This window comes from Mesorhizobium sp. RCC_202 (assembly GCF_041355295.1).
In the GTDB taxonomy this organism is placed as follows: Bacteria; Pseudomonadota; Alphaproteobacteria; order Rhizobiales; family Rhizobiaceae; genus Mesorhizobium.
Window position 1 is genome coordinate 56126 of record NZ_JBFUPO010000005.1, and the last position, 55847, is coordinate 111972.

Genomic DNA, 55847 nt, shown 5'->3' on the forward strand with positions numbered 1-55847 from the left:
CGAGTAACCGGGAAACAGCCTGGTTGCCGCTCTCCTCTGCCCACGCGATCAAAGTTCCATAGCGGGTGATCTCGTAGTGTTCGACAGCCTGCGCCGCAGTGATCAGTGCGGCGTCCAGCACCTTCTTCTCGGCAACCTCGCCGGCGATCTCGTTCGCTTCCTTGATGATGCCGTCGATTGCCGGGCAGGTCGTGCCCTTCGGCTTTTCGCCGATGAGCTCGAAGGCTTGTTCAAGTCGCTGAACATGTTTTTCTGTCTCGGTGAGATGCGCCTTGAAGGCGGCCGTCAAATCGCGGTTGGTCGACTTTTCAACCATGTCGGGCAGCGCTTTCAAGATTTGCTTTTCAGCATAATAGATGTCCTGCAGCACGTGCAGGAACAGATCGCCCATCGTCTTGATGTCCTTCGTGAACAGGCCCACGGCGCCCTCCAAAATTACAGTTGCTGAAAGATTTGGTAAGAACGCGTGACGTGACCGCCCGTTCCGGCTGCGGGCAGGATAAGTTTCGCATCGGGAGTCGCGGGTCGGCTGGCGACGTCGCGGGAACGAATGCCTACATCTGCCGTTGCGGATCGTCGGGCTGATGTTCGGCCTATCTCCTATTCGATGGAAGAACGATATGACCGATCGCCCGCCGCTTCAGGATCATCGCAAGCAATATCCGGCACCGCGCTTCCCAGCAACCTCAACCCATGCCCGGCCTTGCCCTGGATGCCCGTCCCCGATCATGGGGAGGAAGTTATCGCGGCGCTGGCCGCTGCAGGGGCAAGGCGCTGGTGACCAGTGCGGATTCCGGGATCGAGCGCGCCGCAGCAATCGCGTATGCCCACGAGGGCGCCGATGCGGCGATTTCCCATCTCCCTGAAGAAGAGGCTTCGCTCTTATCGAGGCGGAAGGACAAAAGGCTATCGACTGCCGGGGGACATCAAGGATGAGGCCTGCCGGGAGTTGGTGGAAAAGACCGTCGCTCGCTTGGTCTCCACTCTGTTCATCAATGCCGCGCGCCAACAATCCCGGGAGAAAATCGAGGACCTGTCGACCGACGATTTGGACAAGACGATGGCCGATCTCTACGCCCTGCACTGGATCGCGCAGGTTGCTGTACCGCATCTGCCAGCCGGCGCCTCCGTTATCACCACCGCCTCCATCCAGGCCTATAAGCCGTCGTCCATTCTTGTCGATTACGCCACCACAAAGGCGGGCATCGTCGCCGTAACGGCGTATCTGACGAGCGGCGATTTCTATCGGCTGCTTCGAGAATTGGGAGAGCGAACTCCTGCAGATGGCGGCGTATGTCATGCTTTCCGCGATGCTGTTCCAGCGCGGCCCGGCCGAATCTCGCGATCCCGATGGTCAGACCGGCGTGGCGATGAGTTGCCGGCTGCCCCCCACGTAAGCGGAACCCGGTTCTGTCCTGGTTTTACTCCTACTCGCTGGGCATCGCATTGGCCGTCTTGTTCGCCTTTGCCTTACACTGGTGGGCATTCTGGCGGAGGCGTTCGCACGGGGAGGAGTACAGTCGCTTGTCGGCTAGCTCATGGATGCAAACCTGTGGTTTGAGTCTTTCCAAGATTGGCAGTCCGAGTTCATGCCGACTGCGGTGCTGCTCAGCCTGCCGATTTTTCTACCGGACAAAGGCTCCCCGGAATTGAAGCCTGCTGCCGCGGCAAACGCAACCGAACTCCCCTAATCGTCCGGGATTAGCCGATGCCGAAAACGGTCCCGGATGCGGTCGTTGAAGAAGCGGCCTTTCGCAAAGGCGTTTCGGAATTCAGAGTAGACCTCCGCAGGCACGCTCTCGTAGTCGTAACGCTTGCCGCTTGCAACGAACCACACGGAGAGAACCTCGCTCTCGGGATCGTATCTGCTCTTCCAGATCGAGGTCGAAGGCATGGCGTCGATCCTAGACGAGCGCCATCGGCATGTAGCGGATGATGACCTTGTCTTGCCGGAACCGACGTTCGAGCTCGGCGCGTCGGCGCCGCCAATCCTGCAGATCGATTTCTTCTGCCATCACTTCAAAGATAACGATGTCGTCATTGTCGGTTTGAACGCCTTCGCGCCAAACACCTTCTGCCGGCGCCTGCAAAAAGGCGGTAACGCCTTCGAAATCGACCGCCAGTTCCTCCTTGACCCGATCGAAATCTTCCCGCGCGAAAGGTTGGCCGACGTTGTCGGCTCGGGGGAGAAGGATCTGGAAAAGGTGCATGCCGGATACTCGCTGACAGCAGTCAACGATTGCAAAGCCTATCGCGTTCCGTGGCTTCGAGGGGTCTCGCCGTGCCACTGAGCCTCGAAGTTTGCGTGCTTTCCCGCATCAGGCCCGCGGCGTGCAGAGCGTCCTCAATAACCTTCTTACTGTTCCGCCCAACTTCCTCGCCCGAAACGTACCGGTCTCGGGGTCGTAGGCGAGTTTGGTGCGGCTGCCCCTCAGGGGTTTCTACGACGACATTGTATCCGTACCGGCACGTGCAGGGAATCTTGTCGATTGGGCGACCCTCATTTGGCACCTAGCCCGGATCGAGTGCCCGTGTTCCTCATGGCTCGATCTCGATCCAGGTGGGAGCGTGGTCGCTTGGCTTCTCCCAGCCCCGTGTCCCGACATCCACGCCGGCCCCTCGCAGTTGGCCGGCCAGCGATGGGTTGAGGAGCAAATGATCCATCCGCAGCCCCGAGCTGCGATCGTAGCCGCCACGATAGGAGAAGTTCCAATAGGTGTAGATTCCCTTCTCGGGATGAATGCGCCTGACGGCGTCGATCCAGCCATCCTGCAGCATGGTTGCATACGCATCCCTGCTTTCCGGGAAATAGACGGCATCGCCCAGCCAACGCCTCGGAACCACCGCGTCGATGGGTGTCGGCACGAGATTGTAGTCACCGCAAAGAACGACCGGTGCGCCGTCCGAAAGCAAGAGCTTGCCATAGCTGACGAGCCGCTCGAACCAGCGCAGCTTATAGTCGAACTTCGGGCCGGGCGCGGGGTTGCCGTTCGGCAGGTAAAGGCATCCGACGATCAACCCGTTTATGTCCGCCTCAATATAGCGGCTGTGCGTATCGTCCGGATCACCGGGCAGGCCGCGCCGTCTTTCTATTGGTTCGATACCTCGCGCAAGGATCGCCACTCCGTTATAGGACTTTTGCCCGTGCCAGATCGCACCGTAGCCGGCCGCGCGGATCGCTTCAGCAGGAAATTTCTCGTCGGAGGTTTTCAGTTCCTGCAGGCAAACGATGTCGCACGGACTCTCAGCCAACCATCTCAGCAAGACGGGCAAGCGACCATTGACACCGTTCACGTTGAAGGTGGCGATGCGGGTGGCTGCCATTGTAACCTCTACTACTTGCCGAGCTTGTCCTCCACCTTCTTGCGACTGTTGCCGACCGACTTTACCGCGGATTTGACGGCATCCTTCCTTGCGCCGGTCTTACCCGCCTCGTACCTCACTTCGTGGTCCTGCCCGCCGGCCACCTTGGCACGATCCTGATTGCGCCCGCGCGTTGTTCCAGTGTTTGTCATGTCTTCCTCCAAGTTTGCTGCTTCGATGCTGCACAACGCGTCCAGACTCTTCAGGTTCAATCCCGCTGCCACAACGCGTCGACCGCCCTTTATTGAGGTGCCCATAGGAGGCGCAAAAGAACCCCCAAAAAATTTCGGCGCATCCTCTTGAACCCGTTTTTTGGTGTTCCCAAATCGTCTGCCGTCGGGGCCTTGCGGCCCCGACAAACAGCGGCCGCAGGAGGCTGCGGCGCTACTTAGACCCATGTTGCTTTTCGGAGGACATGGCTATGAGAAGCTTCGATCATTCCCCCTCTTTACCCACACCACGGTTGGCTTCGACCGTCTTTTCGATATGCTCGAGAACAATGGGCGCTCGGATGGCCGCCTTACAAAACCCCCTGCCCGGCGCCGGGTTGCCAGACCTCATCGCGTCGATCCATTCGTCGCTGACAGGCCTTTGTCAGCCGAATATGAGCCGCCTAAAGCACGAACCCGCCATCCAAAAAGGCCGGTGACGCCGGGCTACATCACTGCCTGGAACGGGAAGAAATTCAAATCGCTGAAACGTCATCTCGCGGTTCGCTACGGGCTCGCGCCAAACGAGTATCGCGCAAGGTGGGATTGAAGCCAGATTCCCGAGGGTTGCGCCGATCTACGCGCCCCAACGGCCTACGCTCGCAAAGGCGGTGGGGCTCGGGCAAACCGGTCCGAGAGGCGCCTGCCAACCCAAGCCAAGGACTCAGTGAACGCCGTCTGTCAGTTCGTCGATCTCAAGCGCGCCGTCGGGGGGTAGTTAGCCGATCGAGGCCGAAGGCGAAGCATTCCATTGCAGCGATTTTCGGCGACGTTTGCGCTTATCCTGCACCCCGCCGATAGCAGAAGAGTGCGTCTCCGATAGTGGGTCTCGCGATTTAGCGGTCTTCCGCCTCGCACGCCCAGATACGAGCTTCGATCAAAGCCGCAACACTACGGATCCAGACCGCCAATATTTTTCATTAACGCGAAAAATTCAGCTGCAGGCGCGACTAAGAAAGTTCGAAAAGCTGACCCGTCGATGCGCTAAACTGGCTTTCGTAACGATATCAGCGCCTTAATATCGCATAACAGACGGCCACAACCAAACCAGCATCCCTATGGACGCACAGTAACAACATCTTGTGGGTGCTGGTGTGGGTCCGGAAACAGCGCATCATGACGCTCGAAAGCTCATGGAAGATTGCCGAACTGGAGCGGGCGTTGATCGCGGATGCGCCGAAGCCGCGACGGCTGGGCGAGATCGGGTTCCAGCTCGAGACACGCAAGTCCGGCTTCCGCGGCTGGAGCGCTGCATCTCCGCCCTGGAGAAGGTTTTGGTATCCCGGCAACCCGGGACATGCGCCTGCTCACCACATTGGGCGCAACCCGAAAAGCTCTGTCAACAATTGTGAAAGCGCCGGTAGGCCTGAAGGCGTATCGTCCACCAGTCTCGGAACCCTGGCCGGGCAGACCAACCACACTTCGCCCGCTGGCTCCGGCCGGATTTTCGTTATGGTTGCGCCGGCTCGACGGGAACCTTTTGCCTGGCTCACAGTTGGAAGCCGTCCAGGACGCTCCTGGTCATTTCAAACCCCTACCCCACTTCACCCGCTGGCTTAGGCCAGCGGGTTTTTTGTTTCGCGCTCTCGTGGAATGTAACGGGCCTCTCCTGAGGGCACCTTCGCCGAGAACTGAAGCGTAAACAGAAGACGGTTTTCATCGTCCGTGACGTTCATCATCCACGGCATCATATGTTCCCAGAATGACCGATTGCTTTCGTTGATGATTTCGCCAGCAGCACGGACGGCTTCCCGATATGCAGCATTCAAGTCGGGGAGGTCAACGCCGTCGGTGTCGGGACTGAATTCGCCGTTGTCGACATGAAAGTAATAGTTCGGCATGTTGTGCTCTCGATGGTTGCGATAATCCAAACAGCCGCGCCGCGACTTCGTTCCGTCAAATGGGAACAGATTGGCGAGCGGCTTGACACCAAGCCAACGCACGAGCCACTTTGCAATGGTTTGATGTTCAACCGGGGAAGCCCATGAAAAAGAGCTACGAGAAGCCGCTCCTTGTTCGCAAGTCGAAGCTTTCTGCTATCGTTGGGGGGCCGTCGGTGCCTCCGCCTCCACCGCCGCCTTGATCCCTGCCGGCTCAGAGTGAACCGCAAAGCCGGTCGGCTCCGGGCCGGCGGGCTTTTTTTGCGCTGGGCCGTTAGGCGGCTGGGTGCGGGTCAACGGCTCCGAGCCATTTTTGGCGGCTGAGTTGCTTTCGCGCGATCCGCGGCCTCGGCGGCCGCCATATCGAGAAGATAGGTCAGAAATTCCTCGCCCTCCGCCTCTGTATTGCGGCGGAGTTCCAATAGCATTGACAGGGCGAACTGAAGGTTCAGAAGCTTTGCAGGCGCAGGCATGGCGGCCTCCCCAAATATCGTTTGGGCACCTTATTAGCCAAAGCTTGTGCGAGAGTTAATTCCAGACCTAGAGCTTATCGCCATATCGCGCAAGCACGCTGCTAAGGGCCGCGATAGCTTCATCTGGCACCCAGCCATCCGGCTCGACGAAGAATTCACGGCTCTGGCGGCCTATGTAGTCGGGCGCAATCTGAAACTGGTAGCCGGGTAGCGCCACGCGAAGTTCGCCGGCCAAGTCGCCGACAAGCTTGGCCGTGGCCACGCACATCCGCGGCGGCACGACAATCATCTTGGTGGCCTGGCGACCTGCCATCTCAGTTCAGCCAGCCGGACGTCTCGCCCAGGTAGCGGCGGAGGAAAGAGGCGATAGTCTCGACAATCTCAAGATCAGAATAGGCCGCCAATGCCTCGGTCACATTGCCGCCGGCCTTGCCGGGCAGCATCGGGATCAGCATGAAGTTATCGAAAGGGTTTGGCCCGTCGGTGGTGACCACGAAGCTGAAGCCACTGAACGCCCCCTTCAACTCGTCCTCCAGGCGCATCTGAAACAAGAGATTATCGAACTTGGCGCCGATCGGCGGCACGATGACGAAACTGCAGCATGCTTTCATAGCTTCCCCCTGGGCTGAAAGGGCCGGCGACCGAGAGCCGCCGGCTACTAGGCAACGCTAATGTGAAATTCCGCTCAGAGCCTACCTGCAATGGGGCCGCGGAACCATGGTGAATGCGCGGTTACTAGCCACAGCTAGGTTTTAATGCTCGGAGCTGGCGGCATTTCCTGCGGCTCAAAGCTAAGCCGGTCGACGGTCTTGACGATGGCTGCGGCCAAGGCGGCGGCCTCGTGCATGATGGCGGGACCGTAGACCCCATTGACCGATTCCTCGCTCTGGAGAACGCCGGGCGGGCAATGGTCCTCGATCGCTCGCCTGATTAGGGTGAGCGCGGCGCGGCATTCGGCGGTGTCTATCGTGGACATGTACTGAAACATTCAAACTCGCTAAAATGTTCCAATCTGTGAGCCGTGGTTGTTGGACCGGCATCCCACCACTCAGGTCTGTATGTCCTTGGTTACTGCGTCCAACATCTTGAGTGCAGCACTGCTTTCCGATCGCAGCACCAGGCGTTGATCGATCGCTGCAGCTTGGAACGCTGCGAAAGCGATAGCTGGTTTACAGCTGCCGTGTCTCGCTGCGGCGATCAGCCGGCACGCATCCTTGTAGGCTGCTGCCTCCTCGTTTCTCCATTGACCTTTAAGCGCCACCTCCGCTTCGCAGATAGATGAAACCGACATGGTTTTGCCGTCCACCAGCTTGATGAAAATCGGTAGAAAGCTGCCCATGGCACAATCTCGCAATCGTTGAGACCGCCAGAACGCGGCAAAGGAATTTTGGTTTCCAAATTTTCGGCGATGAGCCGGCTTGAAAGACGGCGGCGAGCCTGTGGCATTTAAGTAGCCTTCGTCTTCTTTGGCGACACATGGCTTGTCATGAGTCGCACGGCATTCTGCTTGACAGTAATTCCGAGATCCTTGCCGCCTACCGTCACCGTATCCTCATCGACGCGAATGACTTCGCCGGTTAGCTCAATCTTCTGCCCGCTGCTGATATGCAGCGTCGTGTCCTCGATGGAGTGCGGTTGAGAATAGGACGGAATCAACACGCTGATCCTGTCCTCTGTGACGCGCTTGCGCACGGTTGCCGTGATCGCGACGGTATCGCCGACTTTGATGCCCTGGCCCATGCCATGACTCTGGTGCGTCCGGCGCCTTAGTCAAGCGATCACTAACGTATGATGTTGCGATCGGCCGCCGGGCTGGCACATTGGGACCGTCCACAGGTCCCTCCAAGGAGTGGACGCCGATCTGCGGTCAGGTGTCACCGCGCAAGGCCGCAGATCGGGTATTGGACATTGCGCAAGCCCTATGCTGATACTCGGCCGTGAGTTGAGGTCATGGACGTCAAAGGCCTGACAGACGTCGAGCTTTTCAATGTCATCCATGGCGCCATCCGCGAATTGTGGCGCACCGACCTGACGGAAGATGAGCGCACAGCCCTTGAAAGGCCTTGCGCCGACAGCGTGCACGAGGCGAGCGCTGGCTAGGTGAAATCTAAGCAGAATCGGCGGCACGCTTCGCCTGCTGGATTTTCGTGAGGAAGAGCCTTGAGTTTGGAACATCTTTGAACGGGCGCAGTTCGGGATGGCGGGACTCCCTTGGTGATGCGCTCCCGCCGCCGTTGGGTGGTCTATACCCGACAAGAGCCCGCCAGTTCCCCTCTGGCGGGCTCCTTCATTTGCGTAGACGCGACTTGAAGCCTGCCATGAGCGTCCTTAGATCACATTTTCCCTGCATAGATCTATGCGAGCAAACGGGGGACTTCAGCTGAATTGAGGTGGCGGCCTCGGAAGCCTTCCGTCCGGATGGAGGCGGTCTCTCTCCGTTCACCGCCCTAAAGCGGCCCGACAGTTCCGCGTTGGGGTAGCGTTGGGTTGAACCGCCGGGCCTAGCCGACTCGGGTGGGGAGTCGGCTGTGGCAGAGGTTATATAAGCGCAGTTGCATGAAGATCACGGTTGATGACTTTCCACCGTTTTTCGCCCATGGCACAGGATGGACGTCCGAAGGCGGGAGCGGCCCGGCAGGCTCGCGGGTATGCCAGCAAATGCCGGGCCTAGCCGGCGGGGGCTCGGAAACGAAACATGGCACCGGCTCGCTTAAATATACGCCTCTGCCGAGAGGATCGGCACGCATCCATTGGGAGTAGGCCAGAATCGCTAGGCCGGCGCTGGCGAGCATCGTGGCGCGGCGCGGATCGCCGCCATTCCACCGGCGAGGCGCACTTGCCCGATAAGAGCGGCCCGGCGGTTCCTTGGGTAGTGCTGGGGGATGACCGCCGGGCCTAACCGGCGCTACGTGTCGGGTGGGCGAACGCGGCGCCGGCTGGCGAAACGATGCGCTCTTGCCGAAATAATAGGCACGTATCCATAAGGACGAACGTGGAGTAGCCCAACGACGTCTCATCTCGGGACCGAATTGCCGGCATCAATTTTGCGTCGGTCGAATTGCTGGCACAGCAAGGGGGTCTTCACATTGCGATTGTCTGCTCAGCCTGCGCGAAAGCCAGGATCACCGAAATGCATATACTCGGCGCCGCTGCAGATCAGGATGTGCAGATCGAGGACGGCGAAGTGACCGTCTCGATTATTGCTGACGACATCTCCTCGAAGAATTCCACACAGCGCTATCAGATCACGCTGACCGAAACCGAAATCAGCATTCTCTCCCGCGCAGCTAAACGGCGATTCCGAGCATAACGCTGGCGAAATAAGTCGCGACTTATGCATCATCCGCGACCATGCAGGATCACGAGCTTGTCAAGCGCCCCGGCAAGAGCTTCACGCCATAGCGGGATGGTCACTGGCGACCCCTGAGTGCAACCTTACCCCGTAACGATGTTGCGTTTCTACATTGGTTTACGTCGGGGGATTGCGCACGCGATCTTCCAGATCGCGCTGCTTTTCTTCGTTCGAGGCCAGCCGGTTGAAGGCGTATTCGGCAAGCGTGGAGCCGACGAAGAGGATCAGGAGCGGCGCGATCCACGTCCAGAAGGAACGCAAGGCGAAAAACGCCAAGCCGGCGACAGCAGCCGAAACCGCAAAGATCGCGAACCGGATCGTCTGGGCCATCTTTTCTCCTGGTCCAATCAGAGGTCAATATCGTCGGCAAAAGAGTCTCCGAATACGGCTATCGGCGGCTCCGTCGTGGGAACGAAAAAAGAAGAGAAGCAGAACTTTCGTGGGCGCTTTTTGCACACAGAACCTCGTAAGTAGCTGATTCTATTTAGATATCTGCCCCATCCATCAGAAAGTCGTCGCCTATGATGTCCGGGAAAGAGGCGCGAAAACACGAACAAAACGACGCTTAAGGCGCGAACAAAACATGGCCGAGCGCGTCAGCCCGTCTCCCGCGGCGCATAGTGCGGTCGGAACTGGTTGCCAATTGCGGCGTTAGGCCAGGATGGGGACGAGTAACGAAATGTTCGACGAATTGTCACACAGCGAAGCAGGCGCTTAATGACCCGGATCGAACGAGGGCATTGTTTTTGCGGAGCCGTAGAAGCTGAATTCAGGGGCGATCCGTTTTGGATTTGTTTCGACCACGATGATGATTGCCGAAGGGCGATCGGCAGTCCGTTGACTATCTGGATTGGCTATCGCCCGGATCAGTCCCGCTGGTCAGGCGCGTCACCAAAAAAGTTCTCAAAAACCAGAGGGGTGGTCCGTACCTTCTGCTCCAAATGTGGCACGTCGATTGGCTATGCCGATGAAGGATTGCCGGATGAACTCTACATCTCGGTCGGGTTTATGGACGCGCCCGAGAAATTCCGTCCCCAAGCTCAAGCATATTGGGAGATGCGACTGCCATTTATCATCATGGATGACGGCCTGCCCCGCGTAAACGGCTACAGCCGAACGCGAGACCCCTCCCTCGGAGATCCTAGAGATCGGTGATTTGGATATCTCGGCTGCAGCACTGTCTTGCGCGGTGGCTGGAACTATTCACGCCCCGACCGGTGAAAACGTAACTCCGCGGCGTTTCGCTCAACGGCTTGCGCCACCACCAAAGGCCATTCGGAACCCAAGGCCAATAATGAATAGGCCGGCGATCCGCTGCTGCCAAAGCCGCACACGAGGCCGCGTCAGGATCCAGGCGCCTATGCTGCCCGAGGCCAAGGCATAGGTTCCCAACACCAACACGCCCGTCATTTTCTGAGTTGCTCCCAGCAGCATCAGTTGAAGCGTCACGGAGCTCCCATGCGGGTCAACGAACTGCGGCAGAAAGGCAACCATAAACGTGATGGGCCACGGATTGAACAAATTGGCAATCATGCCTTCCCGTGCCGCTGTTAGGGCCTTGATCGGCGACGTATCCGGCCGCGCCTGTACTTCCGGCTTCGTGAAGACCAGCCTCAGCCCGAGCCATACCAGATAAGCCGCTCCAAGCCATTGGAGTGCTCCAAGAGCCAGTGGGGAGGTTCGCACGAGAGACGAAACACCGAGTGCTATGAGAGGAAGCTGAACCAAGCCGGCGCCAGCCGTCATCCCAAGTACCGTGAACAGCGCAACCCTGCGTCCTTGCCCAATGCCGCGCGCCATCACGAGCATGCTATCTGGCCCGGGCGGCATCTGCAGCAGGATGACCGTACCGACGAATGCTATCCAGTGGGCGGGATCGATGGCTTGTTCCTCTCAACCAAGCTGTTTTTGCTGGAATTGGAGCGGCGATCGCTGTCAACGCGAAGCGCCGGCTCCGAGCACGTTGCGCGGACGATGTTCATCGGGTGCCGTCCTTGCCAGCGGCGACAGCGCCCTGGTCGCCTTCCTCGACGATTGTCTTGGCGATAGACTCCTTCAGGTCGCCGACTTCGGCCTGAATGTCCGCGCAGGCGATGCCTTCATCTACCGCAGCCGCGATGCACTGGTTTGCGAGTTCCTCCGCGGCATCGACACCTCTGAGAGCAGGTTTTTCGATCACATGCTCCTCAATCCACTCTCCGACAAAATGGGCTGTTCGATTTACGATCAGGTCGGCGTCTTGCGAGAGTTGCGCCTCAGTTTTCAAATCATCCTTGGTCAACGCCTTCATGGAACTCACCTCGACAACGAACTCTTAACGCCCATGGTTTGTCAAAAGATGCACCGAGGTGAGGAGAAATCACTGGCAACACCTACGCATGTCGCGGCCGACATCGTGCGCCAAACCCTCGGGAGGAACGATTCGATTAGAAACGTGTCGCATAGCTGGAAACGGGCAAAATGGTCGCGCCGCGTCAGAGCCGACCGAAGAGCCACCAGTGGATGCGCCGACGTGGAAACCGGACATACGCGAGCCTGACCCCGATCTTCGGTTATCGAGCTTCTCGCTGGGTTGGCACCGCCCCACTATCCTGCTGTTCTGCCAAAGATGTCGGTTGAACACCGAGCATATTTCGCACGGCCTCGACCAGCGCTGCGGCCCACACGGGTTTTGACAGCATCTTGTGATGACGCAAATCTTCCGGAACGTCGGACGCCGTGTATCCACTGACGAAGACAAACGGAATTCCGCGTTCCGCTAGAAGGGGGATAAGGGCAGCGCTGGTCTCACTGCCGAGACCAATGTCCAGGACCGCGGCAGATATGGCTTCACTCTCGATCAGCTTTTTCGCGCGAGCAACGGACGGCGCTGGCCCGACGATGGCGAAGCCGGCCTCTTCCAGAATTGTGCGGTGCTCCTCCGCGACCAGCCATTCATCTTCGACGATAAGGATACGACATTCAGTCACGTTTCGCTCTCCCGACGATCAAAAGGAAACTCAATCCGCAAGCTCAAACCATCGGAACCGAAAGATGTTTCAAAATTTCCGCCAAGCCGATACTCAATTTCGCCCTTCACCAGGGAAAGGCCAAATCCCGTCTTCTCGGGGGGACTCACGGCGGGACCGCCACTCTCGGACCATTCAAAGTGAAAACCTTGATCGGACACGGACCAAGTCACGGACACCGTTCCGCCTGGCATAGACAAGGCGCCATATTTTGCAGCATTAGTGGCAAGTTCATGGATCACCATGCCAAGTGACAGGCCCTGCTGCGGTTTGAGCCGGATGTCCTCACCTGTGGTGTTGATACGTTCCAGCCCGAAAGGCTCGACTTCCTGTCGGACGATTTCCTCAACCGAGGCCTCTTTCCAGCTTTCGCGCGAAAGCACCCCGTAAGCCCGCGCCATAGCGCGCAGGCGACCGATGAGCGCCTCCGCGAAGGCCTCTGGAGAAGGCGCATTTTTCAGGGTCTGACCGGCAATGCTGACCGTAACAGCCAACATGTTCTTGACCCGATGATTGAGTTCCGAGATCAATACCCGCTGGTGGGCTTCGGCTTCAGCTATGGTCGTCACATCGACAAAGGTCACCACCACACCCTGGATTTTCCGCACGCTGTCGCGGTAAGGGATCAACCGCACGAGGTAGTGGATGCCATCGCTATCTCGCGGCAGCTGGTGTTCGATCATTTCGCCGGCCTTGAAAACCTGCGCGATATGGTCGCGCAGATGCGGATAATCGAGCCGGCTGGCAAGATCTGTCAGCGGTCTTCCAATGTCGGACGGCAACAGATTGAAGAACGAGGACGCCGCCGGCGTGAAGCTTCGGATAACCAGCTTGGTATCGAGAAAAACAGTCGCGATCTGTGTGCTCTCGAACAGATTCTTCAGATCGCTGTTGGCACGATCGAGATCCTCGACCTTTGAAACCAGTTCGGCATTGATGGTGTTCAGTTCCTCGTTGAGGGACTGCATTTCTTCCTTGGAAGCCTCAAGTTCTTCGTTGGAGGATTGAGCTTCTTCGTTGACCGAAACCAGCTCCTCATTGGAAGATTTCAGCTCCTCCATTGCGGTTTCATATTCCTCGATTGTCGATTGCAGGCGTTCGCGCGTATCGCGGAGGTCGCGCTCGAAATCTGCAATCCCGGACGCGGCCGGCTCTCGACGCTTCAGAGCCTCCAGCCGCGGCTGCGACGGGCCTACCGGCTCGAACAGGACAAGAAATAGCGGCTCGCCACTGCCTCGATCGGCCAAGGGCTCTATCGTCAATGTTACGAATTGGACGCGATCCTCATCTTCTTCAATGGCTATCGCTTCGCGTGTAACGGTGCGACGACTTTCGACGGCTTCGCGCAAAGCGCCACGTAATTCCAGACGCAGGCCGCTGCGTGCCATGGTGAGCAATTGCCTGCTCGGCACCCCCTGCGGCGGCTCAAGATATTTGCCGGTTCTGATCGAGTAATAGACGACATCTCCGTCACCATTGACCACAACGTGGGCGGGAGCGAAGTGTTCGAGAACCTGCGCTTCAACCGTTTGCCGCAGGGAATAAGACAAGCCGCGCCGGGCACGCGTGTCACCCGCGCTGTGGAAGTTGCTTGGAGGCGCAGCATTCAACAAAATGGGCAGCCGCGTCGGTGCCGTGTGCTCCCGTGCCTTGAAGATACGTTGTTTCTTGTCGACCGGTGCAAACAGATCGCCATGCTGGCTGATGCTTTCGGACGTGCCAAGGAACAGATAGCCGCCGGGCTTCAGCGAATAGTGGAATGTCGGAATAACCTGTTTTTGCACATCGGTACCGAAATAGATCAGCAGATTCCGGCACGACACCATGTCCATCCGCGAGAAGGGTGGATCGCGGATGACGCTGTGTGCCGAGAAGATGCAGAGATCCCGTACGCTCTTGCTCAAGACGAAACTTGTGCCGTCATTGCTGAAGAAACGTTCGCGTCGTTCAGGCGAAACGCCCGTAAGCAATGTCTCCGGATAGCGCGCCGAACGAGCGACGCCCAGCGCCGCGTCATCGATGTCCGTCGCGAATATCTGAATCCGCGGCACAGCCGAAAGCGTATCCATGTGCTCGCGCATCAGCATCCCGATCGAGAAGACCTCTTCGCCGGTTGCGCAGCCAGGCACCCAGACGCGGATCGTATCGTTGGCGTCCCGGCCTTCGAACAGTTTGGGAATGACGGTCTCTTCCAGGGTCTTGAAAGCGTCCGTGTCGCGGAAGAAATTTGTGACATTGATCAACAGGTCGCGAAACAGCGAGCGCACTTCCTCCGCGCTCGAACGAAGCAGCTCCACATAGGTCTCGATCGCGGTGTTCTGCGTTATCTGCATGCGTCGCCTGACACGACGCAAGAACGTCTTGGCCTTGTAGCCCGAGAAATCGTGCCCCGAATGGCTGCGCAAGATCGCGTAGATTTCCCCCTGCGCCTTGCGGAGCTTCAAAGCACCGGCCTTGCCATCGTCGGCTTCGAGCTCGTCGAGCAGTTCGAAGCTGCGGGCAAATTCAATAAGCTTGGCACCCATCTCATCGGCCGAGATGGCTATATCGATCAGACCGGAACCGATCGCGCTGCGCGGCATGTCGGGATTGATCGGACCCGACTCGTCGGAAAGTTGCGCGAGCGTTAAGCCGCCGTGCTCTTTGATTGCCTTAACGCCCAATGTGCCGTCGGAATCGCCGCCCGACAGGACGACGCCAACCGAATACTCGCCTTGATCCTCGGCGAGCGCGCTGAAAAAGATATCGATGGGCTTGCGCTCCCTGGACACGGAATTCGGTTGTCGCAGCTTGAGACTGGAGTTCTCGATCGTCAGGATCGCGTTGTGCGGCATCACGTAGACCGTGTCAGGTTGGATTTCCATTCCGTCTTCGGCGACGCGAACCGAAATGTCGGTGTACCGCGCAATCACCTCGTGCAGCAGGCTTTCCCGTTCGGGGCTGAGATGCGTGACGACCACGAACGCCATCCCGCCCGAAGAAGGCATCCCGCGAAAAAATCCCTCCATGGCGGCGATGCCGCCCGCAGAGGCGCCGATGCCGACAACGGGGAACCTCTTCTGCTTTTGCATAAATCGTCCAGTCTGAATGAATCCAACGCGGCAGCCCTGATTTCGATCCGAATTCTAAGCCGTTCCTTGAGCAATTCCCACCCCGCACCGTCAGCCAGGTCCGGAACCGATGGGCGAGACCGCCGTTTGAGGAGCGGAGGCTGAAATGCTATTGGGTAGGCGAATTCTGCTCGTCGAGGACGAATTCTTGCTGGCAAACGAACTTGCCTCCTATTTCAGCGATTGTGGGGCGACAGTCTTGGGGCCGGTGTCTTCGGTCAGCCGGGCTCGACGGTATATCGATTCAGCGGATGGCGCGGTCCTGGACATCGATCTCAACGGTGAGACTGTTTTTCCCCTCGCCGATGAGCTGACGAACCGAGGCATACCATTCGTATTCTTCTCCGGAAACGATCAGATCACCCTACCCGAGCGGTTCCGATATACCCAAAATCTCTCCAAGCCGGACGGCTTCAGGACGGTTGCGGGCATCCTCGCAGCGCAATCAACAGCGCTTGGTGACGACAACGTTTTCCGCGCCCTTCCAAAACTGAGGCTGTCCGCGCGGCTGTTGTTAGGCGACCCACAAGCGGCCGATCGCCTCGTCGAACGGACATTGAAGGCGGCGCTGGAGGAGCGGTTGTCGACGCGGCATCACCTCCCCTTGAGCGAATGGCTCAATACACTCATGGAGGAGGTGTTCCGCAACGACAGGTCTGCCATTATGAATTAAGATTGTCCGACAGTTTGCCGCCCGGCCGCCCCCTGCCACGTTCTGCCGCCAAGAGCGCTTCGCTTCGTCTTGCAAATACGGCCGCATCCTTGGTAGAAATCGTCGTGGCCAAACCTCCGCACACTGGACCTGCTTCATTCCGAGATCCCGTTGAGGGCGACCCTGCACTCGCAGCGCTGCTCGACGAAATTGCAGAGGAGAAAACACCTGAACGGCTGCTGGAACTCGCCCTTGAGCTGCAGCAGCAACTATTGCTGTCAAAGCAGCTGAAAAATCCCAACTGACCCGCTTGCAGCTAAAAATCTTGGCTAGCCTCAACAGGTAGTTCAGCCGGTTCAACCATCGTCTGCGGCGAGGCTTCCCCGAGATCTTCAAGAATCTGGATACGCGCACGGTTAAGACGACTTTTCACCGTTCCGACAGCGCAGCCGCAAATTTCGGCCGTCTCCTCATAGGAAATGCCGAGCATGCCAATCAATGTGAGGACCTCGCGCTGATGCGGAGGCAGTTTATTGAGCGCGTTCGCGACTTCTCGTGCGCGCGCCGACCATTCCTGTGTCGCCTGAACGGAAAGTGTTCCAGCCACACAATCCGCAGCTGCGGGTGCTTCTCGGGTGTACACCTTGATCTTCGTGTAAAACGTGTTTCGCATGGTCGTGAACATCCACGACTTCAGTCGGGTACCCGGCTCGAAGCTCTCGAAGGCTTTTAGCGCTTTGAGCAGTGTCTCTTGGACGAGGTCGTCGGCATCGTTTGAAGCCTGGTAGAAGGTCCGTGCGAAAGCCCGCAATGCGGGAATGAGTTCCACGATGGAATCATCGTCTCGTTCGCCAGAACTCATGGTGCGGTAGTCTTTCTGCGCTCGAAAGGGCCAGACGCTCCGAGAGATAATGTCTTAATCAGTCAGGGGTTCCTACCGTCAGCAAGTTCGTATCCCACGCTCCGAGGCGGCCTGCAAAAACCAAGCAGGCGTGGGAACCGTCAACGCCGGTCACTGCTGCCCTGGCATCTCTGTATTTTCTTTCGGGTTCTTTTTTACGCCTGCGGCAGGTGGATGTGCCGGCGGGTGCATTGCCGCCTTGGCAGCCGGACGCCGATCCGGGAACTAACGCGCCCCTCCCGGCTTGAGAAGGCCAAGCAGACGTCTACATTTTGGGGCGTGCTATCGGTCAGGTCAGTACGCGGGCGTCCGCGCTACTTCCCTCGCTTCTCAATCTTTAGATTTGGGAGGTCGGGTCGCCTCGATACCACGCCGGCCTCCTTCAACGCTGTGTATCCAACCTTTTTGAAGAGCCTCTCTGTTTTGGCGCGCTCCTTGTCCAGAGGGCTATCACCTTTGACCTTGGGCATCCGTCCTCCATTTGGTGAGTTGTCGCTCGCCAGCATATGAGATTGCCAGCGATATCGCGCGGTGTCAGCTTTGCAGCCTTCATTTATCTCGCCGCCGCCGTCATAAACTCACGCTGAATCTCAACAAGCCTTAAAGCGTGTTGCGATGACCGGTTGAAGATTGCAGCGATGCGTCTTTGCTACGCGGCCCCTCGAAATTCCTATCATAGGACTATTTGCATAAGACCGAAGCCGAAGGAGACGATCGGTTTGAGACCCATGAGGAAAAATAGGATTGGGAGGTGCACGTTGACATCCTTCCATGATTGGAACAAATGTAGAACGTGCGAATTTTTTCGAATCGAAATAGCGACTCCCGTGAAGAGCAATCGCTCCAGCCTTCTAGGGCGTGGCATGCGTCGAACTGCGTTGCGGATATGAACCTGAAAGGGCGGTGAGAATGAAGCTGCCTGTGTTGCCGGTCTATTATTATCATGATCATTTCACCGAAATGCTCGATATCGTCAACGATACCTATGGTTCGGTGCTGACGGATCGACACCGCGCGTTTATCACGACTTTTGCGACTGTTTCGAAAGATGCGCAGTGCCTTCTGATCCGCATGATAAATCGGCGCGGTAACATCTTTAGACAGTCGGCTTTTCGCTACGCCGAGATATCGAACGCTGGGCGCGCCATCGCAGAGCTCCGGGCTCTTGGATATGTGCGGTCACTCGCGGACAGCGACTATGCATCCTTCATCATCTGCCATGGGAAAGAAGCGCTCATGAAGGGTGGGAAGGACGCCGGCCTCACCGATCTGCGAACGTCTTGGGCCAAGGGAAAGGTGGTCGAGTATTATCTGGCGAACGTCTCATTTGAGACAGCCTATCACCATTGCGGCGGTGATGATTTCATCGCGCTCGGCGACACGGCCCCGGTCGAATTCCTGCTGTACCTGTATTTCGGGAAGACCGAGCGAGATTTGAAGAACTTTGCGCTGCGCGACCTGGGCATCCTGCGCACCAACAAAAATGCAAACCTGAGTGCGCGCTTCACTGACGCTGAAGAGGCCCATGCAAGCTTCCACTACAGCCGGCTGCTTGATCGACTCGCGATCAAATCCGAGGTCACCTTTCGCGCCTCTATTTCTGAAATTCTTGACGGTCCCGAATGCACAACCGACTACGCCGAGGAATTGAAAAGCAGCGCGGCGCACAGGGCGGGACAGTTTTTTGAAAAAGGCGGCGAGAAGCAAATTGCGATACAGCTCTATCGTGCCGGCTCATCGTTTGACTGCAATGAGCGCCTGACGCGTTTGCTCTACTCAACGGGAGACAAGAAAGGGTCCGAAGAGCTTCTGCGCAGGATGATTGACGATCCGGCGAGCGATGATGAATTCGTTTTCGCAAATGATTTTTATGCCCGCAAGTTCAACGGTCGAAGAACAGGGCTTTGCACCGAACTGCTGCGGGCCGGTCACACTGTCACAGTCGACGACAGCTGGCGCGGAAATCCGGAGGCGGGCGTAGCGGGCGTCATGCGACGGCAGAGCCGCACAGTCTTCTATGCAGAGAATAGGCTCTGGCACTGCCTGTTCGGTTTGCTGTTCTGGGAAGAGCTGTTCGAATCCGGCCAGCTCCATTCGAGCTTCGACTGGGTGCCGCATTGCCTTAAAGACAAGAGCTTCGCGCGTCTATTCGCGCGCGAGATTGGCTCGAAACTGTCTGGCGTGTCGTCGCAGTCCGCGCTCGCCCTTATTTTACGCACCATCGCAGGAAAGTGGGGGACGCCGAACGGGCTCTTTGCCTGGGATCATATCGACATGGATGCGATACGGCTCTTACTTGCCGCTCATCCCGGAGGGGTAAGCACCATCCTTCGGCTTATGAGCGAAGATTTTCGCGCTATGCGCGACGGCTTCCCGGACTTGATGACCGAGTTCAAGGGCGAGGTCGCTTTTCTTGAAGTGAAGGCGGAAGGGGACGCTGTACGCCGCAATCAGCTCACACGCCTGCGTCAGCTGTCCAGCGCCGGCATCACGGCGGGAATCGTGCGGGTCGATTTTCGCTTCGATCCCGATCAAGAGTATGTCGTTGTCGACATCGAAACGACCGGTAGCTGGTCGAATGGCGACCGTGTTACCGAGATCGGTGCCGTAAAAATCCGCAATCATGAAGTTGTCGATGAATGGACTTCGCTGATCAACCCGCAGCGGTCGATCCCGGCGGCCATCACACGGCTCACCGGCATCACAAACGCCATGGTAAGAGACGCTCCGCTCTTCGCGGAGATCGCCGACAGCTTCATGCAATTCATGGGCGACGGCATCTTCGTCGCCCACAATGTCAATTTCGACTACGGCTTTCTCTCGAGCGAATATGAACGGCTCGAGCGTCGCTTCCGGTTTCCTAAACTATGCACGTGCGCGACCATGCGCAGGCAATTCCCAGGTCATAAATCCTACAGTCTTGCCAATCTCTGCGACGTGCACGACATCGATCTCAAAGGCCATCACAGGGCACTCTGCGACGCACGCGCCGCGGCTCATCTTCTCAACCTCATCAATGGGAAACGCGATACCGGTCCTGCAACGCTTGCTGAGGAAGCTGCATAGGCTGGCGCAACTGATCTCCGGTTTTCAGATTTCTTGGATATGCCCATATGGCGTCCCCGAGACGCCCGGTCAGCCATATTTTTTCTTCCAGTCAGCCTTGGCAGCCGCATATCCTTCGTCTGCTTCGGCAGCCATCCAGCGCTTGTAGAAGATCGCAGCGCTTTTCGCCTTCTCAGGATCTCCGGCCGCGATCGAGCTCGTGATGTTCCGCTCCAGCATATTTGCGCCCGCCTTTGTAGCTCGCCTAACACCGCGCACGGGTGAAGCCCATCTGCAGAAACTTGCGAGCCATATCGGCGCCGACGAATTCGCCCGCGTCGACTCAGGGCTGAAATTTGGCCGTTATCGTTTTGCTACATGACTCCGCCTCATCAGCCGTCCTGAAGCACCACAGGCCAACCACCTCGTCCTTGGTAAGGCCGGCAGATAAGAACACCCTGTCCGCCGCGACCGACGCGATAGCGATCGGGATGGGCCCGATAATCGACGTCCGGCCGCAAAGGATATGAGATTTTGTCAAAGTTCAGATTGGACGGCTTGCGAGACATCCGATGTGAAGCCTGCCGAACAATCCGGCTTCCAGCGAGGTCGGCTATTTCCGGCTGTCCATCTCGCCATGGAGCGACACGGCACAAGCGGCCTGCATCTCCGTCGGGCCTCGTCACGAGTTTGATGTCCCAAGTTGTCCCATAAGCGCGCGCAATCCGGGCTGAGGCGCAAGGCAGAAAGCTCGAAAAGCGTCAAGGAACCAGGCAAGGATCGCCCGGGGAACAATGAGGTTAACGGATATATCCTCGAACATCCGCATTGGAACGGTCAACATCGCCGGCAGACGAGCATCCGTAAAGGGCTGTCGGCTACTCTGTCGTGGGAACGAAAAAAGAAGAGAAGCAGAACTTTCGTGTGCGTTTTTTGCACACAACATCTCGTAACTAGCTGATTATATTGATGTATCTGCCCCATAACCCCGTTGGAACGACTAAGCAATTTGGAAAGAAGCGCGTAGCCAAACGTAACCGAATTTACGATTGTGCCGACGCAAACTGAAGGCCATTTAGCATATCACGCCGCTCACTGCACACGTGGTGCACACGAAATCTTCCGTCATCCCACCGGCCCGACCATCGATCTTCACAGGCGTTGCCTGCGGCTATCGGCGAACTGAATTTGCTCTCCGCTGGCCTGAGCAGTGCTATGCCTCAGCCCGAGGCCAGCCTGACCGGTTGGCTCTTCGGCTGCCGCGCTGAAAGCAGGGTCGCGAACTGGTCCACGGCCTGTGCGGCCCGCGCCAGGACCGTTGGATCCGAAAGCTTGCCGTCGGCAAAATCGCTGTCGCTGCCATAGACGGCGCTCGGCACCGTCAGCGCCGAATAGAAGCCGAACAGCGGGCGAAGCTGGTGTTCGACCACCAGCGCGTGGCGCTGGCCGCCGCCAGTCGCGCCGATCAAGACTGGGCGATCGACGAGTGCGAGCGGATCGATGAGGTCGAACAGATGCTTGAACAGACCAGCATAGGAACCATTATAGACCGGCGTGGTGACGATCAGCGCGTCGGCCTGCTCGATGGCCTCCACCACATCCAGCGCCTCCGGTGTCAATTCCTGCCGCGTGAATGCCGCACCCAGACCGCGGCCGGCATCGACGAGATCGAGAAAATTCACTGTGACCGACAGTTTTTCGCGCAGTGCCTCACCCAGATGATGCGCCAGCGTCCGTGATTTCGACGGCCTGTGGGTGTTGCCTGACAACACGACGATGTTCTGGCGCAGCCGTTCGACATGGAAATTCATGGGCTCTCTCATCTGTCGGAAGCAATTGGGACTCGAGCGGGGCCACCGGCCCCGCCATTTCCACGGCTGACCGTCAGGCAGCGCGCAGAGGCCGCGTCAGCGGGATGGGTGCTGCCGGCTCCGAACGCGGCACGCGGCCCTCGACCGGATGGCTCGGATCGTTGAACCCATGCGTCGAGGCATGGCCGGCGGTGACGAGGCTGTCGACAAAGGCTTCGTCCTCGGCGGTCAACCGGAAGTCCAGCGCCTTGGCATAACTGTCCCATTGCTCCTCGGTGCGCGGGCCGGCGATCGCCGCTGTGACCAGCCGGTTGTTGAGCACCCAGGCCAACGCGAAATCGGCGGCCGAGACGCCGCGCGACTTTGCGTGCGCCGCGATCTGCCTGGCGATCTCGATCGATTCCGGACGCCACTCGGTCTCGGCGATGCGCTTGTCGCCACGCCCGGCCCGCGTGTCGGCGGCCGGCGCCTGGTTGGGCTCGTATTTGCCGGTCAGCACGCCGCGCGCCAGCGGACTGTAGGAGACGACGCCAAGACCGTAATAGGCGGCCGCCGGCAGTTGCTCGGCCTCGGCGGTGCGGTTGACGATGTTGTAGAGCGGCTGGCTGGCCACCGGCCGGTCGATGCCGAGTTCATCGGCGAGATGCGCGACTTCGGCGATGCGCCAGCCACGGAAGTTCGACACGCCGAAATAGCGCAGCTTGCCCTGGCGGATCAGGTCGGCGATGGCCCGCACCGGCTCCTCCAGCGGCGCGTCGAAGACGGCGCGGTGGAAGTAGAACAAGTCGATATAGTCCGTTCCAAGGCGCCGCAGGCTGTTCTCGACGGTCTGGATCACCCATTTGCGTGAATGGCCGCCGAGATTGGGACCCTTGTCATGCGAGTTGACGAATTTGGTCGCCACGACCCAATGATCGCGCGTCGCCTTGATGCCGCGACCGACGACTTCCTCGGACTTGCCATTGTGGTAGACGTCGGCGGTGTCGATGAAATTGATGCCTTGCTCGCGCGCCTTGTCGATGATGCGGTGCGCGACCGTTTCCTCGGTCGGTCCGCCGAACATCATGGTGCCGAGGCTGAGCGGCGAAACCTTCAGGGCGCTGCGGCCGAGATAGCGGTAATCGGACATTTTTCTGCTCCGTTGAACTTTCAGTTGAGGGTTGGTTCGGCGTAGTGGCAGGCGACGTGGTGTCCCAGCGCGACCGCCCGGAATGCCGGCTCCTGTGAACGGCACAGATCCGTCGCCAGCGGGCAGCGCGTGTGAAAGCGGCAGCCACTGGGGATGTTCTGCGGGCTCGGCAGGTCGCCATGGATCGGTGCGGCCTGGCGGCGACGCGCCGGGTCCGGCACGGCGTCCATCAGCGCGCGCGTGTAGGGATGCTTCGGCGAGGTCCACAGCGTCGCATTGTCGGCGCTTTCGACGATGCGGCCGAGATACATGACCAGCACCCGGTCGGCGAAATAGCGGACCACCGAAAGGTCATGCGAGATGAACAGGTAGGACAGGCCGAGCTGCCGTTTCATGTCGACCAGCAGGTTGAGTATCTGCGCCTGGATCGAGAGGTCGAGCGCCGACACCGGCTCGTCGCAGACGACCAGTTCCGGGTTGAGGATCAGCGCTCGGGCAATGCCGATGCGCTGGCGCTGACCGCCGGAAAACTCATGCGGGTAGCGGCCAAGAGCATCGGCAGGCAGCCCGACACGCTGGACGATGTCCTCGACAATTTTGCGCCGCTCGGCCTTGCGGCCGATGCCATGGACTTTCAGCGGCGCAGTCAGGATATCGCCGATCGTATGGCGCGGGTTGAGCGACGCGAACGGGTCCTGAAAAATCATCTGGATGTTGCGGCGCGCCGCCTTCAGCCGGCGGGCATCGAGAGCGGTGATGTCAGTGCCGTTGAACTCTATCTTGCCACTGGTTGGATCGACCAACCGCATAATCGTCTTGCCGAGTGTCGACTTTCCGCAACCGCTTTCGCCAACGAGGCCGACCGTTTCGCCACGCCCGACCTCAAGGGAAACGCCGTCGACAGCGCGCAGCGCACCGCCCTGGGCGTGGAAATGCGTGGAGAGGTCAGAGACCGACAGCAACGCCATGCGCAACCTCCGGAATGAAGCTGTAGGGGCAGGCAACAAGGCGATCCTCGCTCACCTCGACGAGAGCGGGCACGAAATGGGCACAGCTGTCGCGCGCCACCGCGCAGCGCGGCCGGAACGGGCAGCCCTTCTCGCCCGCGGCCGAGACGATGCTGCCGGGAATCTCCGTCAGCCTGGCGTCGCGGTAGTGCAGATTGGTCTTCAGCCTTGGCGAAGCGGCCAGCAGGCCGCGCGTGTAGGGATGAAGTGGTGTTCTGAACAGCGCGCCCGGCAGTGCCTGTTCGACCTTGCGGCCGGCATACATGACGACGACCTTGTCGGCCCACTGCGCGACGACGCCGAGATCGTGGGTGATGAGCACGACAGCCATCGACAGTTCGCGGCGCAGAGTATCGAGGAGGTCGAGCACCTGCGCCTGGATGGTCACATCCAGCGCCGTCGTCGGTTCGTCGGCAATCAGCAGGCGCGGACGGCAGGCAACGGCAATGGCAATCATGACGCGCTGGCGCATGCCACCGGAAAGCTGGTGGGGATAGTCGTCGATGCGCCGCTGCGGATCGGGAATGCGCACCAGATTGAGAAGCTCGATGGCACGGTTCCGCGCTGCCTTGCCGCGTATGCCTTCGTGCAGCGTCAGTACCTCGGTGATCTGCCGGCCGATGGTCAGCACCGGGTTGAGCGACGTCATCGGCTCCTGGAAGATCATGGCGATCTCACGCCCGCGCAGGTTCCGCATCGCCTTCTGGTCGAGACCGAGCAGATCCCTGCCGGCGAACTCGATCCTGCCATTGGGGATCTTCGCCGAGCGCGGCAGAAGCTGCATCAGGGCAAGTGCTGTCAGCGATTTGCCGGAGCCCGATTCGCCGACGATCGCCAGCGTCTCGCCTTCGCCGACCTCGAAGCTCAGCCGGCTGACGGGCTCGGCGGTCGGGAAGCGCACCGTCAGATTGTCGACCCTGAGCAAGGGAGCGGCCATCGCTAGCGCTCCTGCGAGAAGCGCGGATTGAGCGCGTCGTTGAGGCCGTCGCCGATCAGGTTCAGCGCCAGCACGGTGAAGACGATCGCCAGTCCCGGCAGTGCTGTCAGATACCAGGCGGTGCGGATCAACTCCCTGCCCGCTCCGATCATCGAGCCCCAACTGACGACATTGGGATCGCCGAGACCCATGAAGGACAGCGCCGATTCCATCAGGATTGCGGTTGCCACCATCACCGACGAGGTCACGATCAAAGGCGGCAGCGCGTTGGGCAATATCTCCCGAAAGATGATGCGGGCATGGCCGTAGCCGAGGCTGCGGGCGGCCATGACGAAATCCTTTTCGCGGATGGCCCGGAATTCGGCACGCGTCAGCCGCGCCACCGTCGGCCAGGTGATGACGGCGATAGCAACCGTCACCACAGGCGCGGTCGGCTGCGCGATCGCCACCATGACGACCAGAAGCACGAAGCTCGGTATGGTCTGAAAGATCTCGATCAGGCGCACCAGCAGGTCGTCGATCCAGCCGCTGAAATAGCCGGCGGTGGCACCGACAAGAATGCCGAAGCTCAGGCCAAGCGCGGTCGCCACCAGGCCAACGAACAGCGAAATCCGCGCGCCATGCAGAATGCCGGAGAGCACGTCACGGCCCATGGAATCCGTGCCCAGCGGGAAGGCTGGATTCTGCCCCGGCCACAGGAAAGGTCGCGCCACCATCGACAGCGGATCGGCCGGATAGAGGACGGGCGCCAGCAGTGCGGCCAGCACGACCAGCGACAGGAATACCACGCCGAACATGGCGTTGGGATTGCGCAGGAAAATCTTCAGCGCCCGGCCGCCGGCCGCAATCGGTACCGACGCCGCAGAGGCGGAGCGCGCGTCGGGCGCATGAAGATTGCTCCAGCTCTTGGCCTCGGGTTCAGCCGGCACCGCAGGCTCGCGAGCCTCGGCATAGGCGCGGCGGGAGCGGGCGTCGCCCGCAGCGAAATCGGTGGAAGCCATCAGCGTACTCCGATGCGGGGATCGAGCCAGGCGTGCAGCAGATCGACCGTCGCATTGGCGACGATGACCAGCAGCGACGACAACAGCAGGATGCCGAGCAGGACCGTGAAATCGCGGCCCATGACCGCCTCGAAAGCGAGACGCCCGAGGCCGGGCCAGGAATAGACGGTCTCGACGACAACGGCGCCGCCGAGCATGCCGCCAACGTGCATGCCGGCCATTGTGGTGATGGGGATCAGCGCGTTGCGCAGGACGTGCCGGATGGTGATGACGGTCGGCGACAGGCCCTTGGCGGCGGCGGTGCGCACATAGTCCTGCGACTGGACTTCCAGCATCGCCGCTCGGGTCAGCCGCGCATAGATCGCCACGTAGAACAGCGCCAGCGACAGCGCCGGCAAGATCATGTAGCGCGCCTTGTCCCAAATGCCGGCAAGGCCGGTCAGATTGCTGCCGATGGTTCCCGAACCGCCGCTCGGCAGCCAGCCGAGCTTGACCGAGAACAGTACGATCAGCATCAACCCGATCCAGAAGCCCGGGATCGAATAGAACAGCAGCGAAACGACCGAAAGCAGACGATCCGGCAGGCGGCCGGAAAACACCGCCATCAACGATCCGAGGACGAGACCGAGTGCGATGGCGATGGTCAGCGCCACCGCCATCAGCAACAGCGTTCCCGGCAGCCGCTGGCCGATCAGGTCGGCGACCGGCATGCCGTAGCGCGGCGAAAAGCCGAGGCTGAAATGCGCCAGATTATAGAGATAGTTGAACAGCTGGACGAGCAGCGGATTGTCGAGCCCGAAGCGCTCACGCAGCGCCGCCATGGTCTCCACCGTGGCCGAACCGGCCTCGCCCGCCATCACATCGGCGGCATCGCCGGGCGCAAGCTGCAGCAGAAAGAAATTCAGGATCACGATGCCCAGAACGGTCGGCACCGCCTGGATCGCGGTGCGTCGAAACGTTCTGCCAATGCGCGTCAGGGTCGACATTTCTTCGCTATCCCGGCTGTGGCTGACGATGCGGGTTTGCTGTTTCCCGGAAAGTTCCGTGCTTTTTAGTTGACAAGATTTATAGACATTGTCAAACCTGATTTAAGAAATTTTGTTCTGCAAATGGCGATATTGCAGAATAGAATTTTATTTCATGCTACAAAAATAGCCGTTTGAAGTATGAAATCTTAAGTGTGGGAGCGGAGCGGCCAAATCTTTTCACAAACGGGCCGGCTCTTGGAACGACGGATTTTTTACCCAGTGGCCGACGACCGGCCGATCGATGCCTGCAGCAAAAAAGGACCACGGCGCCATGTCTCATTTCCTCGTTGCGAACCGCCGCAGGTTCCTCGGCATCTCGGCAGCAGCGCTCGGAGTGACGCTGCTGCCGGCATCGCGCCGGGCCTACGCTGCAGAGCCGAAACAAGGTGGAACGGCGACGCTGCTGCTCTCGGCCGAGCCGCCGGTGCTGACGACGATCGCCCACACGGCGTTCAATTCCGTCTACGTCTCGGCAAAGACCACCGAGGGCCTGCTGACCTACGATTTCGATCTCACGCCGCGCCCATCGCTGGCCAGGCAGTGGTCGGTCAGCGACGATGGCCTGCAATACACATTCAAGCTGCGCGAAGGCGTGAAGTGGCATGACGGCCAGCCATTCACCGCCGCCGACGTCGCCTACTCGGTCGCCACGATCAAGGATGTTCATCCGCGTGGTCGCAACACCTTCCTCAATCTTGTCGACATCCAGACTCCGGATCCGCTGACCGTGACGCTGGTTCTGTCGAAGCCGGCGCCTTACCTGATCACGGCGCTGGCCGCGGCCGAAACGCCGATCGTGCCTAAGCACCTCTATGACGGCACCAAGGCAGCCGAAAATCCGGTCAACGTCGCACCGGTCGGCACCGGCCCGTTCGTCTTCAAGGAATGGGTCCGCGGCAGCCACATCGTCTATGAACGCAATCCCGACTATTGGGACGCGCCGCGCCCCTATCTCGACCGGCTGATCGTGCGTTTCATTCCCGACGCTTCGGCGCGCGCGCTGGCGCTGGAGACCGGCGAGATCGATCTGGCGCCGGCAACGCCGATCCCCTACAGCGATTTGCAGCGCTTCGAAACGCTGCCGCATATCGGCTTCGAGAAGCAGGGCTATCAGTATTCCAACGGTGTCAGCCGGGTCGAGTTCAACCTGGAAAAACCCTATTTCCAGGATGTTCGGGTCCGCCGCGCCTTCGCCCATGTCATCGACCGCAACGTCATCCGCGATACGATCAACTATGGCTATGGCGAGACCATTCCCGGTCCGATCAACCCCAATCTGAAAAAATGGTTCGTCGCCGACCTGAAGACCTATCCGGTCGACATCGCCGCCGCCGAGAAACTGCTCGACGAAGCAGGCTTGCAACGCGGTGCCGACGGCACCCGCCTCAAGCTTGTCCACGACTATGTGCCGAGCGGCGAGACCTACAAGCGCGGCGCCGACTACATCAAGCAGGCACTGGCCGCGGTCGGGATCGAGGTCACCGTGCGCAGCCAGGATTTCGCCACCTACACCAAGCGCATCTACACCGACCGCGATTTCGACTTCACCTTCAACGGCATGAGCAATCTGTTCGATCCGACGGTCGGCGTGCAACGGCTCTACTGGTCGAAGAATTTCAAGCCGGGCGTGCCGTTCTCCAACGGGTCGAAATACAGCAATCCCAAGGTCGATGAGCTGCTTGAAGCGGCTGCCGTCGAGGTCGATCGCGAAAAGCGCTTCGAGCAATGGGCCGCGATCCAGCAGATCCTTGTCGAGGACCTGCCCGACATCGGCATCGTCAGCCAGCCGGAAATCACCCTCTACAACAGGCGCATCGCCGATCACACGGTGGGCGCCGAGGGCAATGCCGGCAGCCTCGCTTCAGCCCATATCGTCGCCTGATCCGCCGCGCCATGCGCGGTCTTTCGCGCATGGCTTCTCTTTCTCCTTCCCCGAGAGATCCCCCATGACGCTCGCCCACAAGCCTGGTTCCATCGTCGGCACGCCCTTCTTCAAGGCGCCGACCGACTATCCGGACAGCCCGCTGTCGAAAGCGCTTCTGCAGCCGGTGCTGCTCGGGCTGTTCCTGCCGATCCAGGCCGGCGGCTGGACCAACTCGACCCTGCCCCGCTCGACCGACTGGCGCTTCGACTACAACCGCGACCTGACGCTCAAGGCCGAAGAGCTTGGCTTCGACCTTGTCTTTGCGCTCAGCCAGTGGCTGCCCAAGGGCGGTTATGGCGGTGTCTTCAACGGCCAGGCACTGGACAGTTTTGTCTCCATCGCTGCCATGGCCGCGATCACCAAGAAGATCATGCTGATCTCGACCATGCACGTTCTCTACGGCCCGTGGCATCCGCTGCATCTGGCAAAATTCGGCGCCACGCTCGACCATATCTCCGGCGGCCGCTGGGGCATCAACGTGGTCACCGGGCATCGCGCCGTCGAACACGAAATGTTCGGCTGGAACCGCATCGAGCACGACCGCCGCTACGAACTCGCGGCCGAGTTCGTCGAAGTGCTGCAACGGCTGTGGCAGGACGACGAGAATTTCTCATTCTCCGGAGAATCGAGCTGGAAGCTCAATGGCGGCTTCGTCACGCCGAAGCCGAATTACGGCCGGCCGATCCTGGTCAATGCCACGGGCTCGGACGCCGGCATTTCCTTTGCCGGCCGCTATTCCGACATCGTCTTCGTCACCAGCCCGGCCGGCTCCGACATTGCCAGCGCGCTGGAGGCGTTGCCGGCGCATACCAAGAAGGTGAAGGACGCCGCCCTCGGTGTCGGCCGCACCGTGCGCACGCTGCTCAATCCGCTGGTCATCAGCCGTCCCACGGAGAAGGAAGCCTGGGCGGTCGCCGACCAGATCGTCGCCCACGCCGACAGCCGCACGCCGAAAGGGTTCCAGACCTTCAACAGCGACGCCCAGGCCTGGAAAGGTCGCGAAGGTCGCGACGATCCCTACGCCAAGGTCGGCGGCAACATCTACCTCATCGGCACACCCGAGCAGATCGTCGACCAGTTCGTCAAGCTCAAGGACGCCGGCATAGACGGCCTGCAGCTGTCCTTCTTCGACTTCAAGCCGGATCTCGAATTCTTCGGCGATAACATCCTGCCGCTGATGAAGCAGGCCGGCCTGCGCAACGCCTGAGGAGCAACCATGACCACCACTGCGATCTCCGAAATCTGGTACACACGCTGCCCGGTGCCGACGCCTGTCGGGCTCGCCGCACAGCTTGGGCTTTTGGACGAGACCTTCCGCAAGGACGGTATCGAACTGAAGTCGATCATCGACTCGTCCAACCGCGACATCCGCCAAAGCCATTTCAATCACACGCTCGACTGGTCGTTCCGCCATGGCGGCAACGTGCCACCGATCCGCGCGCGCTCCGAAGGGCGCAAGACGCGTCTCGTCGGCATCACCTGGACCGACGAATTCCAGGCGATCATCGCTTTGCCTGGCTCCGGCATCAAAACGACCAACGACCTGAAAGGCCGCCGCTTCGGCATCGCCCGGCGTCCCGAGGGCATCGTCGACTTCATGCGGGCGACGGCGCTCAAGGGGCTGGTCTCGGCTCTATCGCTTGAAGGCCTCACCCATGCTGATGTCGAGATCGTCGACATCAGCATGGCCGACAGCGTGCTCGACAGCCAGGAAGGCCCGTCGCTATTCGGCCTCAAGCGCAAGCAGGCCTATGGCGAAGAGGCCGCCGCGCTGATCCGTGGCGAGGTCGACGCCATCTATGTCAAAGGCACGGCCGGCATCAATGTCGCCAATCTGATCGGCGCCATCCAGGTCGCCGAATTCGGCTTTCACCCCGACCCGAACATCCGCATCAATTCCGGTTCGCCGCGCGTTTTGACCGTCGATGATTTGCTGGCCGAAGAGCGCCCCGACCTGGTCGCGCGCCTGATCGAAGCGATCCTGCGCGCCAGCGCCTGGGCCGAAGCGCATCCGGAAGAGACGCGCCGCTTTGTCGCCCGCGAATCCGGCGCCACCGAAGAACAGGTGCTGGCCGCCAACGGTCCGGATGTCCACAAACATCTCGGCCTCGGACTGCAGCCCGAACTCGTCGCGGCGGTTTCCCACTACAAGGATTTCCTGCGCGACTGGGGTTTTCTCGCCAGTGATTTCGACGTCGAGGCCTGGGTCGATCGCCGGCCGCTCGATCTGGTGAACATTCGCGCCGCCGCTTGAGAGGAAGCCAGCATATGACCTCGACGCTTCACGAGTTTCCGCAACTCCTCGACACGGTAGCAAGCCTTGCAGACGACTTCGCACCGACCGCCGCGCATCACGATGCGACCGGGGAATTTCCCTTCGCCAATTTCGACCGACTTCACCAGGCCGGGCTGCTTGGTCTCGTTACGGCGCGCGAGCATGGCGGCCTCGGCGGCGGACTGACCGAAGCCCAGGCGGTGATCGCCGAGATCGGCCGCGGCGAACCATCGACGGCGCTGGTGCTGGCCATGCATTACAACAGCCAGTATGCGCTGCGGAAATCCGGGAAATGGCCGCGCCATCTGGTTCAGCGCATTGTCGAAGCCGGCCGTCTCGGCCCCGCCCTGATCAATGCCGCGCAGGCCGAGCCGGGTATCGGCTCACCCGCCCATGGCAAGCCGCCGGAAACCATTGCCCGGCGCGACGGCAATGTCTGGCGGATATCCGGCCACAAGAACTACGTCACCGGCATTCCTATTCTGAAATGGGTGAATTTGCTGGCGCTGACCGACGAGCCGCAGCCGCGCCTCGCTTCGTTCCTGGTGCCTACCGACGCACCGGGATTGCGTGTCGAAAAAACATGGAACGCCGCCGGCATGCGGGCCACCGCCAGCGACGATATCATTCTGGATAATGTTGCTATTCCTGCCGAAGACATTACCGAGGCACAGCCGGCGTCCGAACCGCTGAGGCGCGAAGAAGGGTCGACAGCGTTCTTCTTTTCACTGATCGGCGCCGTCTATCATGGTGCGGCTCGCGCTGCCCGCGACCGACTGGTCTCCTTCGTCACCACGCATGCGCCGGCGAGCCTCGGCGCGCCGCTGTCGACCGTGCCGCACATCCAGGCGGGGCTGGGCGATATCGAGGTCCGGCTTGCAACCAGCACGCGGCTGCTGCGTTCGCTCGCCGACGACGTCGATGCCGGCCGGCCGGTCGGCACCGACGGCATGACGGTCAGGCATGTCGTCGTCGACAATGCCGTCGCCGTCACCTCGCTGGCGCTGGAGCTTGCTGGCAATCCCGGCCTTAACAGAGACTTCCAGCTCGAGCGTCACCACCGCGATACGCTGACCGCGCGCTCGCACGCGCCGCAGAACCACATGATCCGCGCGATCGCCGCCAAGGCGGCGCTCAGCCGCCACGCTGCCGGCCAAGTGGCCGAGCCGCCGGCTGTTACCGCCGTCAGACCCAGGTTCGCGGCGGTCGGATGAGCGACGCCATGGCATCCGAACATGTCGACGTCGCCATCATCGGGGGAGGCCCCGGTGGTCTGACACTGGCGCAGGGCCTGAAGAAGAACGGCATCAGTGTCGCGGTCTTCGAGAAGGATCGCGCCCGCACCGATTATGTCCAGGGTTTCCGCCTGCGCATCCGTCAGCGCGGCATCGACTCGCTGATCGCCAATCTGCCGCCGGAACTCTATGAGGCTTTTGTCGCCACGCTCGGCCAGGCGCCGGATCGCAACATCCTGCTCGACGAGAATTTCGAGACCCTGGGCGAAGATGCATGGGGCGGCGGCAATGCGCAGGGCGAGGTTGACGACACGCATATCGAAAAGTCGGTGAGCCGCATCACGCTGCGCCAGGTGCTGCTCTCCGGCCTCGACCGCATCGTGCGCTACGGCAAGGTCTTTTCACGCTACGAGGAGCAGCCGGACGGTTCGGTAACGGTGCATTTCGAAGACGGCTCGACGATCCATGCCGATGTGCTGGTCGGTGCCGACGGCGCCCGCTCGCGCGTTCGCCAGCAGTTGGTGCCGCATGCGGGGAGCTTCGACACCGGTGTCAGGCGCCTGGCCGGCAAGATGACGCTGCATGCGGCAGCCCTTCACCAGATCTCGCCGCTGCTGCTCGACTACAATGCCAGCATCAGGCCGTCAGAAGGTCATGGGCTGATGGTCACCAGCCACCGCGTCAATGTCGAGGCATTTCGCAAGCATGGACTGATCGGGCTGGACGACGACACCCACAAGGACATTGCCGGTTTCCATTTCAACAACACCACCAGCTATGTCTGGTGGAACACCGCATACGAGAAGGACGAGCTGGCCACGGATGACATGCTGGCAAAGCTCTCCGGTGCCGACCTGCTCGACCTGCTGATGTCGAAGATCGGCCACTGGCATCCGGAGATCCTCAACCTCATTCGCTACACCGATCCGTCGACAGTGGCGCTGCTACATGTCCACAGCTCCGAGCCTGTCGAGCCATGGCCGACGAAACGGGTGACGCTGCTTGGCGACGCCATCCACGCCATGACCTATTTCCGCGCGCTCGGCGGCAACACCGCGATCTACGACGCCGGCTTGCTGGTGTCCGAACTCGTGGCCGCCAAACGCGGCGACAAGCCGCTTCTCCAGGCACTGTCGCACTACGAGGCCAGGATGCTGGAGCACGGCGCCAAAGCCGTGCGTTCTTCGCTGACGGCGATGCAGAAGAACGTGCTCTCGGGCCGCCGCCGTCAACAGGAAGCCGCCGAATAGCGGCCCCGAGAAATCACCTGACAGTGCTCCTGCCCTACGCCGCTTCCACCAGGCTGGCCGACTGGAAGTCGTGCAGAGGATGGCGATCTCGAAGCCGCGCCGCTGCAGCCAGTGCGCCGTCGTCGCCGCGCGGACGCCAAGCAGATCGTCGATCAGCACGATGCGGGCGCCGCGCACGGCGATGGTGCGGTAGGCGACGCCGAGCAACTGCCCGCCCTCCGACGCGATCGACCCGGCAATGTGCGCTTCGGCGAATTCCTCCGGTGTGCGCACGTCAAGCAGGTAGGTCGTCCGCTTGTCGTCCTTCGCCCAGGCCGCGGCCGTCGTCGGATCGACGTGCGGAAAACTGTCGCCTTCGGCAAGTCTTGCGATGTGCTCCCCGGCGAAGCGCTTCGCTTCCTCGCTGGCCGGACCATAGGCGGCGGTCCTCCCGGTTTCGAGCGCAAGACCGGCTTCGCGCCATGCCTTGGTGCCGTCGTGCAGATAGGCAACCCGGTTGGGCACGCCGGCGTCGATCAGCGTCTGCGCGCCGATAATGGCGCGCGGCAGGCCGGCGCAGGAGACGATCACCTGCGTCTCCGACGATGGCACCAGGTCGGCGAAGCGCAGCACCAGTTCGGCGCCCGGCACGCTGATGGCGCCCGGCACATGGTCCTTGTCGAACTCCGCCACCGTTCGACTATCGAGGATCACCACGTCGGCGCCCTGGCCTTTGAGCGCTTCAAGTTCGTCTACGGTGATGACCGGCGTTCCCTTCTCGTCGCGGATCGCCAACGAAAAATCGACGCCCGGCGTGTCGAAGGTCGGCAAGCCGTCCAAGCCGCCTTTCGTCCATTCCGGAATTCCACCGGCCAGTGCGAAGAGCTGGCTGCGTCCGCGCCCGGTCAGTCGTTCGACAAGTCGCTCGGCAACGCCGCTGCCGTCATCGGCCAGCACGGTGCGAACTGATTTGCGCGGGATGAAGCGGTCGATCTCCGCCTCGACTTGAGCCGCGGGCAGATTGGTGGCGAACAGCGGCGAGGCGTATCCGACAGTCGCGCTGTCGCGGATGTCCAGCACCGCCAATTCCTCGCCATCCGCCAGCCATTGGCGAAACGTCTTCGAATCGATCGTCCTGTCGCTCATGATGCTTTCCTCTCCTGGTGTTCGGCGGCGCCACGGACCGGACGCGCAAGGCCGAGATTCTCGCGCAACGTCCTGCCTTCGTAAGCGGTCCGGAACAGTCCGCGCCGCTGCAGCTCCGGGATGATGAGGTCGACGAAATCGGTGAGGCCCGTCGGCAGGATCGGTGGCATGACGTTGAAGCCGTCGGCCGCCCCGCCGGCAAACCACTCCTCCATCATGTCGGCCACATCCTTTGGCGTGCCGACGATCTGGAAATGGCCACGCGCGCCGGCAACGGCGAGATACAATTGCCGGATGGTCAGGTTCCGGCTCGCGGCCAATTCGGAAACGACTTTCAGGCGGCTCTTCACCGAATCGGAACTGCCGAGTTCCGGCAACGGCCCGTCGAGCGGATAGCCGGAAAGATCGACGCCACCGAGCAGTCCGGAGACCAGCGCGACGCCGACCACTGGATCGACGAGGCGCTGGATGGCGTCAAACTTGTCCTCGGCCTCCGTGCGTGTCGGCGCGACGACCGGAAAGACACCGGGCATGATCTTCAAGGAATCGGTAGAGCGGCCAAAGGAGCCCAGCCGGCCCTTCAGCTCGCTGTAAAAACCGCGCGCCGATTCGATGGTCGGATGGGCCGTGAAAACCACCTCCGCCGTGCGCGCCGCCAGGTGCTGGCCGGCATCGGAAGAACCGGCCTGGACGATGACGGGATGGCCCTGCGGCGGGCGGGCGACGTTGAGTGGCCCCTTGACGCGGAAATGCCGGCCGACATGGTTCGGGGCATGGATGGCGTGCCGGTCGATGGCGATCCCCGAAGCCTTGTCGGCGACGAAGGCATCGTCGTCCCAGCTGTCCCACAGCTTCTGCGCCACGGCGACGAACTCTTCGGCGCGGTCGTAGCGATCGGCATGAACGGGGTGCTGGTCGCGGCTGAAATTCGCCGCCGCCGGCGCATCGGCCGAGGTGACGACATTCCAGCCTGTCCTGCCGCCGCTCAGATGGTCAATCGAAGCAAACAGCCGCGCCAGATGGAAAGGTTCCCAATAGGTGGTTGACGCTGTCGCGACGAGCCCGATCCTTTGCGTGATGGTCGACAGTGCCGACAACAGCGTCAGCGGCTCGAAATGCACGACATGGCCGGTGCGTTCGAAAGTCTCGATCGGCTGCTCGCCATTGCGCGCGCTGAGGCTGTCGGCAAGGAAGACCATGTCGAAGAGACCGCGCTCGGCGGTGCGCGCGGCGTCCGCATAGTGCTGAAAACTCAGTCCCGGATTGGCCGGCACATCGGGATGGCGCCAGGCGGCGACATGATGGCCGGGTCCGCGGATGAAGGCTCCAAGCCTTATCTTTCGATCTTCAGTCATCAGCGGCTCTCGGGCTGGTCGCAAAGGGCTTTCCTATCTAGCGCCTGCCAAACGCGCTGAGCGAAAGAATGCCTTTCGCCAGTTGGCAATTATTGTTTTTTGACATCGGGTTACGGGGAAGCACGATGGTCGCCGCCGAGGCGATGGGCTAGAGCCACGCACCGTCGGCGTCGCAAAGGTCCCTGATGCTTCATACCCCCTCCTCCCCGTCGTCAATCATCCCTCCGCGCTCGATCATCATTGTCGGCGGTGGCTTTGCCGGCGCCCTTACCGCGATCAAATTGCTTGACCGTTCGACCGAGCCGCTGGCGATCACCATCATCGAACGCCGGGCCCAGCTTGGTCGTGGCGTTGCCTACGGCACCGCCGATCCGCAACACCTCGTCAACGGCGCGGCGCGCATCTTCTCGCTGCATCCGGAGGACCCCGATCACCTCGTTCGCTGGCTCGAGGCGAATGGGCCGGAGCACGGCTGGACGCCGCCCGAGGATGTCCCGGACTCCAGCCCGCCGCGTTGGCTTTTCGGCAGTTATGTCCAGTCGGAACTGACCAGGGCTGTCAGGGAAGCAGATCCGCGTTCCTCGCTGCGCCACATCATGGCATCCGCCGTCGATATGCTGACCGGTCCGTCCGGAGTCTGCGTCGGCACCAGCGACGGCCAGCAATTGCTGGCGGATGAGGCCGTGCTGGCTACAGGGGTTTTTCAGAGCGAGCCAGCGGCGGCAGAAGCACCCGTCATCAGCGATCCCCGCTATGTCGCAAATCCCTGGGATTCGGCGGCGCTGGACCGGCTCGCCGGCAGCAAGGAACTGCTGCTGATCGGCTCCAGCCTGAGCATGGTCGATGTCGTCGCCAGCATGGAGGCACGCGGCTTCGAGGGCAGCTATCGCGTCGTGTCGCGGCGGGGACAGATTGTCGAGCCACGGCGCAACACCGAGGTTTGGCGCGACTTCCTCGCCGACCGGCCATTGCCGAAAACCGCCAGGGCGCTGCTCGCTTTGGTCAAGGCCGAACGTCGGGCGATCGCGGCCGCCGGGCTGGACTGGCAAGGGTTGCCGCTGACGATCCGACCGTGGATCCTGGCCTTGTGGAAAGGCGCCACCGACAAGGAGCGCCTGAAGTTCGCACGCCATCTGCGCGCCTTCTGGGACGTCACCGCGCATCGAGCGGCGCCGCCGAGCTTTGAGCGCGTTGCGTTGGCGCGAAGGCAAGGCCGCTGGATGGGCGGAGCCGGACGGGTGCTGGCACTGCATCCGGAAGCCGGCGGCATTGTCGCCGAGATCCGCTGGCGCGATAGCGGCGCGGTCGAACGGCTGCGTTTCGACGGTGTCGTCAACTGCCGCGGCCATCAGGAACATGATTGGCGGCAGATCGCCGATCCGTTTGTCCAGGGCCTGCTCGAGAACGGCATCGTCAGGCCGCACGCAACCGGCTTCGGCATAGATGCCACGCATGACGGCCGGGTGATTTCCGGTGACGGCAGGACGCATGGGAATCTGTTCGCCATCGGCCATCCACTGCGCGGCGTCGCCTGGGAGTCGAGTTCCATCAGCGAACAGCTGGCGCAAGCCATCGCCCTTGCCGGCCTTCTGGTCGGGGCCAGCCCAAGGCTGCGTGCTCAGGCCTGACCGTTCTGCACCTCAAGACAACAGAAACGAAAAGGGCCGCGTCGAGACACAGCCCTTTTTCTTCTTGATCGCCCGAGATTCAGGCGTTCGGATCGATATAGGCGTCGGCGAAATTGGCCGACAGACCTTCGGCGCCGGGCGCGTAGTTCTTGACGGTTTTGCGGGCAATGATGATGGTCGGCGGCGCGATCAGATTGATGATCGGCAACTCGTCGGCGATGATCTCCTGGAACCTGAAGAACAGCTGCTTGCGCTTGGCCTCATCAAGCTCCACGGAAGCAGCCTCCAGCAGCCGGTCGACCTCCGGGTTTTCATAGTGTGCGCCGTTGGAGAACGGCAGGCCGATCTTGATGTTCTTCGACCAGTACAGCCGCTGCGCGCCGGCGCTGGGGTCAAAGATGTTGCCGCAGGATTCCGTCGACAGGTCCCAGGTGCGGTCGGTGTAGATGGTTTTGACATAGGTGCCGAAGTCGAATTTCTGGATCTCGGCGTCAATGCCGATCTTGGCCAGCGCCTGTTTGAGGAAGTCGGCATAGCCCCATGGGTTGTAGGGGTTGTTGGTGAGCCTGAGCTTGAAGCGGATACCGTCCGCTCCGCGCTTGAAGCCGGCCTCGTCGAGGAGCTTTTCCGACAGCGCCGTATCGACGGTCGCGGCCTTCACGTCGGGATCGAAATACTTCTTGTTGACGACGCTGATCGGTGTCGGCGACACTTGGCCATAGCCGTAGAACACAATGGCATTGATCGCATCGAGATCGATCGCGTGCGCGATTGCCTGACGGACCTTCTTCTCCTTCAGGATCGGGTTTTCCAGGTTGATGATCAGCTGGTGCAGCGGGCCGCTATAGGCAAAGACCGTGCTGTCGACGACGAATTGCGGCAGTGCCTTGAACCGCTCCAGATCGGCAAACGCCACCGGGTTCGGCCCGATGTCGACTTCACCCGTCTCGAGTGCCGCGGCGCGCGCGCCAGGATCGGTGATGAAGCGGAAGATGATCCGGTCGAGATAGGGTTTGGGCGCATCCCAATAGGTCGGATTCTTTTCAACGATGATGTGGCTGCCCTTCACCCATTCCTTGAGAACGAACGGTCCACTGCCGATGATCTGCTCGAAGGACGGATCGTCCGCCGGCTTCAGCTTCTCGTAGATGTGCTTGGGCACGACAGGCGATTCCGTCGCGGCCAGGCCCGAGATCAGCGCGGCGGACGGTTTCGACAGTTTGATCTTCACCACATGCGGATCCGACGTGTCGATGTCGGTGACGTTCTGGAAGGTGATGCGTCCGCGCGGATGAGCTTCGCGCAGCCGCGAGATCGAAAAGGCCACGTCCTGCGATGTCAAATCATGGCCGTCGCTGAATTTCACCCCCTGACGCAGCTTGAAGACATATTCGAGCCCGTCATCGCTGATCGACCATTCGGTGGCCAGTTGCGGCCTTGGATTGAGGTCGTAGTCGTAGGCGAGCAGGCCATCAAAAATCTTCGGGCCGATGGTGGCCGGTCCACCGGCGCTGGTGTTGATGGAAACGATCTGGTTGGGCTCGGGATAGTAGACGAAGTTAAGCGTGCCGCCGGCCACCGGCTTTGCGTCGTCCGCGAAGGCTCCGTTGGGAAGTGCGGCGCTCGCGCCGGCCAGCAGCATGAATTGATTGAACAGGCGTCGGTTGATGGTCATGGTCGGTACTCCGCGTTTGCGCGATTTGTCTTTCATGGGCAAAAAGTCGGGACCGACGGTTTCACGCGCCGATCCCTGCCAGGGCGATCCGAGCGCCTATGCGTTTGGCGCGAGCCAGATCTGCGCGAAGCTGTTGTTGATGCCTTGGGCGCCGGGCGCGAAATCCCGGACCTTCTTGTTGGCGACGATCTGTGCGCCGGCGGCGACGAGATCGACCGACACCACGTCGTCATGGATGATGTGCTGGAATTTGTACCAGAGCTCGCGCCGCTTGGTCTCGTCGGGCTCTATTGCCGCGGCTTCAAGGATCTGGTCGACCTCTGGGTTCGCATAGTGACTGGCGTTGGAGAAGACGAGGCCGATCTTGAAGTTCTTCGACCAATAGGCGCGCTGGACGCCGAGCGTCGGATCGAAGGTGTTCGACAGCGATTCGACAACCAGGTCCCAGGCGCGGTCGGTGTAGACGGTCTTCAGGAATGTCGACAGATCGAGCTTCAGTATCTCGGCATCGATGCCGACCACTGCCAGCGACTGCTTGATGAAATCGGCATAGGACGCGGGCAGGAACGCGTTGTAGGCGAGCCGGAGCTTGAAGCGCGTGCCGTCGGCGCCGCGCGGATAGCCGGCGTCGTCGAGCAGTTTCTCCGCCAGTTTGGGGTCGGGCTCGCGCGCCTTGATGCTGGGATCGTACCATTTGGGCAGCGCCGTGCTGATCGGGCTTGGCGACACCTGCGCATAGCCATAGAGCGCGATGTCGACCAGTTTCTGTAGGTCGATCGCGTGGGCGATGGCCAGGCGCACATCGCGCTTGGTCAGGATTTCGTTCTCGTAGTTGAAGAACAATTGCTGCTGCGGGCCGGAATAGGCGTAGGTGTTGGTGTCGACGACCAAAGCGGGATTGGCCTTCAGCCGCTCGATATCGGCCAGCGGCACGGGATTGGCGCCGATATCGATCTCGCCGGTTTCAAGAGCCGCCGAGCGTGCGGCCGGGTCGAGAATGACATGCAGCACGACACGGTCGAGATAGGGCCTTGGCGCATCCCAATAGTTCGGATTGCGATCGAAGATCAGATGGCTGCCGGGCACCCATTCCTTGAGAACGAAGGGGCCGGTGCCGATCGTCTGTTCCAGCTTGGGCTGTTCCGCCGGCTTGAACGTTTCGTAGACATGCTTTGGCACGATCGGCGATTCCGAACTGCTCAGTGCCGTGATCAGATAGGGCGCCGGCTTCGCCAGCACGATGATGGCGGTGTGCGGATCGGGCGTCTCGACCGCCGTCACGTTCTGATAGGTGATACGGCCGCGCGGATGCGCTTCCTTCAGCCGAAAGATGGTGAAGGCAACATCTTCCGAGGTGAAGTCCTTGCCGTCGTGCCATTTGACGCCCTGGCGCAGCTTGAAGGTGTAGCGCAGGCCGTCATCGCTGATCGACCATTCCGTCGCCAGCAGCGGTTTCGGGCTGAGATCATAGTCGAAATCCAGCAAGCCCTCATTGACCTTGGGACCAATCGCCTGGCCGGTGCCTGACGAGGTGTTGATGGCGATCAGCGATGTCGGGTCGGGATAGTATGCCCAATTGAGCGTGCCGCCCTGAACGGGCGTGCCTTCGGCGGCAAATGAAAGACCGGGCAAAGCGAAGCTCGCACCGCCGAGCAGCAAGAGCTGGTTGAAATGACGACGATTGACAGACATGGTCATGGCTCCGGAAAACGGATTGCATCCGGCGGCCGAACGCATTCCGGCGCCTCGACGCAATGATCCCTGCGGCGCCTCAAAACCGGAAGAATGATTTTCTATCGTCTGCCGAAAGCGTCGCTTCGCACGACCATTTCATTCCAGAGCCTGACCGAGGATGGATGCAGCTGGCCGGCACCCAAATCGATGCGCCGATCTTATTTCTACAAGAATAGTAGACATTGAGATTTTTTAGATTTCCGTTCCCGCTAGCGCGGCGCTGCGGCAAACGAAATTTTCCGCTGCGCGCTTTGGCGCAAAGCCCGCCCTCGTCGCGCCCGGTCCGAACGTGTTGAATGCGCCTCATGGTTGATCTCATTCGCGCAAAACCGAGGAAGCTGCGGCCGACGCTGGCGAGACTTCCGCCGCTGACCTCGCTTCGCGCTTTTGTCGCGACCGCTCGCCATTTGAGCTTTACGCGGGCGGCCGAAGAGCTCCATGTCACCCCTGCCGCGATCGGCCAGCAGATCCGCCTGCTCGAGGATCATCTCGGTCAGCCATTGTTCCACCGCAACCGCGGCGAACTTCTGCTGACGTCGGCCGGTCAGGTGTTGATGCCCGGTCTCACCGAGGCCTTCGACGTCGTTGTCGAGTCGGTCGCGCGGATTTCCGGCGACGAAGAGGATGCGCCGATCAAGGTGTCGGTCGCGCCCTCCTTCGCCAGCAAATGGCTGATCCCGCGCCTCGACGCACTGCGCGATGCGGTGCCCGGCCTCGAAGTGCTGGTCGACGCATCGACCAGGCTTGCCGACTTTGCCAGCGAAGACGTCGACTGTGTCATCCGCTACGGCTCGGGCGCCTATAGCGGTCTCGTCACGGAACGGCTGTTTTCAGAAGCGGTGCTGCCCGTCTGCAGCCCGGAATTTGCTCGCACGCACGGTCTCTATCGCGGGCCGGAGGGGTTGCGCGACGCACCGATCCTGCATGAGGACGGTCCGGAGCGCGATCCGAGCTGCCCGGACTGGAAGGGCTGGCTGAGATCCAACGGCCTGTCCGGCCGCCTTGTCGAGGGCGGTATACGGCTTAGCCAGTCGTCGCTGGTGCTCGACGCGGCTGTGGCCGGCAAGGGCATCGGTCTCGGCAAATTCCGGCTGGCCGAGCCTGACCTTGCCACGGGGCGTCTGGTCAGTACGTTCGGCTCGCCGCAGCCGGTCGAGTTTTCCTATTATTTTGCGACGACGCCACACAAGGCGAAGCTGGAGACCGTCGAGCGCTTTCATGGCTGGCTGAAAGCTGAGGCGCGCCAGCTCGGCGCTCTCGACTTCACGCCGCCGGCAGCGCTGCCTCGCATCGCCATCATCGCGGCGGAATAGCCTGCCTATTTGAGCTTGAAGCCCCGCGCCTTGAGGGCCTCGCCCAGGCGATCACGGCCTTTCAGCGCTGCGGTGCTGCCGATGCGGTTCGACATCAGTTCGGTCCAGTCGACCACAGGCATGGACTGCTCCTGCTGAAAGGAGCGAAGCGTCTGGTTGTAGGCTGCCAGATCGTCCGGATGCTGGCCTGATTGGTAGCGCTCGCGATGCAGCACCAGATGCTGCGGCAGTCTGGGTTTGACGTCCGTTGCGGCCAAAAGATCGGGATAGCCGACGGTCAGGCCGAACACTGCGACGGTTTCCGGCGGCAGGCCAAGCTCACGCGCTACATCCTGCGGATGATTGCGCATGGCGCCGATGTAGCAGGAGCCGAGCCCGAGCGCATCGATGGCCACCACGGCGTTCTGCGCGGCAAGTGCTGCGTCGATCACGGCCAGCAGAAAGCTCTCCTGATAGTCGAGCCCCTCGCCCGCCCGGCCATTCGCCTCGGCAATGGCGCGCAGCCGTGACAGGTCGGCCAGCCAGACCAGCAGCAGCGGCGCCTGCTCAATATGGCGATTGACCGCCGCCAGTCCGGCAAGGCGCGCCTTGCGCGCCGGATCCTCGACCGCGATGACGCTCCACGCCTGGAGATTGGACGAGGTCGGCGCCGACTGGGCGGCAGCGACGATCAGTTCGAGTGTCCCTTCGGGCAGAGGCTTGGCGAGATAATTGCGGACCGAGCGATGCGAAAGGATCGCCTCGAGGGCTTCGTTCCAGTTGCCGGTGTGCGCGCTTTGCGGCGCTCGATAACGCCGCCTTAGTGCTGCTTCACCACGCAGGTCGGCGTCGGAAGGGCGGATGCTGAAGGCGGCCGGCTGTGACATCGTCTAGACCCCGTTGCGCAATAGCGGAAGCAACTGATCACCTTGCCGCTTGATCTCGGAAAGATACGGCGTGTCCGAGAGCACGAAATGCGTGATGCCCAGATCCCGGTACTTGCCGAGCGAGCTGGCCACGTCGGCGGCCGAGCCGACCAGCCAGGTGGTGCCGGCGCCGCCGCCGCCATATTTGCCCGGCGCGGTGTAGAGATTGTCGTCCAGCACCTCGCCACGCGCATGCAGATCGAGCAGGCGCTGCTGGCCCACCGCTACCGCCCGACCATGATCGTTCCAGCCGGCGCCCTGGCGCTTGGCCATTTCGGCGACCTTCGCCTCGGCGTCCGCCCAGGCCTGCCCGGTGGTGTCGCGGACCAGCGTGGTGACCCGCAACCCGAATTGTAGAGGTGGGAGGTCCCGGTCAAGTTCCCGGCTCAAGGCCTTGAGCCGCTCGATCCGCTCCCGGACGCCGTCGAGCGGCTCTCCCCAGAACAGCTGGACGTCCGCCTCGCTGGCCGACACCCGCTCGGCCGCCTCCGACGCGCCGCCGAAATAGAGCCTGGGATGGCGACGGTTCCCACGGACAGGGATGCGGGGCATGACGGTAGACCCGGTGACCTGGAAGTGCTCGCCGGCGAAGGTCACGTTCTCTTCGGTCCAAAGTCTGCGAACCAGCCGCATGAACTCTCTGGTGCGGGCATAGCGATGGTTCTGCTCGCCTTCGCTGTCGCCATAGGCAGCGAGGTTGTCCTTGCCCGACACTATGTTGATACGCACGCGACCGCCGGTCAGCTGGTCGAGCGTGGCGACGGCGGATGCGAAGTGCGCCGGCCGCCAGTAACCCGGGCGGATCGCGATGAGCGGCTCGAAGGAGGTGGTCCGCGCGGCGAGCGCGGCCGCGACGGTAAACGTGTCGGGCCGACCCCAGCCGGTACCGATCAGCGCGCCCTTCCAGCCGTGTTCCTCAAGCGCCTTTGCGTGGCTGGTCAGCGTCTCCAGGCTGTTGTGGTCCTCGACGGTCGGCTCGCCGCGGTGACCGGGATCGACCTGGTTTGGGATGTACCAAAGAAATTCGGTATCAGCGCTCATTGTCGGGCCTGTATTTTGGCCGGGCATGGAGGTCAATGGCAGGACCTTTCGCTCCGTTATATTTCGATGCTCATTCAATGGGTGGCCCCGAGCATCGCTGGTACCTTGTGAGGCTGCGGTGCATAGCGGCTTTCGGGCCTGACAAGGCCGAGATGGTCGCGCAGCGTGCTCCCCTCATATTCGGTGCGGAACAGGCCGCGCCGGCGCAGGATCGGCACCACCGTATCGACAAACACTTCCAGTCCGGTCGGCAGAACGTCCGGCATCAGGTTGAAGCCGTCGGCGGCGCCGGCGACAAACCATTTTTCGATATCGTCGGCGATCTGCTCCGGCGTGCCGACGATGGTGCGGTGACCGGTGCTGCCGTTGAGCGCCCGGATCAATTGCCGCACAGTGAAATCATTGCTGCGGGCAAGCGCCAGCGTGGCCTTGAAGAAGGTGTGGCCGCCATTGGCCGGCAGCGGGATGGCATCCGGCAATTTCTCGTCGAGCTTCAGCCGCTCGCGATCGATGCCGAGCACGCCGGACAGCCGCGTCAGGCTGTAGTCGAGCGGGATGCGATCCCACAGCTCTTCCTGCCGTCGCTCCGCTTCGGCCTCGGTGCTGCCGATGATGGTGGCTAGGCCGGCGAGATTGAGCGGCACGCCACCGGTGCGGCCGTAAATCTGGGCGCGTGTCTTCAGCTCTTGTGCATAGGAAAGCGCTTCTTCAAGGGATTGCGAGGCCGAGAAGACGGCTTCGGCGTGGCGGGCCGCGAGGTCCTTACCGTCATCGGAACCGCCGGCCTGGACGACCACCGGATGCCCTTGCGGCGAACGCGGCACATTGTGCGGCCCATGCACCGAAAAATGCGCGCCCTTGTGCTCGATGGCGTGAACCTTGGCGGCATCGACGAAGCGGCCGCCGGCGACGTCGCCTATGAAGGCATCGTCCTCCCAGCTGTCCCACAACGCCTTGACGATTTCAGTGAATTCGGCCGCCCGCTCGTAGCGCCGGCCATGATCGATCGCACCTGTCAGGCCGAAATTGCGGGCCGAGGCGGGATCGGCCGTGGTCACGATGTTCCAGCCGATGCGCCCGCCGCTGACATGGTCGAGCGTCGCGAAGCGTCTGGCGATGTTGTAGGGCTCGTTGAAGCTGGTCGATGCGGTGGCGATCAGGCCGATGCGCTCCGTCGCGGCGGCTATCGTCGCCAGCACAATCGTCGGTTCCAGCGATGTGATCGGCCGATAGTCAATGCGATCCGAGATTGCCGCCTGGTCGGCAAGGAATATAGCGTCGAGCTTGGCACGCTCGGCGATCTTCGCCACCCGCACATAGTGATCGACGGTGAAGGCGGCATAGGGGTCGACGCAGTCCATCCGCCAGGCCGCCGGCGAAAAGCCGGCATGCAGGATGTTGACGTTGAGATGGAGTTGCCGGCTGCTCATCGAAAGACGCCAGGCTCTGGGTAAGCGCCGGTCAGATACCAGGTGCCGACGGTGCGGGTCTTGTATTCGGCGGGGTTGTGCAAGGTGTGAATGCGCGCATTGCGCCAGAAGCGGTCGAAGCCATATTTGCGCACGGCCGAGCGGGCGCCCATCACCTCGAATATCTCGGTCGTGACTTCCAGCGCGACATTGCCCGCCAGCACGTTGGCCGCGGCAACCGCAACTGCCGCCTCGCCGCGCTCTTGCTCGGTTAGCGCCTTGCCGCGGGCAATCGCATGATCGATCGCCGCCGCCGCGCGATCGGCAAGCACCGTCGCCGCCCGCGTCTTCACCCAGAGTTCGCCATACTGCCGCTTGATCCACGGATCATCGATATGGCGCTCGACGCCGGAATACATCCACGGCCGCGAACTGTTGATCGTGTAGTCGCGTGCCGCGAGCAGCGCGCCCTGGGCGGTGCCGATGAAGACATTGAGCAGCACGCTTTGCTGCTGCAGCGGCCCGATGGTACGGATCGGCAATGACGCGTCGACCCAGCCGCGCACCAGTTCGCTGTCATGGATCCTGACGTCCTCGTAGGCGACCTTGCCGCTGCCGGTCTGCGTCTGGCCGATGCCGTCCCAGTCGTCGAGAATGGTGATGCCTTCACGGTCCGCGGGAATGGCCGCGAACTTCCGCTCGCCGCTGACCTCGTCTTCCCATGAGGTCGAAAGATAGTCGGCGACATGGGAGCCGGAGGCGAAGGGCTTGAAGCCGTTGACGATCGTCCACTCACCGTCCTTGCGGCCGAACAACGTTTTCGAAAAACTGTTGCCAGTATTGCCCCAGAACCAGTCGCCGGCAGCCGAGCGCCGCAGCAGATCGGCCGAACGCGGTTCTTCCGAATTGAGCCTGGCGGCGATCAGCGCGCTGAAATGGTAGCCGTAGATGTGGCCGATCGAGCCATCGACCTTGGCAAACTCCCGGCCGATCTTCAGCGCCGTCGAATAGGGCTCGCCGGCGCCGCCGAATTCCTTGGGGATGACGATGGTGAGCAGGCCGCTTTCCTTGAGCAGGCGAATCTGTTCGCTCGGCCTGCCGCCAAGCTGGTCGCGCTCGATCGCGTCGCGCGCAAAGATGTCGCGAAGCTCGACCGCCTTGGCGATCCATGGATTGGAGATGTCGGGATCGAAGGTCATCGTGTCACTCATGCAAATGCGGGAAGCCGTGGCGCTCGGCAAGCAGCGCAAGAATGCGCCTGGTGTCGTCGGAGAAGGCCTTGCCTTTGGCCGTCGGCAGGTCAGTGGGCGGATTGCTGCCGATGACGAGCACCGGCAGCGACTGGTGCCGTTCGCCAAGAGCGTCGATCACCTTGCTTCTCGGCCTTGCGAACGGGACGCGCTCGACGTCCAGTCTGGCAGCGATATCCGGAAAGGCAGCGAGCAGGCCTTCGACCTGGTTGCAAAAAGGACAGACGAAGGTCCGGCCCGGATGCTTTGGATCGGCGAAACCCGGCTGGATGAGAAAAAGCGTGTCGCGCGCCATTGCCGGCCTATTCCGCAGCCGCCGCGGCATGCCGCGAAAAACGGTTTGCCGGCCGCTTCAGGCCGAGATTGTCGCGCAAGGTGCTGCCTTCGTACTCGTCGCGGAACAGGCCACGGCGGCGCAGTTCCGGCACCACCAATTCGATGAAATCCTTCAAGCCGCCGGGCATGATCGGCGCCATGATGTTGAAGCCATCGGCGCCGTAATTTTCAAAGCGCTCTTCCATGGTGTCGGCGATCTGCTCGGGCGTGCCGACCACCTGCCAGTGGCCGCGGGCGCCGGCGATACGCAGATAGAGCTGCCGAATGGTCAGATTCTCGCGCCGCGCCAGATCGATCACCAGCGCCTGCCGGCTCTTGCCGGCATTGGTCTCCGGCAGGTCCGGCACCGGCCCGTCGATCGGGTATGAGCTGAGGTCGAAGCCGCCGGCCAGCGCCGACACCAGACCGAGGCCGACTTCCGGCTGGATGAGATCCTGCAGCTGTTCGAATTTCTCCCGCGCCTCGGCTTCGGTCCGGCCGACGACCGGGAAGATGCCAGGCAGGATTTTCAGATCATCCTCCGAGCGGCCGTATTTGCCGAGCCTGCCCTTGACGTCGGCATAGAAGGCAGTGGCTTCGTCGAGCGTGATCTGCGCGGCAAAGATCGCTTCCGCCGTGCGCGCCGCCAGCTCCTTGCCGGGGCCGGACGCGCCGGCCTGGACGACGACCGGATGGCCTTGCGGCGTGCGCGGCGTGTTCAGCGGACCGCGCACCTTGAAGTGCTGGCCCTTATGGTTCAGCACGTGCATTTTGTCCTTGTCGAAATAGTGCCCGCTTTCTCTGTCGCGCGGGAAGGCGTCATCCTCCCAGCTGTCCCACAGGCCAAGCACCACGTCGGCGAATTCTCCGGCCCGATCGTAGCGGTCGCCATGCTGGATATGCGTGTCGTGGCCGAAATTGAATGCCGCGTCCGGATCGGACGAGGTGACCAGGTTCCAGCCGGCTCGCCCGCCGCTTAGATGGTCGAGCGATGCGAACTGGCGGGCCAGATTGTAGGGATCGGAATAGCTGGTCGAAGCGGTGGCGATCAAGCCGATGTTCCTGGTCACGGCCGACAGCGCCGACAGCAGCGTGATCGGCTCGAACGGATAGACGCCGCTATGCGCCTTGCGGCTGGCGGCTTCGAGATTGCTCAGCCGCGCCGCGACGCCATCGGCAAAGAAGATGGCATCGAATTTGGCCGCTTCCGCCAGCCTGGCGAGGTCGACATAGTCGCCGAGGCTGGTCCCCTCGCCTGCCGCCGGATGGCGCCATGCCGCGACATGGTGGCCGGTGAAGAGAAGAAACGCTCCAAGCTTGAGCTTGTCCTTGCGCCTGGCCATTTGCGAGACTCCTCAGCGATACAGCCCGCCGACCGGGAATTCCCCGGTCAGCAACCAGGTGCCGATGGTGCGTTTCTTGTATTCGGCCGGATTGTGCAGCGTGTGCGTGCGCACGTTGCGCCAGAACCTGTCGTAGCCGTTGGCCTTGGTCGCCGAGCGGGCGCCCATGACCTCGAAAACCTCGCTCGACGCATCGAGGCCGACTTGCCCGGCATAGACATTGGCGGTGGCGAGATCGATCGCCGTCTCCCCACGCTGCTCCAGGGTCAAGCCCTCGCCCTTGATATAGGCGGCATCGAGGCTGCGTGCCGCCACATCGGCGAGTTCGGCCGCAGCCAGCGTGCGGATATAGAGATCGCCATATTTGCCCTGAACGAACGGGTCGTCCGTGTGCTTCTCATAGCCGGAATAGACCCAGGGGCGCGATTGCGAGTTGGTATAGTCGCGGCCTTCGCTCAGCGCTCCCTGGGCGCTGCCGACGAACAAATTGAGCAGGACCGCCTGCTGGAACAGTGACGTCAACGTCTGGAATGGCGTCAGCGGCACCGCAGGCGACCCGATCAGCTCATCGTCGCCGACATGCACGTCCTTGAAGGTAACCTTGCCGCTGCCGGTCTGGCGTTGGCCGACGCCGTCCCAGTCGTCTTCGATGACGATGCCTTCGCGATCGGCCGGGATCGCTGCTGCCAGCCGGTCCTGACCGTCCTCCCAGGCGACCTGGATGTAGTCGGCGATGTGCGACCCGGAAGAGAACGGCCTGAAGCCGCTGAGAATCCAGCCCTTGCCGTTGCGCCTGGCCGACGAGCTTTTCGACATGGCGTTGCCGGAATTGCCCCAAACCCAGTTTTCCCGGGCCGAGCGCGTCAGCAGCTGGTCCTTCTGCGCCTCCGTGCCGCGAAACAGCACGCCGTTGAGCGGCAGATGATGATAGCCGTAGAGATGGGCGAGCGAGCCGTCGGTGCGGGCGAATTCGCGCACCACGCGAAGCACCGACAGCCAGGACGCGCCCTTGCCGCCATAGCGCTTGGGAATCTGCGCCGAGGGCAAACCACTTTCCTTCAGCAGCCGAATCTGTTCGAGCGGCCGCCCACCGGCCTTGTCGCGCGCCACCGCATCCCGGTCGAAGATATCGCGCAGTTCGACCGCCGTGGCGACGAACGGGTCGGAGAGGTCAGGGCTGAAGGTCATCGGCGTTTGTCCATGGAAATGCGTCTATTCCGCCGCGATGGTCTGCGCCGGCCGCCAGACGGCAGAGGCATAGGCTTCCTCGCCGAATTCCGCCGGATGGCTGCCGGTTATGCGGCTCTCATGGTTGTCGAGATCGGCGAGGAAAAGATCACGGCTGATGCGGGCGACAACGGCCGGCACGTCGCGCCGGATCGACGGCACATCGCCGATCGGCAGGCCGAAACTGACGAAGCCGCCGGGATTGAAGACATGGATGTTCCTGAGGAACGGCGCCTCTCCCGGCGCCTTCTCGAGGAATTCATGACCGAGACCGAGATAGGGATGGGCGCCGAAAAATTCGTCCAGTTCGCCCTCCGCCGGCGCATACTGATCACGCCACAGCCGGATGGAGGCGGCGAAATCGCCAAACTCAGGCTTGCGCGTCGGGTCGGCGAAATAGCCGGTGCCGGCAATGACGAAGTCAAAGGCAAATGTCTCGCCTGCGATATCGGTGACGACCTTGCCGCCATCGACATCCGCATGTGTCCAGGGGGCGCCGAGATGCAGGTGGAAATTCTTGTGCTGCACCACCCGTGCCACCGCATCGGGCGGTGGCGTCGAACCGGCCTCGCGAAACCGCAACGCCTGGCGCCAGCGCACCGCATCGGGCAGACGCGGATAATTGTCATAGGCGCCGGGATAGCCGCGAACGCGGTTGATCGGCACGCTGGCGATACTGGTGCGCCTGGCGAACAGATGCACCGATTTCGCGCCGGCCTCAAGGGCAGCCCCGGCCGCATCGAAGGCCGAAGCGGCTGATCCGACGACAGCGATCGCCTTGCCCTTGAGCGCGGCAAAATCAATTGCCGCCGAACTGTGCGCGACAAAGCCCCGCGGCAAGGCGGCAAGTACCGCCGGTATCACTGGACCGCCGCTGCCGCCAAATCCATTGGCCAGAATGATCTTGCGCGCCGTTTCGACCGATAGCCTGCCTTTCACTTCGAGGCGAAGGCGAAAGTGCCCGTCAGCCGGCTCGATACGCAGGAGACGTGTGCCGTAGCGGATGCCGATGCCGAGGAACTCGCGGTACCATTTAAGGTAGTTCGCCCAATCCGTCCGCGTGATGCGGTCGAAGCCGGCATAGGCTTCCGCACCGTGGCGAGCTTCATGCCATGACTGAAAGCTCAAGCCAGGCAGGCCGAGTTCCGGTCCCGGCAGGCTCTTTGGCGTTCGCAGCCGGTTCATCCGCGCATGAGTGAGCCAGATGCCGGCCTTGCTCTCATCCGGCGCCGCATCGATGACCGTGACCTTGCCGATGCCGGCGCGCCTCAACGCGAAGGCAAAGGTCGAGCCCGTCTGTCCGCCGCCGACGATGAAGACATTGTGGTCGATGCCTTCCCGGTCCGGCACCCAATTCTGCGGATCGGGGCCGATCAGCCGGAGTGTTTCGCGGGCGTGAAGATCTGGATCGGACGGTAAAGCCATTTGGGTTCCGGCTGAAGTTCAAGCGTTGCGCCAAACTCCGCCCCGGTCGGCAAACAGTCCAGAAATGTCTGCTTTGATTGGCCGGTAGTTTTTTTCACTTGCATTGCAACGACGCGCTTTCACCGCCGACCGAATGGGCGGTGGTGTGGCCTCCCTGAAGCCGGAGCATCTTTTGATATTGCAGCGAGCGCAGGCACTGTTACGGCTCCCGCACAATACGTATGGGTAGCCGGGCATTGGTGTCGAGGACATCAGCAGCGCCGCGTGGGATCAGCTTTGTGTGACGTCCGCCATCTGGCAGACGGCAGATCGCGGATACACTGGCGACGGCCCTCGCGAGATAAGTCAGCGCAGCTATTCAAAAGGCGTCCCAAGAGTGCCGTCGGATACTCCGTCGCAAGAACGGATATGGACGAGAAGGAGAACTTTCGTGTGCAGTTTTTGCACACAAATCCTCATAAACATTTGATTTTATTTATCTATCTTCCCCATCCATCATCGGGGCTATGGCAATCGTCTTCTTCATGGGCCTATTTCATCGCCGCCGAGGGTGTCACAGTCAAACCCTTTAGCGCGGTCTATCGTATTCTCGTTTGATTTCAAATAGTTCGGGAGAGAGGGACAAAAGTCCCCTCGCCTTGGGGACCTTTTCCAGATTCACACTTTTTGTTAAAAAGCAATAGTCCGACTTTAACTTTCCACAAACAAGAGTAAACTTTTTATTGCTCATTTCCATGAGCGGGAGGCGTACAGGCAGTCATGCCTGTTGGAGAGGGGCGGGGTTGAGTATGCCCTCATTGTCGATCCTTGGTGCCCGCCGTTGGTGGGCCACCGATGCGCGTAGGACGCATCCGCCTAGAATTGCCTGACGGGGCAAGAAGCGGAGGATTAGCGGCGGCTCCTCCCTACCCCTCTACCCCCTAAGTGAATCCGAACTCCAGTTTCCATTAACGATGGCGTTCAGCGCCGGCTCTGGCCGGCGGATGTGCGTCCGTGCGGCCGGTTGCCGGGGCGTTGGGCCGATAGAGCGCCAGCCGCATTGAAACCAGGGAGAATTTTGCAATGGCACTCGACATCACAGCTCAAGACATCATCATCGACGAGACCGCCGGCTTAACAGACGACGATATTAATCCGGCCGTAGCGCCATACAACACCAACACTACGCTGCAGTATCTCGAGACTCTCGGTTCCCCGATCGAGACCGCCTACAAGGCCGACTTCGTGCAGGCCACTGCGGACGCCGGCGAAACCATCACTTCGATCGTCCTCACCCAGGACTCCTTCGGACATCCGTTTTCCGAAACCGTCGGCGTACTCAGCGACATTCAGACGGTCGATGGCAACTATGTCTGGCTGTTCCAGGACCCGAACAACGCAGATGTCGTGATCGGCGTCATTGGTACCGATGACCCGACCGCCGAGCCGGACCCGGCAACTGCTCCGCTCGCCTTCTCGTTCGCGCTCGATCCCACCAGCAACACCAATGCGGACCTCTACCTCGTCCAGTATGTGGCGTTGCTGAATCCGGATCCGACGCAGCCGGACAATGACCTGATCAATTTGCAAGACAAGGTGTTCGCCTCGGTCTCGGGGACCACCGTGGTTAATTTCAGCCAGCTTGGTGACGCACCTTCTGGACACAACAATTGGTATATCCTCGACGCCGACGTAGCGAGCTCGCAGAAGATTCTCGTGACCGCTCATGACAATGGCGTACAGGCTGAAGTCAACGTCAGCACGCAAGGCTTGGGTGTCGCATCTCAAGACGTGCGCTTTGGCCGTGAGCTTCAGATCGACCTGATCAACGGCGGGACCCAGAGCGCGGGCAAGAACTTTACCGACACGCCACTCGCGCCTGATTACGGCAGCCACATTGAAACCGTCTCCAGCGCCGGCTTCTCGGTTTCGCAGTCCACGCCGACCGGCACTGTGGCTGACATCGAGATCCACGCCTATAATAATGACGACAACGCGGAGGGCGCCGCGCTCCCCGGTGATGACAACGATACGGAGATCAATATCACCGGAGTGACCTTCAAGCTGAATGGCGTCACGATGACAGCCTCGGACTTGGGCATCACCGTTGATCTCACCGGCTCCGGATTGATCCTGCAAGATGTCGGCGAAGGCGTGACGGTCGATTTCACGACCGCAGGCGGGGTTGGCGGAACCTTTGACCGCTTCACCATCAAGAATATCGACACGGAGAAGGACTTCTTCGATGTCAAGGAGGTGCACTTTGGTGGCGAAACAACCAACGCCCACAACGAAGAGGTCGGCTCCTTCATCAACTTCGACGACGACGGGCCGACGGCAGGCTTGACCGAAGAAAGCGCCACGGTGCTTCATGACGAAACGGCCGGCGTCGACCCCGCTTCTGACGATCAGCCTCTCGCCTCCTTACCAGGCGCCTTCTCCGGGCTCGGCACGGCTATCGGCTGGGCAGCCAGCGCATCCGCCGTGGTCACACCCAGTTCGAGCTTCGGCGCCGACGGCCCGGGCACGGAGACATTGTCGCTGGACGTCAGCGGAGCGAATGCCGATTCCGGCTTCGATTCGCTCGACGGTCACAACATCCTGCTCAACGTCGAGGGCTGGCTCGTCGTCGGTCGCGTCGACGCCGACGACAGCGGCACTGTCGATAGTAACGACGCCGTCGCCATCGCGATTTCGATCGACCAGAACGGCATCCTCAGCATCGCGCAATACATCGCCATCGCTCACTCCAATACCCTCGATCCCGACGACGTGCAGACCATGAATGACGGCGCCCTGCTGGCGAAAGTCACAGCCACCGACGGTGACGACGACAGCGACAGCACCAGCATCGCCATCGGCGACAAGGTGCAGATCAGGGACGACGGGCCGAGCATCACGGCAAGTGGCAACGAGCCGACCCTCACAGTCGACGAGACCAGCCTTGGCAACAACGCCGCCGATTTCTCGGTAGCCTTTACTCCGAGCGCCGGTACGGATGGTGACGCCATCGTCTATACGCTCGGCATCGACCAGGTCACCAATGTCAGCGGCCTGACCGACACCTTGACCGGTCAGTCGGTTCTGCTCTTCGTCGAAGGTGGCGAGGTGGTCGGTCGCGCCGGCTCAGCCGCGGGCGCTGTCGTATTCACGGTGAGCGTGGACGCCGACGGCAACGTGACGCTCGATCAGCAACGGGCCATCATACACTCGCCTGAGACCGGACCCGATCAGGCAGCGACTTTGGCAGCCGACAATCTCGTCACTTTGACGGCGACCATCACCGACGGCGACGGCGATCAAGCCGAGAATAGTGTGAATATCGGCACAAGCCTCATCTTCAAGGACGATGCTCCGACGATCACCGTGCCATTCGATGGTGATCAGAACGCCGGCAACGGCACCGGGACGCACGAGACACTGGCCAACACGCTCAACGCGTCGGCCACCGGGGCCTTCGGTTACGATATCGGCGCGGATGCCCACCCTGCCGCCTACTACGATGCCACGCATTCCGACTTTGTCGATCAGAATGGCGGGCTCGCCGGCGTCCAGATCGGGCTTACCGGCACGGTGAGCGGCGTCAACCCGGCGCCTACGGCTCTCCTCTCTCAGGAGGTCACGCTAGCGTCCGAGAGTGCAACATCCGCGACCTTCAATTTCACCTTCACCTACGACAAGGACCCGGCGGCTGGCGACCAGCCGGGCACGGCCAGCGGCACCCTCGTCTTCGACAAGGTCAACGCCACTTACACCATCACCCTGACCGATCCGCTCGAGGGCTTCAGCTTCGACGTCATCCACACCGCCGAGCTCCTATCCAAACAGCCCACGAGCAACTCGGGCCACCCGCCGATCGTGCTGGAGAAATTGCAGGCGGATGACCCGACCACGCCGGTCGACGAGGACTTCTACGTCCAGTTCACCGGCAATCTGGTCGACAAAACCCATCCGTTCAGCTTGACGGGCAATGGCGAGGGCTCGTCTACCGACACCTCGTTCAACTCGCTGCCGACGGCCGGCACCCACGACATGGTGAGCAACACCCATGAAACCTGGGTGTCTGCAACCCAGAGCACCAACGGCGTCGCCGGCGACACGATCCAGAAAGGCGAACTGCTGACCTTGCGGTTCTTCAACGACAACGTCGGTATCGCGACCGAGGCGCTGCAAACGGCGCAGAACACGGCAACTGCTGGCACCATGGCTATTAAGTTCGACGGCATCGGCAACAGCGAAGACCTTATGCTGATCCTCGACCTGACCGACGGCACCAACTCGATCACGAAGGCAATATACGTGCCGAACTCCGCCATTTTCAGGACGGGCCAGGTACCATCCCCATATAGCGGCGAGTTCAAGCTCGACAACAACGACGGCCTCGTGGTCATCGAGCAGAACGACTATAACACGGGCAGCGAACACTACGTGATCAAGGGCGTCCAGATCATGCAGTCAGGCAACGGGATCACCGGCACGGCGATCACCCTGAACGGCGCGACCGGCTCCGGCGGCGCCAGCACTGGAACCCAC

General features: G+C 61.3%; 53 protein-coding genes and 4 pseudogenes (2 of these 57 running past the window's edge). 18 read left to right on the forward strand and 39 right to left on the reverse strand.

The genetic code is table 11. The features are described 5' to 3' along the window. Positions 1-421, reverse strand: the 5' portion of a protein-coding gene (locus AB6802_RS13095) for a ferritin-like domain-containing protein (RefSeq protein ID WP_371010529.1). The gene continues 86 nt to the left of window position 1, outside the view; 421 of the gene's 507 nt are visible here — the first part of the coding sequence; it begins with the start codon at positions 419-421; the stop codon falls past the left edge of the window. Between the two features lie 420 nt (positions 422-841). On the opposite strand from AB6802_RS13095, the pseudogene AB6802_RS13100 reads away from it, so the two are divergent. The 3 genes and pseudogenes from AB6802_RS13100 to AB6802_RS13110 all read left to right on the forward strand — a co-directional run. After that, a pseudogene (locus AB6802_RS13100) lies at positions 842-1168 on the forward strand (SDR family oxidoreductase); the annotation flags it as partial. A gap of 85 nt (positions 1169-1253) precedes the next feature. Beyond that, positions 1254-1352: pseudogene (locus AB6802_RS13105) on the forward strand (DUF6766 family protein); the annotation flags it as partial. A 237-nt stretch (positions 1353-1589) separates the two neighbouring features. Then, the gene (locus AB6802_RS13110; protein WP_371010942.1) at positions 1590-1691 is read left to right on the forward strand and encodes a hypothetical protein; all 102 of its coding nucleotides are present in this window, start codon (positions 1590-1592) and stop codon (positions 1689-1691) included. Here AB6802_RS13110 and AB6802_RS13115 read toward each other — a convergent pair. The 4 genes from AB6802_RS13115 to AB6802_RS13130 all read right to left on the reverse strand — a co-directional run bounded on the left by AB6802_RS13115 (position 1688) and on the right by AB6802_RS13130 (position 3515). After that, positions 1688-1894 carry a KTSC domain-containing protein gene (locus tag AB6802_RS13115; protein WP_371010530.1) on the reverse strand — a complete coding sequence of 69 codons (207 nt, stop codon included), beginning with the start codon at positions 1892-1894 and terminating at the stop codon, positions 1688-1690. The two genes, AB6802_RS13110 and AB6802_RS13115, sit on opposite strands and share 4 nt — an antisense overlap. Positions 1895-1904: 10 nt before the next feature. Beyond that, positions 1905-2210, reverse strand: coding sequence for a hypothetical protein (locus tag AB6802_RS13120; protein WP_371010531.1), 306 nt, complete (start codon positions 2208-2210; stop codon positions 1905-1907). A gap of 328 nt (positions 2211-2538) precedes the next feature. Continuing rightward, entirely contained in the window at positions 2539-3324 is a 786-nt protein-coding gene (gene xth, locus AB6802_RS13125) for an exodeoxyribonuclease III (RefSeq protein WP_371010532.1), read from the reverse strand. Between the two features lie 11 nt (positions 3325-3335). Next, positions 3336-3515 (reverse strand): DUF3606 domain-containing protein, encoded by a 180-nt coding sequence (locus AB6802_RS13130; RefSeq protein WP_371010533.1) that lies wholly within the window; start codon positions 3513-3515, stop codon positions 3336-3338. 334 nt (positions 3516-3849) lie between these two features. Here AB6802_RS13130 and AB6802_RS13135 point away from each other — a divergent pair, with 334 nt between their 5' ends. Beyond that, the gene (locus AB6802_RS13135) at positions 3850-4122 is read left to right on the forward strand and encodes a MucR family transcriptional regulator (protein WP_371010943.1); all 273 of its coding nucleotides are present in this window, start codon (positions 3850-3852) and stop codon (positions 4120-4122) included. A gap of 1006 nt (positions 4123-5128) precedes the next feature. On the opposite strand, the gene AB6802_RS13140 is transcribed toward AB6802_RS13135, so the two are convergent. The 7 genes from AB6802_RS13140 to AB6802_RS13170 all read right to left on the reverse strand — a co-directional run bounded on the left by AB6802_RS13140 (position 5129) and on the right by AB6802_RS13170 (position 7665). Continuing rightward, the gene (locus AB6802_RS13140; protein ID WP_371010534.1) at positions 5129-5515 is read right to left on the reverse strand and encodes a hypothetical protein; all 387 of its coding nucleotides are present in this window, start codon (positions 5513-5515) and stop codon (positions 5129-5131) included. Positions 5516-5745: 230 nt separating this feature from the next. Next, complete coding sequence (locus tag AB6802_RS13145; RefSeq protein ID WP_371010535.1) at positions 5746-5925, reverse strand: hypothetical protein; 180 nt, start codon at positions 5923-5925, stop codon at positions 5746-5748. Between the two features lie 67 nt (positions 5926-5992). Then, on the reverse strand, positions 5993-6238 hold the full coding sequence (locus AB6802_RS13150) for a hypothetical protein (RefSeq protein WP_371010536.1): 246 nt from the start codon (positions 6236-6238) through the stop codon (positions 5993-5995). Position 6239: 1 nt separating this feature from the next. Beyond that, positions 6240-6509: a hypothetical protein gene (locus tag AB6802_RS13155; RefSeq protein WP_371010537.1), complete on the reverse strand. Its 270-nt coding sequence runs from the start codon at positions 6507-6509 to the stop codon at positions 6240-6242. Positions 6510-6670: 161 nt separating this feature from the next. Next, the gene (locus tag AB6802_RS13160) at positions 6671-6913 is read right to left on the reverse strand and encodes a hypothetical protein (RefSeq protein ID WP_371010538.1); all 243 of its coding nucleotides are present in this window, start codon (positions 6911-6913) and stop codon (positions 6671-6673) included. Positions 6914-6973: 60 nt separating this feature from the next. Further along, the gene (locus AB6802_RS13165; RefSeq protein ID WP_371010539.1) at positions 6974-7264 is read right to left on the reverse strand and encodes a DUF982 domain-containing protein; all 291 of its coding nucleotides are present in this window, start codon (positions 7262-7264) and stop codon (positions 6974-6976) included. Between the two features lie 107 nt (positions 7265-7371). Further along, on the reverse strand, positions 7372-7665 hold the full coding sequence (locus AB6802_RS13170; protein ID WP_371010540.1) for a hypothetical protein: 294 nt from the start codon (positions 7663-7665) through the stop codon (positions 7372-7374). A gap of 210 nt (positions 7666-7875) precedes the next feature. Here AB6802_RS13170 and AB6802_RS13175 point away from each other — a divergent pair, with 210 nt between their 5' ends. Further along, positions 7876-8025 (forward strand): hypothetical protein, encoded by a 150-nt coding sequence (locus AB6802_RS13175; RefSeq protein WP_371010541.1) that lies wholly within the window; start codon positions 7876-7878, stop codon positions 8023-8025. 1030 nt (positions 8026-9055) lie between these two features. Beyond that, positions 9056-9235 (forward strand): hypothetical protein, encoded by a 180-nt coding sequence (locus tag AB6802_RS13180; protein ID WP_371010542.1) that lies wholly within the window; start codon positions 9056-9058, stop codon positions 9233-9235. A gap of 159 nt (positions 9236-9394) precedes the next feature. Here AB6802_RS13180 and AB6802_RS13185 read toward each other — a convergent pair whose 3' ends face one another. After that, complete coding sequence (locus AB6802_RS13185) at positions 9395-9607, reverse strand: hypothetical protein (protein ID WP_371010543.1); 213 nt, start codon at positions 9605-9607, stop codon at positions 9395-9397. A 387-nt stretch (positions 9608-9994) separates the two neighbouring features. Between AB6802_RS13185 and AB6802_RS13190 the strand changes: the two genes are divergently transcribed. Beyond that, complete coding sequence (locus AB6802_RS13190) at positions 9995-10432, forward strand: GFA family protein (protein ID WP_371010544.1); 438 nt, start codon at positions 9995-9997, stop codon at positions 10430-10432. A gap of 90 nt (positions 10433-10522) precedes the next feature. Here the strand turns inward: AB6802_RS13190 and AB6802_RS13195 are convergent, their stop codons facing one another. The 4 genes from AB6802_RS13195 to AB6802_RS13210 all read right to left on the reverse strand — a co-directional run bounded on the left by AB6802_RS13195 (position 10523) and on the right by AB6802_RS13210 (position 15356). Then, positions 10523-11107: a LysE family translocator gene (locus tag AB6802_RS13195; protein WP_371010545.1), complete on the reverse strand. Its 585-nt coding sequence runs from the start codon at positions 11105-11107 to the stop codon at positions 10523-10525. A gap of 148 nt (positions 11108-11255) precedes the next feature. Beyond that, complete coding sequence (locus AB6802_RS13200) at positions 11256-11567, reverse strand: hypothetical protein (protein ID WP_371010546.1); 312 nt, start codon at positions 11565-11567, stop codon at positions 11256-11258. 262 nt (positions 11568-11829) lie between these two features. Further along, on the reverse strand, positions 11830-12246 hold the full coding sequence (locus tag AB6802_RS13205; protein ID WP_371010547.1) for a response regulator: 417 nt from the start codon (positions 12244-12246) through the stop codon (positions 11830-11832). Continuing rightward, positions 12243-15356 carry a CheR family methyltransferase gene (locus AB6802_RS13210; protein WP_371010548.1) on the reverse strand — a complete coding sequence of 1038 codons (3114 nt, stop codon included), beginning with the start codon at positions 15354-15356 and terminating at the stop codon, positions 12243-12245. The genes AB6802_RS13205 and AB6802_RS13210 overlap by 4 nt, the downstream gene beginning before the upstream one ends. A 145-nt stretch (positions 15357-15501) precedes the next feature. Between AB6802_RS13210 and AB6802_RS13215 the strand changes: the two genes are divergently transcribed. Continuing rightward, positions 15502-16068: a response regulator gene (locus tag AB6802_RS13215; RefSeq protein ID WP_371010549.1), complete on the forward strand. Its 567-nt coding sequence runs from the start codon at positions 15502-15504 to the stop codon at positions 16066-16068. A 2-nt stretch (positions 16069-16070) separates the two neighbouring features. After that, complete coding sequence (locus AB6802_RS13220) at positions 16071-16352, forward strand: hypothetical protein (RefSeq protein WP_371010550.1); 282 nt, start codon at positions 16071-16073, stop codon at positions 16350-16352. Between the two features lie 11 nt (positions 16353-16363). On the opposite strand, the gene AB6802_RS13225 is transcribed toward AB6802_RS13220, so the two are convergent. Further along, a complete protein-coding gene (locus AB6802_RS13225; RefSeq protein WP_371010551.1) occupies positions 16364-16909 on the reverse strand; it encodes a sigma-70 family RNA polymerase sigma factor in 546 nt (181 codons plus the stop codon). A 948-nt stretch (positions 16910-17857) separates the two neighbouring features. Here AB6802_RS13225 and AB6802_RS13230 point away from each other — a divergent pair. Then, on the forward strand, positions 17858-20014 hold the full coding sequence (locus tag AB6802_RS13230; protein ID WP_371010552.1) for an exonuclease domain-containing protein: 2157 nt from the start codon (positions 17858-17860) through the stop codon (positions 20012-20014). 69 nt (positions 20015-20083) lie between these two features. On the opposite strand, the gene AB6802_RS13235 is transcribed toward AB6802_RS13230, so the two are convergent. From AB6802_RS13235 to AB6802_RS13275, 9 genes and pseudogenes are all read right to left on the reverse strand, one after another. Then, the gene (locus AB6802_RS13235) at positions 20084-20233 is read right to left on the reverse strand and encodes a hypothetical protein (RefSeq protein ID WP_371010553.1); all 150 of its coding nucleotides are present in this window, start codon (positions 20231-20233) and stop codon (positions 20084-20086) included. A gap of 25 nt (positions 20234-20258) precedes the next feature. Further along, positions 20259-20327: pseudogene (locus tag AB6802_RS13240) on the reverse strand (DUF4385 family protein); the annotation flags it as partial. A 58-nt stretch (positions 20328-20385) separates the two neighbouring features. Next, positions 20386-20562 carry a DUF4385 family protein gene (locus AB6802_RS13245; RefSeq protein WP_371010554.1) on the reverse strand — a complete coding sequence of 59 codons (177 nt, stop codon included), beginning with the start codon at positions 20560-20562 and terminating at the stop codon, positions 20386-20388. Positions 20563-21213: 651 nt separating this feature from the next. Then, positions 21214-21804, reverse strand: coding sequence for an FMN reductase (gene msuE, locus AB6802_RS13250; protein ID WP_371010556.1), 591 nt, complete (start codon positions 21802-21804; stop codon positions 21214-21216). 73 nt (positions 21805-21877) lie between these two features. Beyond that, positions 21878-22933 carry an aldo/keto reductase gene (locus tag AB6802_RS13255; RefSeq protein ID WP_371010557.1) on the reverse strand — a complete coding sequence of 352 codons (1056 nt, stop codon included), beginning with the start codon at positions 22931-22933 and terminating at the stop codon, positions 21878-21880. 20 nt (positions 22934-22953) lie between these two features. Then, on the reverse strand, positions 22954-23901 hold the full coding sequence (locus AB6802_RS13260) for an ABC transporter ATP-binding protein (RefSeq protein ID WP_371010558.1): 948 nt from the start codon (positions 23899-23901) through the stop codon (positions 22954-22956). After that, complete coding sequence (locus AB6802_RS13265) at positions 23879-24877, reverse strand: ABC transporter ATP-binding protein (protein ID WP_371010559.1); 999 nt, start codon at positions 24875-24877, stop codon at positions 23879-23881. The genes AB6802_RS13260 and AB6802_RS13265 overlap by 23 nt, the downstream gene beginning before the upstream one ends. 2 nt (positions 24878-24879) lie before the next feature. Then, entirely contained in the window at positions 24880-25878 is a 999-nt protein-coding gene (locus tag AB6802_RS13270; protein ID WP_371010560.1) for an ABC transporter permease, read from the reverse strand. Beyond that, entirely contained in the window at positions 25878-26864 is a 987-nt protein-coding gene (locus AB6802_RS13275) for an ABC transporter permease (protein ID WP_371010561.1), read from the reverse strand. The genes AB6802_RS13270 and AB6802_RS13275 overlap by 1 nt, the downstream gene beginning before the upstream one ends. A gap of 313 nt (positions 26865-27177) precedes the next feature. Between AB6802_RS13275 and AB6802_RS13280 the strand changes: the two genes are divergently transcribed. The 5 genes from AB6802_RS13280 (at position 27178) to AB6802_RS13300 (ending at position 33590) form a co-directional block, all read left to right on the forward strand. Next, positions 27178-28788, forward strand: coding sequence for an ABC transporter substrate-binding protein (locus tag AB6802_RS13280; protein WP_371010562.1), 1611 nt, complete (start codon positions 27178-27180; stop codon positions 28786-28788). A gap of 64 nt (positions 28789-28852) precedes the next feature. After that, complete coding sequence (locus AB6802_RS13285) at positions 28853-30037, forward strand: LLM class flavin-dependent oxidoreductase (RefSeq protein ID WP_371010563.1); 1185 nt, start codon at positions 28853-28855, stop codon at positions 30035-30037. Positions 30038-30046: 9 nt separating this feature from the next. Further along, positions 30047-31084, forward strand: coding sequence for an ABC transporter substrate-binding protein (locus tag AB6802_RS13290; RefSeq protein ID WP_371010564.1), 1038 nt, complete (start codon positions 30047-30049; stop codon positions 31082-31084). 14 nt (positions 31085-31098) lie between these two features. Further along, the gene (locus tag AB6802_RS13295; protein ID WP_371010565.1) at positions 31099-32319 is read left to right on the forward strand and encodes an acyl-CoA dehydrogenase family protein; all 1221 of its coding nucleotides are present in this window, start codon (positions 31099-31101) and stop codon (positions 32317-32319) included. 8 nt (positions 32320-32327) lie between these two features. Further along, positions 32328-33590, forward strand: a complete 1263-nt coding sequence (locus tag AB6802_RS13300) for an FAD-dependent oxidoreductase (RefSeq protein ID WP_371010566.1) — start codon at positions 32328-32330, stop codon at positions 33588-33590. Positions 33591-33731: 141 nt separating this feature from the next. Here the strand turns inward: AB6802_RS13300 and AB6802_RS13305 are convergent. Next, positions 33732-34715, reverse strand: a pseudogene (locus AB6802_RS13305) (rhodanese-like domain-containing protein); the annotation flags it as partial. Then, a complete protein-coding gene (locus AB6802_RS13310; RefSeq protein WP_371010567.1) occupies positions 34712-36070 on the reverse strand; it encodes an LLM class flavin-dependent oxidoreductase in 1359 nt (452 codons plus the stop codon). The gene AB6802_RS13310 and the pseudogene AB6802_RS13305, both read right to left, overlap by 4 nt. A gap of 185 nt (positions 36071-36255) precedes the next feature. Between AB6802_RS13310 and AB6802_RS13315 the strand changes: the two genes are divergently transcribed. Continuing rightward, positions 36256-37698 (forward strand): FAD/NAD(P)-binding protein, encoded by a 1443-nt coding sequence (locus AB6802_RS13315; protein WP_371010568.1) that lies wholly within the window; start codon positions 36256-36258, stop codon positions 37696-37698. A 79-nt stretch (positions 37699-37777) separates the two neighbouring features. Here the strand turns inward: AB6802_RS13315 and AB6802_RS13320 are convergent, their stop codons facing one another. Then, a complete protein-coding gene (locus tag AB6802_RS13320; RefSeq protein ID WP_371010569.1) occupies positions 37778-39373 on the reverse strand; it encodes an ABC transporter substrate-binding protein in 1596 nt (531 codons plus the stop codon). Positions 39374-39469: 96 nt separating this feature from the next. Then, on the reverse strand, positions 39470-41065 hold the full coding sequence (locus AB6802_RS13325) for an ABC transporter substrate-binding protein (protein ID WP_371010570.1): 1596 nt from the start codon (positions 41063-41065) through the stop codon (positions 39470-39472). Between the two features lie 347 nt (positions 41066-41412). On the opposite strand from AB6802_RS13325, the gene gcvA reads away from it, so the two are divergent. Then, on the forward strand, positions 41413-42420 hold the full coding sequence (gene gcvA / locus AB6802_RS13330; RefSeq protein WP_371010571.1) for a transcriptional regulator GcvA: 1008 nt from the start codon (positions 41413-41415) through the stop codon (positions 42418-42420). A 5-nt stretch (positions 42421-42425) separates the two neighbouring features. Here the strand turns inward: gcvA and AB6802_RS13335 are convergent, their stop codons facing one another. The 8 genes from AB6802_RS13335 to AB6802_RS13370 all read right to left on the reverse strand — a co-directional run bounded on the left by AB6802_RS13335 (position 42426) and on the right by AB6802_RS13370 (position 51335). Further along, entirely contained in the window at positions 42426-43286 is an 861-nt protein-coding gene (locus AB6802_RS13335; RefSeq protein ID WP_371010572.1) for an NADPH-dependent oxidoreductase, read from the reverse strand. Positions 43287-43289: 3 nt separating this feature from the next. Next, the gene (locus AB6802_RS13340; protein WP_371010573.1) at positions 43290-44366 is read right to left on the reverse strand and encodes an LLM class flavin-dependent oxidoreductase; all 1077 of its coding nucleotides are present in this window, start codon (positions 44364-44366) and stop codon (positions 43290-43292) included. A gap of 74 nt (positions 44367-44440) precedes the next feature. Further along, positions 44441-45796 (reverse strand): LLM class flavin-dependent oxidoreductase, encoded by a 1356-nt coding sequence (locus AB6802_RS13345; protein WP_371010574.1) that lies wholly within the window; start codon positions 45794-45796, stop codon positions 44441-44443. Further along, complete coding sequence (locus AB6802_RS13350) at positions 45793-46974, reverse strand: acyl-CoA dehydrogenase family protein (protein WP_371010575.1); 1182 nt, start codon at positions 46972-46974, stop codon at positions 45793-45795. The genes AB6802_RS13345 and AB6802_RS13350 overlap by 4 nt, the downstream gene beginning before the upstream one ends. Positions 46975-46978: 4 nt before the next feature. Further along, entirely contained in the window at positions 46979-47320 is a 342-nt protein-coding gene (locus AB6802_RS13355; RefSeq protein ID WP_371010576.1) for a DUF3088 domain-containing protein, read from the reverse strand. A 7-nt stretch (positions 47321-47327) separates the two neighbouring features. Further along, positions 47328-48683, reverse strand: coding sequence for an LLM class flavin-dependent oxidoreductase (locus AB6802_RS13360; RefSeq protein ID WP_371010577.1), 1356 nt, complete (start codon positions 48681-48683; stop codon positions 47328-47330). A gap of 12 nt (positions 48684-48695) precedes the next feature. Then, positions 48696-49871 (reverse strand): acyl-CoA dehydrogenase family protein, encoded by a 1176-nt coding sequence (locus tag AB6802_RS13365; protein WP_371010578.1) that lies wholly within the window; start codon positions 49869-49871, stop codon positions 48696-48698. Positions 49872-49895: 24 nt separating this feature from the next. Continuing rightward, positions 49896-51335, reverse strand: coding sequence for an NAD(P)-binding domain-containing protein (locus AB6802_RS13370; protein WP_371010579.1), 1440 nt, complete (start codon positions 51333-51335; stop codon positions 49896-49898). A 1062-nt stretch (positions 51336-52397) separates the two neighbouring features. Between AB6802_RS13370 and AB6802_RS13375 the strand changes: the two genes are divergently transcribed. Beyond that, a protein-coding gene (locus AB6802_RS13375) for a DUF5801 repeats-in-toxin domain-containing protein (protein ID WP_371010580.1) crosses the window boundary here: on the forward strand, positions 52398-55847 show its 5' portion. The gene runs 174 nt beyond the window's last position; only the first 3450 of its 3624 coding nucleotides appear in the window; it begins with the start codon at positions 52398-52400; its stop codon lies beyond the right edge, outside the window.

What these genes read in the sequence shown, in the direction of transcription:
- AB6802_RS13110 (WP_371010942.1), top strand. Translation starts at nt 1,590, where the DNA reads ATGCCGACTGCGGTGCTGCTCAGCCTGCCGATTTTTCTACCGGACAAA.
- AB6802_RS13115 (WP_371010530.1), bottom strand. Translation starts at nt 1,894, where the DNA reads ATGCCTTCGACCTCGATCTGGAAGAGCAGATACGATCCCGAGAGCGAG.
- AB6802_RS13120 (WP_371010531.1), bottom strand. Translation starts at nt 2,210, where the DNA reads ATGCACCTTTTCCAGATCCTTCTCCCCCGAGCCGACAACGTCGGCCAA.
- xth (WP_371010532.1), bottom strand. Translation starts at nt 3,324, where the DNA reads ATGGCAGCCACCCGCATCGCCACCTTCAACGTGAACGGTGTCAATGGT.
- AB6802_RS13130 (WP_371010533.1), bottom strand. Translation starts at nt 3,515, where the DNA reads ATGACAAACACTGGAACAACGCGCGGGCGCAATCAGGATCGTGCCAAG.
- AB6802_RS13135 (WP_371010943.1), top strand. Translation starts at nt 3,850, where the DNA reads ATGCTCGAGAACAATGGGCGCTCGGATGGCCGCCTTACAAAACCCCCT.
- AB6802_RS13145 (WP_371010535.1), bottom strand. Translation starts at nt 5,925, where the DNA reads ATGCCTGCGCCTGCAAAGCTTCTGAACCTTCAGTTCGCCCTGTCAATG.
- AB6802_RS13150 (WP_371010536.1), bottom strand. Translation starts at nt 6,238, where the DNA reads ATGGCAGGTCGCCAGGCCACCAAGATGATTGTCGTGCCGCCGCGGATG.
- AB6802_RS13160 (WP_371010538.1), bottom strand. Translation starts at nt 6,913, where the DNA reads ATGTTTCAGTACATGTCCACGATAGACACCGCCGAATGCCGCGCCGCG.
- AB6802_RS13165 (WP_371010539.1), bottom strand. Translation starts at nt 7,264, where the DNA reads ATGGGCAGCTTTCTACCGATTTTCATCAAGCTGGTGGACGGCAAAACC.
- AB6802_RS13170 (WP_371010540.1), bottom strand. Translation starts at nt 7,665, where the DNA reads ATGGGCCAGGGCATCAAAGTCGGCGATACCGTCGCGATCACGGCAACC.
- AB6802_RS13175 (WP_371010541.1), top strand. Translation starts at nt 7,876, where the DNA reads ATGGACGTCAAAGGCCTGACAGACGTCGAGCTTTTCAATGTCATCCAT.
- AB6802_RS13180 (WP_371010542.1), top strand. Translation starts at nt 9,056, where the DNA reads ATGCATATACTCGGCGCCGCTGCAGATCAGGATGTGCAGATCGAGGAC.
- AB6802_RS13185 (WP_371010543.1), bottom strand. Translation starts at nt 9,607, where the DNA reads ATGGCCCAGACGATCCGGTTCGCGATCTTTGCGGTTTCGGCTGCTGTC.
- AB6802_RS13190 (WP_371010544.1), top strand. Translation starts at nt 9,995, where the DNA reads ATGACCCGGATCGAACGAGGGCATTGTTTTTGCGGAGCCGTAGAAGCT.
- AB6802_RS13195 (WP_371010545.1), bottom strand. Translation starts at nt 11,107, where the DNA reads ATGCCGCCCGGGCCAGATAGCATGCTCGTGATGGCGCGCGGCATTGGG.
- AB6802_RS13200 (WP_371010546.1), bottom strand. Translation starts at nt 11,567, where the DNA reads ATGAAGGCGTTGACCAAGGATGATTTGAAAACTGAGGCGCAACTCTCG.
- AB6802_RS13210 (WP_371010548.1), bottom strand. Translation starts at nt 15,356, where the DNA reads ATGCAAAAGCAGAAGAGGTTCCCCGTTGTCGGCATCGGCGCCTCTGCG.
- AB6802_RS13215 (WP_371010549.1), top strand. Translation starts at nt 15,502, where the DNA reads ATGCTATTGGGTAGGCGAATTCTGCTCGTCGAGGACGAATTCTTGCTG.
- AB6802_RS13225 (WP_371010551.1), bottom strand. Translation starts at nt 16,909, where the DNA reads ATGAGTTCTGGCGAACGAGACGATGATTCCATCGTGGAACTCATTCCC.
- AB6802_RS13230 (WP_371010552.1), top strand. Translation starts at nt 17,858, where the DNA reads ATGAAGCTGCCTGTGTTGCCGGTCTATTATTATCATGATCATTTCACC.
- AB6802_RS13235 (WP_371010553.1), bottom strand. Translation starts at nt 20,233, where the DNA reads ATGCTGGAGCGGAACATCACGAGCTCGATCGCGGCCGGAGATCCTGAG.
- AB6802_RS13245 (WP_371010554.1), bottom strand. Translation starts at nt 20,562, where the DNA reads ATGTCTCGCAAGCCGTCCAATCTGAACTTTGACAAAATCTCATATCCT.
- msuE (WP_371010556.1), bottom strand. Translation starts at nt 21,804, where the DNA reads ATGAATTTCCATGTCGAACGGCTGCGCCAGAACATCGTCGTGTTGTCA.
- AB6802_RS13255 (WP_371010557.1), bottom strand. Translation starts at nt 22,933, where the DNA reads ATGTCCGATTACCGCTATCTCGGCCGCAGCGCCCTGAAGGTTTCGCCG.
- AB6802_RS13260 (WP_371010558.1), bottom strand. Translation starts at nt 23,901, where the DNA reads ATGGCGTTGCTGTCGGTCTCTGACCTCTCCACGCATTTCCACGCCCAG.
- AB6802_RS13265 (WP_371010559.1), bottom strand. Translation starts at nt 24,877, where the DNA reads ATGGCCGCTCCCTTGCTCAGGGTCGACAATCTGACGGTGCGCTTCCCG.
- AB6802_RS13270 (WP_371010560.1), bottom strand. Translation starts at nt 25,878, where the DNA reads ATGGCTTCCACCGATTTCGCTGCGGGCGACGCCCGCTCCCGCCGCGCC.
- AB6802_RS13275 (WP_371010561.1), bottom strand. Translation starts at nt 26,864, where the DNA reads ATGTCGACCCTGACGCGCATTGGCAGAACGTTTCGACGCACCGCGATC.
- AB6802_RS13280 (WP_371010562.1), top strand. Translation starts at nt 27,178, where the DNA reads ATGTCTCATTTCCTCGTTGCGAACCGCCGCAGGTTCCTCGGCATCTCG.
- AB6802_RS13285 (WP_371010563.1), top strand. Translation starts at nt 28,853, where the DNA reads ATGACGCTCGCCCACAAGCCTGGTTCCATCGTCGGCACGCCCTTCTTC.
- AB6802_RS13290 (WP_371010564.1), top strand. Translation starts at nt 30,047, where the DNA reads ATGACCACCACTGCGATCTCCGAAATCTGGTACACACGCTGCCCGGTG.
- AB6802_RS13295 (WP_371010565.1), top strand. Translation starts at nt 31,099, where the DNA reads ATGACCTCGACGCTTCACGAGTTTCCGCAACTCCTCGACACGGTAGCA.
- AB6802_RS13300 (WP_371010566.1), top strand. Translation starts at nt 32,328, where the DNA reads ATGGCATCCGAACATGTCGACGTCGCCATCATCGGGGGAGGCCCCGGT.
- AB6802_RS13310 (WP_371010567.1), bottom strand. Translation starts at nt 36,070, where the DNA reads ATGACTGAAGATCGAAAGATAAGGCTTGGAGCCTTCATCCGCGGACCC.
- AB6802_RS13315 (WP_371010568.1), top strand. Translation starts at nt 36,256, where the DNA reads ATGCTTCATACCCCCTCCTCCCCGTCGTCAATCATCCCTCCGCGCTCG.
- AB6802_RS13320 (WP_371010569.1), bottom strand. Translation starts at nt 39,373, where the DNA reads ATGACCATCAACCGACGCCTGTTCAATCAATTCATGCTGCTGGCCGGC.
- AB6802_RS13325 (WP_371010570.1), bottom strand. Translation starts at nt 41,065, where the DNA reads ATGTCTGTCAATCGTCGTCATTTCAACCAGCTCTTGCTGCTCGGCGGT.
- gcvA (WP_371010571.1), top strand. Translation starts at nt 41,413, where the DNA reads ATGGTTGATCTCATTCGCGCAAAACCGAGGAAGCTGCGGCCGACGCTG.
- AB6802_RS13335 (WP_371010572.1), bottom strand. Translation starts at nt 43,286, where the DNA reads ATGTCACAGCCGGCCGCCTTCAGCATCCGCCCTTCCGACGCCGACCTG.
- AB6802_RS13340 (WP_371010573.1), bottom strand. Translation starts at nt 44,366, where the DNA reads ATGAGCGCTGATACCGAATTTCTTTGGTACATCCCAAACCAGGTCGAT.
- AB6802_RS13345 (WP_371010574.1), bottom strand. Translation starts at nt 45,796, where the DNA reads ATGAGCAGCCGGCAACTCCATCTCAACGTCAACATCCTGCATGCCGGC.
- AB6802_RS13350 (WP_371010575.1), bottom strand. Translation starts at nt 46,974, where the DNA reads ATGACCTTCGATCCCGACATCTCCAATCCATGGATCGCCAAGGCGGTC.
- AB6802_RS13355 (WP_371010576.1), bottom strand. Translation starts at nt 47,320, where the DNA reads ATGGCGCGCGACACGCTTTTTCTCATCCAGCCGGGTTTCGCCGATCCA.
- AB6802_RS13360 (WP_371010577.1), bottom strand. Translation starts at nt 48,683, where the DNA reads ATGGCCAGGCGCAAGGACAAGCTCAAGCTTGGAGCGTTTCTTCTCTTC.
- AB6802_RS13365 (WP_371010578.1), bottom strand. Translation starts at nt 49,871, where the DNA reads ATGACCTTCAGCCCTGACCTCTCCGACCCGTTCGTCGCCACGGCGGTC.
- AB6802_RS13370 (WP_371010579.1), bottom strand. Translation starts at nt 51,335, where the DNA reads ATGGCTTTACCGTCCGATCCAGATCTTCACGCCCGCGAAACACTCCGG.